Genomic DNA, 57,671 nt, shown 5'->3' on the forward strand with positions numbered 1-57,671 from the left:
AGCAATAAATGCGTATTGGACAGCAGCCTGTCAGCCCGCTTAATGTTATGTTTTTCATAGGCATTAGAGTGAATACCCCGGCCAATGCTGGTGACGGTAGCGGCACTGCCGTTTGCCAGGCTTTGCACGCAATCAATCACTGCTTTTTGTCTGGTTGCATGCATTTTGGGTGTGACAAATGAAACGATATTGGTCAAGATAGCACGAACATTCATGGCTGTTTGGTCTCAGTGATGTTTGGCGATTGATCTGATCACCGAACGCCATGAATGTTCCTTCTGAGTTCATCTTTTTGTTTTAGCTAATAATTTTGTGGGGATACCTCAGGGTCAGATCAAAATTAACCTGACTTTCAGCTTCTCGCTCATAGCTGCCGCTGGTTTAGCATCAGCGTGGTGCTGCTGGTATGCTTTATTTTGCTGTTGGGCATCATACTGTACTTGTGGAAATGAGCTGAAAGGTTGCTTATACCATGCACCATCGCTTATCCCGCAGACATTGCCTTAAATTACTTGCTGCCGCTATGGCTGCTCGCTTGCGCTTTTTATAGCAAAATCCTGCAAAAGCAGCGTTAAATTATGCTAATTTTGCCGGTTTTAAACAGTAACGGGCGTGCTATGGCAAATTCTGCAGCAATAGGTATTTTTGACTCCGGTATCGGCGGGCTGTCTGTGGCCCGTGCGGTACGTCAACTACTGCCTAACGAACAGCTTATTTATGTTGCCGACAGCGGCCATGCACCTTATGGTGAAAAAACGGATGAGTATATTTATCAGCGCATGCAAGCGATTACGCAGCATCTTATTGGTTGTGGTGTTAAGGCCATAGTGGTGGCGTGCAACACCGCGACCACGGCGGCGATAAAAGAGCTAAGAGCGCAATATTCGCTGCCTATTATCGGTGTTGAGCCTGGCGTAAAGCCGGCGGTGCTGGCCAGTAAAACCGGTGTAGTGGGCGTGCTTGCCACGCCGCGTACCTTGTTAACACCGGCGTTTGCCAATTTAGCTCAGCGCTATGCTGGTAAAGCAAAAATAGTGCTGCAGCCTTGCCCGGCGCTGGTGCCAAACATTGAAGCGCTTTCGCTGGATGGCGCCGCCATGCGCGAGCTTATAACAGGCTATATTCAGCCGCTTTTAACGCAGGGTGCCGATACCTTGGTGCTGGGCTGTACGCATTACAACTTTATTGCTGATGTCATTGCGGATATTGCCGGGCCTGATATCAACATAGTGCGCACTGAAATGGCAGTGGCTAAGCAGTTGCAGCAGCGGCTGGTACAGGCGATGTTGTTAAACGCAGGCGCAAAAATGGCTGCAGACAGGTTTTATAGCAGCGGTGATCTTGTTTTATTTACCCGCCAGTTGCTAAGGTTATGGCCTGATACTGCGATGGCTAACCCGCTGTAGTTTCCATAAAAAAACAGGTGGCCTAGGCCACCTGTTTTAAATGTTGTTTAAAGGCGTAAGACTATTCAGCCATTGTTGCCCATAAATCATACTCATCGGCTTCTTCTACTATCGCGTCAATAATATCGCCGGGTTTAACCGCAGTTAAACCATTTAAATAGACTGCGCCGTCAATTTCTGGTGCGTCGGCAAAGCTTCGGCCAATGGCGCCTTCTTCGTCTACTTCGTCAATTAACACTTTAATGCGTCGGCCAATTTTGGCTTGCAAACGTGCAGTGCTGATGGCTTGCTGTGTTTGCATAAAGCGGTGGTAGCGTTCTTCCATTATGTCATCTGCAACCGGGTCGGGCAGGTCGTTGGCTTTGGCGCCTTCTACCGGGCTGTATTTGAAGCAACCAACGCGATCAAGCTGAGCTTCTTGCAGCCAGTCGAGCAACATTTGGAAGTCTTCTTCGGTTTCCCCAGGGAAGCCGACTATAAAGGTTGAACGGATGGTAAGCTCCGGGCATATCTCACGCCATTTTTTAATGCGCTCCAGCACACGGTCTGCCTGTCCCGGGCGCTTCATCAACTTTAAAATACGTGGGCTGGCATGTTGAAACGGAATATCTAAGTATGGCAATACTTTGCCTGCAGCCATCAATGGAATAATGTCGTCAACATGCGGGTAAGGATACACATAGTGCAAACGTACCCAAATACCCATTTCACCCAAAGCTTCACACAATGATTGCATGGAGGTTTTCACCGGTGCACCATTCCAGAAGCCCGTGCGGTGTTTCACATCAACACCATAAGCACTGGTGTCTTGAGAAATAATTAACAGCTCTTTTACGCCGGCATTTTTTAAGCGCTGTGCTTCATCTAACACTTCACCTACTGGACGGCTGACTAAATCGCCACGCATTGATGGAATAATGCAGAATGTACAGCGATGGTTACAGCCTTCAGATATTTTTAAATAAGCATAATGCTTAGGTGTTAGCTTAACACCATGATCGGGTACCAGCATGGTGAAAGGGTCGTACTTGGGTTTTGGTACAAACTCATGTACTTGCTTTAATACGTTTTCGTAGGAGTGTGGGCCGGTAATACCCAATACATTAGGGTGTACTTCGCGGATTTCATCTTCACGCGCGCCCAAACAGCCGGTAACAATAACTTTACCGTTTTCTGCCAAGGCTTCCCCAATGGTTTCTAACGATTCTTGTACTGCGCTGTCGATAAAACCGCAGGTATTTACGATAACTAACTCAGCATCATCGTAGGTCGGAACAATGTTGTAACCTTCGCTTTTTAACTGGGTAAGAATGCGTTCAGAGTCGACCAGATTTTTCGGACAGCCCAAACTGACAAACCCAATGGTATTGCCTTTACCACTGCCTGTTTTTACCTGATCAGACAGGCTTTTAGCGGCGGTATCCAAAGTGGTGGTTTGTGTCGGATCAAAGGTCTGTACTGTCATAGTGTCTCTTAAAATGGGCTGAGCCGGAAAAAAGTCGGCGGATTATACCTGAAAGCGGCAGAAGAAACAGGTATGGCTGGCGATAAAATAACCACATTTCAGCAGATATTGGTATTGCTGAGTGTATAGAACGGCCAAAAGGTATAGAACGCGTTAAATTACGGCTCAACTGACAGATCTGGTCAATACTGTTAGCTGTACATGTTTAAATGTATTTTGGGTAAACAACACAGGAGTTCTTATGATAAAGGCATACGCAGCATTAGAAGCTAAAGGAAAATTAACCGCTTGGGAATATGAACCCGGTGAACTTGGCCGGCATGATGTTGAGATTGACGTGGATTATTGTGGCATTTGTCACTCAGATTTATCAATGCTGCATAACGAATGGGGCATGTCGTCGTTTCCTTTGGTTGCTGGGCATGAGGTAGTAGGGCGGGTAGCCGCAGTTGGTGCGGATGTTAAGCATTTACAGCAAGGCCAGGTGGTTGGTCTGGGCTGGCATTCTGATTATTGTAAAGTGTGCTCAAGCTGCGGTAGCGGCGATCAGAACCTGTGTTCGACTGCCGAGGGCACCATAGTAGGTCGCCATGGTGGTTTCGCCGAAAAAGTTCGCGCCAACGCCAGTGCCGTAATCCCACTGCCTAAAGGTATGGATGCAAAAACTGCCGGCCCACTGTTTTGTGGTGGTATAACCGTGTTTAACCCTATGGTGCAGTTTGACGTTAAACCTACCGATAAAGTGGCGGTTATTGGTATTGGTGGGCTTGGACATATTGGTTTACAGTTTTTACGTGCCTGGGGCTGTGAGGTGACGGCATTTACGTCAAGTGACAGCAAAGCTGCTGAGGCGAAAGAGCTGGGAGCCCATCATTGCATTAATTCGCGTAATGCTGCAGAAATTGAACAAGCGGCTGGTAAGTTTGACTTTATTATATCTACTGTAAACGTGAAGCTGGACTGGAATTTGTATTTGTCGACGTTAAAGCCAAAAGGCCGTTTGCATTTTGTTGGTGCGACATTAGAGCCGCTTGATTTGAATGTGTTTAGTTTAATTATGGCGCAGCGCAGTGTGTCAGGCTCGCCTGTTGGTAGCCCGGCAACCATTGCTAAAATGCTGGAATTTGCGGTACAGCACAATATTAAGCCTGTGGTTGAGATGTTTAAATTCGAGCAGATTAACGAAGCGTTGGCACATTTAGAAAGTGGTAAAGCGCGCTACCGAATTGTGCTTGAACGGTAATGCCATATTGGTATTAAAAACACCGGTCTATACCCAGTACTAATCAATTTAGCATAATCGGTTTGCCCTTAACTAACCGTTGAAGCCCTGGACGGGCTGAAACGAGCCCCCAGGGAGGGGGGACGGCGTGTTAGTGTGGGCAAACCAATGGCTACCTAAAATTAACTAACTGACATTGCGGTTTATACCGGCGTTTTGTGTCTTTAAACCTTATATGGCATGGCGCCAAGGTAATCTTTTTTACCTACATCAACACCATTATGGCGCAAAATTGCATAAGCCGTTGTAATGTGAAAGTACACGTTTGGCATTACATGCTGAATTAAGAATTCGTACCCATGCAGGTATTTACCTTCCCAACGCGGTTGGGTGATATGTTGTGTGGCGGCAGTATTAAAATCTGCTTCACTAAAGGTAGCCAAATAATCCACTGTATCGCGGATGCGCTGCTGTAAGTCTGCCAGCGTGGTTTCATCATCGGCATGTTTTGGGGCGCTATCTACTTTACCGGTTAAACGCGCTGCACCCAGTTTGGCACTGTCACAGGCAATTTGGATCTGCCGTGTCAGGTTAAACTGATCTGGTGCCAGTCTGGCATTTAGCAGCACCGTGACATCAAATTTTTTGCTATCAGCAAAGGCGGCAGCTTTATCTAATATAGCGCTAAGGTTTTGCAGCATTTTACTGTTTTGTACTACGGTCAAATCATAAAACATGGTACAGACCTCTTCTAAGGTTAATGATGATACTGACTAATCAATTGGGGCGTAAGCAGGCACTGACAATAGCAAAATGGAATTAAAAATGTACGATTAGTCTTACCGTTGCAAAGTTACTGGTTTTTCTTAAAAAGCGGGTTTATGCTGCAATAAGATTAGGTTAAAAGTATTAGCAGCATGCTTAGGTAACTATAACAACGGAATATAAAAAGGTTACGATGGATCAAGATGAATTAACCGCTTATAACAAATTAAATGTATTGATTATTGATGATCAGGTATTGGTACAAAATGTCATTAAGTCGGCTTTAGTTGAACTTGGTATCGAAAATATTAAATGCGCCGAAAATGCCTATTACGCCCTACGATTATGCGAACAAACCTCATTTCATGTTGTCATTTGTGCCTTCAATGTCAAAAGCGATAAAGATGGCTTCCATCTGCTGGAAGAACTTAAGTTTAAGCGGCACATAACCAAATGCACCATTCTGATTTTTCTTAGTGCAGAAACCAGTGAACATCTGGTGAACAGTATTGTTGAGTTGCAGCCGGATGATTTCTGGGTCAAACCGCTAAACACTAAGCATGTACAAAGTCGTCTGCCCTTAACACTGGAAGTTAAGCGCACTTTATTTAATGTGTATCAGGCTATTGACCGTCAGGATTACAGCAAGGCGATGTACTTTGCAGAGCGGCACTTATTAAACCCGGCATTGGCTAAGTACCATTTACAGATGAAACGATTGACCGGTGAATGTTTGCTTAACTTACGCGAGTTTTCTGATGCAGCTCAGTACTACGAGAATTTGTTGCAAACTCATAAAGTGTCCTGGGTGTATTTGGGCTATATCAAAGCATTATTACAACAAGACAAACTGGAAGACATTACGTCGTTGCTTACAGAGCTAACCGACAAAACAGATACCCGTTTTGCTACTTATGACATGCTGGCACATTACTATATTGGCAAACAGGACTTCGCGCAGGCGTACGAAGAAATTAAGAAAGCGACCCGGTTAGCACCGCGTAATATTGAACGCAATAAACGCTTGCTCGACCTGGCGAGATTGAACCATGATCATGTTGGCCAGTATCAAGCTGCCATTGCTATGGCAAAATATGCAAAAAACTCTATTCACGACTCACCAATTTTAAGACTTAATGTCGTACGTGCAGGCATCGATTATGCCACTACTTTGGAAAAAGCAGAGTCAATTAAAGTACTTAATCAAGCAGATTTGTTGTTAACCGAATTGGAAAAACAAATACCGTTATCAACGCAGTTAAAAGATCAATTGTTGGTAGTAAGAGCCCGACTACATACCGCAAAAGAAGAACGTCCTAAAGCTGAAGCGATAATTGATAACCATATCAGTTTGCGACCAGGGACGTCGGTAGAGGACAATCTGGATAAAGTGAAAGCACTGCACGAGTTAGGCCGTCGGGAGGACGCTGTAACCCTATTAGATGCGATAAAGCGGCAAATTAGTGGAAACGGTTTGACTGATCAGGTTGTAGGGAAGTACATCGAGCAGGAAGTCGCTGAGCGAGCAGCTGTGCATTTTACGCCGCAACAGTTAAACCGGATGGCAGTAGAGCTGTTCAAGCGCGGTAAATTTCATGCAGCGTTAAACTCGTTGGAGCAGGCGTTTTCACTGACACCAAGAAATATGAGTGTGGCACTGAATATTCTTAAAGTATTAGTGGTTATGCTAGAGAAAAAGCAGCTGGATGAAGGGCATAAAACGCTGATAGAAAAGCTGTTATTGCAGTTACAACATGAAACATTAAATGCCGAGCAGCAAGTGCTGTTTACTGAATACCAGCAGAAACTGCAGCCGCACTAGCGGCAAAAGTTGCTGCTATTTACGCTACTACCTTGCTTTGCGATTTACCAGCTTATACAGCGCAGGTAATAACACCAGCGTTAGCAGGGTAGCGGAAATAATACCGCCAATAACCACTGTAGCAAGCGGGCGCTGAACTTCTGCACCGGTGCCGCTGTTAAACGCCATAGGCACAAAGCCCAAGCTTGCCACTAGTGCTGTCATTAATACCGGTCTTAGGCGCTGCACTGCGCCTTGATGTATCGCCTGCAATAACTCAAGGCCCTGTTCACGCAGTTGTTTTATCATTGCCAACATCACTACACCGTTAAGTACGGCAATGCCTGATAAGGCAATAAAGCCGACCGCGGCAGAAATAGACAGTGGCATATCGCGCAGCATTAAGGCCGCAAATCCACCGGTTAACGCCAAGGGTACGCCACTAAATACCACCATGGCGTCTTTTGCAGAATTAAGTGCGCTAAACAACAGGCCAAAAATCATCAGCAAGGTGAGTGGCACCACCCACATTAAGCGGTTTGATGCAGATTGCAGTTGCTCAAAAGTACCGCCATAACCCAGCCAGTAACCAGCCGGTAGCTCAAGGTTATTGGTCATTAGCTGCTTGGTTTCGCTAATAAAACTGCCAAGGTCGCGCCCTGAAACATTAGCGCTAACCACGATATTACGTTTAGCACTTTCGCGGTTTATCTGATTGGGCGCCTCAATTTCGTCAAAATGAGCGACTTCACCCAGTGGCACATAGGTTAGCTCAGTACTGCTTTTGCTTGAAATGCCGGGCAATGCCAGTGGCAGGCGTTTTAACTGCTGGGGGTCGCTCCTGAGATTCTCATCCGCTCTGATGATAAGGTCAAACGCTTTATCACCCTCGTAAATGAGCCCAACCTGCATGCCGCCAACCATGGTTTGAATGCTATGTTGTACGCTTGCGACATCAATACCCAAAAGTGCCAAATGCTCACGGTCTGGTTCAATGGACAACATCGGTAACCCTGTGGCTTGCTCCATGCGTACATCAACTGCGCCGGGTATCGTTGCCAGCAATGTGGTAGCAGCTTCGGCAAGCCTGGTTAATTCAGTTAAATCATCGCCATATATTCGCAGCGCAACGTCACTACGCACGCCGGCAATCAACTCGTTAAAGCGCATCTCAATGGGTTGAGTAAACTCGTAGTTATTTCCCGGTAAGGCTTCAACGGTACTGCGTAGTAATGCGACAAAATCTGCTTTACTCATGCCTGGATCAGGCCACTGCGATTGCGGCTTTAGTATAACAAAGGTATCGGCGACATTAGGCGGCATTGGGTCGGTGGCAATTTCCGCCGTACCCAGCTTGCTGAATACCCGCTCTACCTGAGGTAGGGTAGCAATTTCACGCTCCAGCAGTAGTTGCATCTGTAGCGATTGGGTTAAGCCGGTACCCGGGATACGCAGCGCATGAAGGGCAACATCGCCTTCATCCAACTGTGGCATAAACTCACTGCCAAGCTTACTGCCTTGCCAAAACACCGTCGTCATAACCAGTAGCGCAGTACTGATAAATAGCATGGAGTGGCGCAAACTCTGCCGGAGTAGCACCGAGTAGCCATTTTTTAACAGGCGCATCAGCGTTGAGTCTTGCTCGTTAACCCTGGCACGGACAAAAATGGCCACCGCGGCAGGTACAAAGGTAATGGCCAATAGCACCGCACCCGCCAGTGCAGCAATAACAGTAAAAGCCATCGGATGAAACATTTTACCTTCGACGCCGCTTAGCGCAAAAATAGGTAAAAACACCAGCATAATAATTAACACACCAAACACGGCTGGGGTAAAGACTTCCCGCGTGGCTTGATACACTTCACTTAAGCGCTCGTCGAGGGTTAATAGCCTGCCGGTTCGGTGTTGTGCCAAACCTAAACGACGCAGGCAGTTTTCCACCACAATAACGGCGCCATCGACCATTAAACCAAAGTCGATAGCGCCTAAGCTCATTAAATTACCACTGACTTTATTGATGGCCATACCGCTGATGGCAAACAGCATACTTAGCGGAATAACCAGTGCTGTTATCAGCGCAGCGCGAATATTACCAAGAAAAATAAACAGCACCACGATGACTAATACCGCACCTTCAAACAGGTTTTTCTGCACCGTAGCAATGGTTTTATCGACCAGCGTGGTGCGGTTATATAACCCCTGAGCAGTAACACCCTCTGGCAATGAGCGGTTAACTTCATGCAGTTTTTCTGCTACCGCTTGAGACACGGTGCGGCTGTTTTCACCCATTAGCATAAATACGGTACCCAGCACCGTTTCTTCGCCATTTAAGCTAGCCGCACCGGTACGCAGTTCTTTACCTAAATAAACATCAGCAACATCATGTAACCGCACAGGGCCATCATCGCGCTTGGCAATAATTAACCCGCCAATATCATCAAGTGTGCGTAATTGGCCTGGCGAGCGCACTAACCATTGTTCGCCGCGTTGCTCAATATAGCCTGCGCCAACATTGCTGTTATTCCGGCTAAGCGCCGTGGCAATGTCATCCAATGTCAGTTTAAATGCCAGCAACCTGGCGGGGTCGGGCGCGACTTGGTACTGGCGCTGGTAGCCCCCAATACTATTAACTTCCGTTACCCCTTTTACCTTTACCAGCTGCGGCTTAATGACCCAATCTTGCAAGGTGCGCAAATCTTCAGGTGTATAAGCCGTGCCATCCTCTTTTACCGCATTAGGCTCGGCGCTAACGGTATACATAAAAATTTCGCCCAGGCCGGTAGCAATAGGGCCAAGGGTGGGGTTGGTGTCTGCAGGTAAGTTGGCTCTTACGGCTTGTAAGCGTTCAGATACCTGCTGGCGCGCCCAGTAAATGTCGGTGCCATCATTAAACACTACCGTAACCTGCGACATGCCATAGCGTGATAGCGAACGGCTGTATTGTAGTTTGGGTAAACCGGCCATGGCATTTTCAATAAGCACGGTTAGCCGTTGCTCTGCTTCCAGTGGCGAATAGCCAGGCGCAGCCGTATTAATTTGCACTTGTACATTAGTGATGTCGGGCACGGCATCCATCGGCAGGCGCTGCGCGTTATAAATACCGGCTACAACAAGCAGCAAGGTAAACCCCAGCACCAGATAGCGCCGCTCAAGGGCAAACTTTAATAGGGTATCAATCATAGCGCCCTCCTAGTGATCATGGCTGGCGCCAGATTTAAGCACGTCAGCTTTAAGCACAAAGCTGTTGTCTGTGGCGTATTCCGTACCGGGCTTTAAGCCAGATATGACTTCAATGTAATCGTCATCTTCACGGCCAAACTGCAGCATGCGTACTTCAAAGGTATTGCCATAACGGGCAAATACCACTGGCATATCTCGAAAGCGCTGAATGGCAGTTTTTTTCACCGCCAGCGCCACCGGTATTGTTGCTGTGAGAACTTGCGCTTTAACATGCATACCGGGACGCCAGTAACCACTGCGGTTGTCCAGCACGGCTCGTACCCGCGCAATATGGCCTTCAGTCATTTGCGGCGCAATGTAACTGATGTTACTGCTGGCACTTTCACCGTGGTGCAAGCTGGATACCGTAACGGGCATACCAAGACGCAAGTGGTCGATATCGTTGGGAAAAGCTGAAAGTTCTACATAGACTTCACTGTAATCAACGATGCTAAATAACACCTCATCGCGAATGAGCTCATGGCGGTTAAAAAAGCGCTCTGTAACAATACCGTTTGCCGGTGACACAATGTCGTACAATTTTAACGTTGCAGCATTGCTAACGCGGGCTAGTAGCTGGCCTTTTGTCACCGTATCACCTTGCTTTACCAAAACCTCTGTTAAGGTGCCGAAGTAGGGCGCTCTGACATTAAAGTTAGCGGTGGGTGGGGTGCTAATAACGCCAAATAAATGGGTTTTCTGGCTTAATTCCTGCGGGTTGGCGATATCGGTGGCAATACCCGTTAACGTAAAGATCCTGTCGGTAAGTTCAACCCGACCTTCAAAGCTGTCGTAGTGCCAATGGTATGGTTTGCCCTGATGGCTAACAGCAATGTCGACACTGAAAGAGTGCGGCTCAGCAATGCTGATATCACCTACCAGATATTGTTGCTCCGGAGTAAATTGGATAGTGTCTTGTTGGCCATCCAGCCGGTGAAGTGTCACTTTAGCATCTATCTCAGTGGGTAATAAGAGCTCGCCGTTGGCATAGGCATACAAACGCATTTCCGGCGGTATACCCGCTTCGAAAATGGTGACTTCCAGCGAAAAGTCAGCTTGTGTTAACAACTTGCCACCATTAGGACCTTCTGCCTCTGCGGTTGCATGCTCATCACCATGTTCATCCATATGTTCGCCATGTCCGCCTGAGGCCTGCGCCACCGCGGTAAAAATCAGTAACAACATTACAAGCCAAAGGGTTGGTGTATTAAACGTCTTATTCATTTTTATGCTCCACTGTAACAACCGGCGTCTTGGTATTTAAGCTGATGGGTTGGCCGGTCAGGCGCTCCAATTCCAGCAAGGTAAGATGAAAACGGCTTTGGCTGGCTATAACATCGCGCTGTGCCTGCGCTAGCTCTTCTCCTGCAGATAACAGGCTAAGTAAGTCAATCTGGCCCTGTTGATATCCTTGCAGACTTAAACTGTGCAATTGCATGGCTTCGGGTAGTAGCTGTGTCTGAATGATATGCACTGTATTGCGCAGTTGCTCCAGTGCGAGCCATTGTTGCTGTACCAGCAAGGATAAAGCCGTGCGGCTTTGCTGGTGTTGTATCGCCAGGAACTCTTGTTCTGCCATGTGTGCCTGGCGTTGGCCTGCTTTGGGATCGGATAACGTAAGCGGCATACTCAAGCCAAACACCAGAGCATTGTCGTTGCTGGCTTCGTTACGTCTAAGCCCAGCCGACAGGCGCACGTCAGCTTTACTGTTAGCGTCGGTTAAGCGCAGTTCGCTTTGTGCTACACGCTCTAGCGTAATGTAGCGTTGTAGCGCTGTACTTTGTTGCAGTTGATGCTGAAGTTCCGACAGCGGGGGCACTAACGGCAAGGTGGTTAAATCGCCGGATACAGCATCAAAGTCAGGGGGGCGGTTCCAGCTTGCCGCCAACCGATAGCGCTGGCTTTCTATGGCTTGCTTAATGTCTGCCAGTTCTATTTCACTGCGTATCAGCCGCAGTTTAATCCGGCTAATATCGGCATCATTCAGGTTACCCGCTTGGCTGCGTAACTGTGCTGTAGCGAGCACAGCTTGCTCCCGGCGAATTTTGTCGCGGGCCCATTGTTGTAATTTTTGCAATTGCAGTAGTTGTAAATACTGCTCGGTAGTGTCTGCCAGTACATCCAATCGCTCCAGCTCATAATTATCACGTTGTAGTTGGCTTTGCTGTTGCGCCAGTTCAACCCGACGCTGTCGTTTATCGCCAAGTTCAATTTGCTGGCTCAGGCTTAGCGTAAGCTCTGCCCCGGCTAAACCCCGGCTGTCGCCAGTGCCCAGCACGTTCTCCAATGAGGCATCCAGTTCAGGGTTTGGGGTTATAGTCGCCTGCAATTGCGCGGCTTCCGCCATACGCAGCTGATACGGAAAGGCTAGCAGCCTGGTGTCGTGTTGTAAGGTACGTTGTAACGCCTGTGGCAGAGTCAAACTGCTGGCTCGTGCTTGCAGGCAATAGCCTGCGGCTACCAGTACGGCTGGTAGCAAAAAAGTCATACGCATAGGTATGCTCCTGTTAGTTAATCAGTATGAAAAATGATAAACGAGCAGGTTTAACTATTAGGGGGAGGGACTGGAGGACGGTAACTAATTGGGCGGATAGCTTGGCTAGCATCAATGATTGCACTGTCGCTGAAATTTAATAGATCAATGCCATGAAAAAATGCAATATGGCAGGTGACATGCGCGTGCTCACTATGATGATCTGCATTATCAGCTATGGAATTACTGTGGTTATCGTTCAGACTGGTATAGGCATGGTCATGATCAGGTAGGTGCATGACCATAGCATCGCAGGCGACTACAGCATGGTTTAGCATGACAGCCAGCAATATCAATAAGCCTAAGGTCTTACGCAGCATTGTACCCTTGATCACAGAACACCCTTTTAGGTTGGCTGTATGTTAGCGGCTTACGTTAAAGCAGACAAGTTACCATCGGTAAACGGCGAGCGTTCAGCGTTATTTTTTACCATTTAACGATACTTTTATCATTTAACGATACTTTCTTTGTGCTTTACGTTTACGTTCTGCTTCGCGTTCGGCTTTGTCTTTTGCTTTTGCTGCTTCTTCTGCCTTAGCATCAATTTGCTCCTGGCTTACCATTTCTGGTGTTTCCAGCGTTATACCGCCAAGGTTTCCGGCGCGTAGTTCCGTAATGAGAATGCTACCGACCTTTTCTAAGTCTACAATACCGCCTTTGCGCATTGCACCGCGTTTTATACCAATAGCATCCATTAGCGCAAGGTCGTTTTCCGGTAGTTCGGTCAGGCCAAAGCGTTGCATAACGGCTTGCGGATAGGTGGCTAACAGGTATTCCGCTGCAAACATGGCAATATCGGCATAATCAAATACCGTATCTTTAATTGCCCCGGTTACCGCTAAACGATAACCACAAGTTGGTGGGCTAAGTTTGGGCCATAAAAAGCCTGGGGTATCAGTAAGCACTACGTTGTTGTCCAGCTTAATACGCTGCTGCATTTTGGTTACACCTGCTTCATTTCCCGTTTTGGCGATCGTGCGACCCGCGAGTGTATTGATCAGCGTTGACTTACCTACGTTAGGAATCCCCATAATCATGGCGCGTGCACCGCGAATATCCAAGTTACGCTCAGGCAGCATGTCGTTACACAGTTGCAGTAAAGCCCTTACTTGCTCGGGGTTTTGCTGGCTTATTGGAATCGCTTTGATGCCAGTTTGACTATCAAAATGATTAATCCAGCGCTGGGTTAGCAGCGGGTCGGCCAGGTCTGCTTTATTTAGCACTTTTATACAAGGGGTGTTGCCACGCAGCTGCGGTACTAAGGGGTTTTCGCTGGAGAAGGGAATACGCGCATCCAGCATTTCGATAATAATATCGACCTGCGGCATGACTTCAGCAATTTCTTTACGGGCTTTGTGCATATGGCCCGGAAACCAGTTAATCGACATCCGTTAGTACCTTAAAATAGCAAATGGCAGACAGTTAGCCTCGTACCTGCAGGCATCGGCTGTCACAATGGGCGCTATAATAGCGTAAAAAACGATAAAGGTGTGTCAGTGTAAGACAAACTGGTAGAAACTTAATGCAGATAACGGCGCTAGCAAGGCAGAGTAACAGGCAGCACTAGGCAGATGAATAACCCCAAGGCTTCTAAATAACAGTAATAATTGATACAACCCGATTAAAGGCGGCAAGAGTGTTATCCAAACGCTGCCGGTTAAAGAGGGAAATAACCAACTAAAAAGCGGATTACAGCTGCTGGCTAATACGAGCAACGCCAATAATAGCAGGTACTGCTTCGGAGACAGCTCCGGCATTGGGGTCAAATTGTCCATAGTGCTCTGCAATTAGGAAATACAGTAAGGGTAATATAGAAAAACACTGAGGCAGTTACCCGTACTGTTTTGTGTAAAAGTGTAATAACGCGGCAAGCTTAGGCATTTGCCCACGCTTTAGCAATGTTTTTGTTAAAAAAATATCACTGAATGGGCAAAGCGCTCTCAATATTATCTTCTACTGGCGGCTCATAACGGCGAATTTGTAGCACAATGCCCAGATGTGGGTGATCCAAATAATGAATTTCACCGCTTATTACCCGTCGACTCTGGCGTACATAGACAGTTTGCAGGCTATTTTCATCGGGAATGCGCAAATTAAATTCAGTGTTTACAAATAAGTAATGATCTAAATGTAATTTAAATAAACCATCAAGTTGCCAAACTTGATCTGGCAGATAGCGCAGTGTCATGCTGTCGGTGCTATCAGGGGTGTCGGCAACCGATAGCGCAGTTTCACCTAGTTGCCCCGTTACTTGCAGTTGCTCCAGCAGTTGTTCAATATTGGTAAGTAACTCATTGGGCTGTTCACCTGGCGCTTGACTGGTGACATAGTCGTTCGAAAGGGGATCGATAGTACTGATTGCCGGGGTAGGGTATGTCTCGGTGTTATCGACGTCGGTGTGCTGTTTAATTTGCCCCCAATAGTCAAACTGTTGGCTAAAATTTTTGCCTGCATACCAGCGACTGGCAATAGCACGACGCTCAGTTACAGGCGCCTGACGCCAGCTGGTGTGCAGCAGAACATGGCTGCCTGATATGCGGTTAATCTTAGTGGCAATGTCGGTAAGCTGTAATGATGGCTGCTCTGCTAAGTAGGGATTTAGCTGGTGCTTACCATTTCCGGTTACCAGTGCAGGTAAGTGGTCTGAGTAAGGTACTTCGCTGTAAGCATCAATGGTGTAAAACAAGCTGTTATGTTGCCAACTGTATGGTTGCGTCTCAAAAATACACAGCTGTTTAGGTAGCATGTTAAAGAACGGTTTATCCGTTAGCAGTGGCGAAGTTGTTTCTGCGCATAATGGCAGCGTTGCCAACAGGTTTAACAAGTTAGGTTGTAGCCTCGGGGTAAGCAAATCGAAGGCGCGTCCGGGTTTTATGGGTGTCACCGTGTCGCCAAAAGTTTCTTGTAGAACTTGCGGCGGTGTTTGGCTAAAAACCACCATCTCAACTTCAAACCAGCGCTGCTCTTGTGCTTGTAAAATTGAGCTTAATACTGCGAGACACAACACGCTGCAATTGACCGCTTTACTCATTTTTCTACCCTATGTTTGGCAAAATCTGACAACATATTGGCTATCAGGCTCAGACGCTGTGCGCCATCGTTTGACGCTATACTAAAGCGTAACTTTTGCCCACCTTCTAGCTTAAATATTCTCGATTGTTTCTGGATAAGCTCGATAATATAGGCAGGTGATACCGCCGTTTTGTCACTAAATTCGACTACGCCGCCATTGTTATTGGCTTCAATACGTCGAATACCTAATTCTAAAGCCTGTAGTTTAAATTCGGACAGGGTAACTAAATTTTTCGCCGCATCGGGTAATAGGCCAAAGCGGTCAATCAGTTCAACCTGTACTTCATCCAGTTCATCTACACTTCGAGCTGACGCGAGCTTCTTATAGCAGGACAAACGTAAGTTTACATCGGGTATGTAACTGTCAGGCAATAGTGCCGGTATGCGTAATTCCATTTCTGTTTGCTGACTAAGCATGGCATCTAAGCTAGGCTCACGGCCATTCTTTAATGCCGTTACCGCTTGCTCCAGCATGTCCATGTATAAGCTAAACCCAACTGATTCTATCTGTCCGCTCTGTTCATCACCCAATAACTCACCGGCACCACGAATTTCTAAGTCGTGTGTAGCCAGGGCAAAGCCTGCGCCTAAATCTTCCAGGCTGGCTATGGCATCTAAGCGTTTTTCGGCATCTTTAGTCAGACGCTTAGGAGGCGGAGTTAGCAAATAGGCGTAAGCCTGATGATGTGAACGACCAACCCGTCCGCGCAATTGGTGAAGCTGCGCCAGGCCGAAATTATCCGCGCGGTTAATAATAATCGTGTTAGCCGTCGGTACGTCAATACCGGTTTCTATGATAGTGGAACACAACAGCAGATTAAAGCGCTGGTGATAAAAGTCGGCCATGATCTGTTCCAGCTCACGTTCACGCATCTGACCGTGTGCTATGCCAACAATGGCTTCTGGTAACAACTCAGCGAGCTCGTTAGCGGTTTTTTCGATGCTGGCGACGTCGTTGTGCAAGAAGTACACCTGGCCACCGCGTAAAATCTCCCGCATTACCGCTTCACGGATCAGGCCTTTTTCAAACTCGCGTACAAAGGTTTTCACTGCTAAACGTCTGGCGGGTGGGGTAGCAATAATGGATAAATCCCGCATGCCAGACATCGACATATTCAACGTTCGCGGAATAGGCGTTGCCGTCAGGGTTAGAATATCAATATTGGCACGCAGAGCCTTGATCTTTTCTTTTTGCCGTACGCCAAAACGGTGTTCTTCATCAACGATGAGCAAACCTAAATCTTGCAGTTTAATGTCGTCTTGCAACAACTTATGGGTACCAATAAGAATATCCACCTTGCCATTTGAGACATCGGTTAAGATGGCTTTTTGCGTTTTAGCATTAACAAAGCGTGATAGTACTTCTACCCGTACCGGCCAGTTAGCAAAACGATCTTTAAAGTTTTCAAAGTGTTGCTGCGCCAACAAGGTGGTGGGCACCAGTATAGCAACCTGTTTACCATCATTGACTGCCACAAAGGCGGCGCGCATTGCCACCTCGGTTTTGCCAAACCCGACGTCGCCACATACCAGGCGGTCCATCGGTTGCGGTGTTTGCATATCCTGTAGCACGGCGTCGATTGCATCTTGCTGGTCGGCGGTTTCCTCGTAAGGGAAACTGTCTGCAAAAGCGAGGTATTGTTGTTCATCTACAGCAAAAGCGTAACCTTTATGCGCTGCACGCTGGGCATACACATCGAGTAATTCTGCGGCAACATCGCGTACTTTCTCTGCTGCTTTACGGCGGGATTTTTCCCAGGTGTCATTACCCAATTTATGTAACGGCGCATGTTCTGCGTCGTTGCCACTATAGCGGCTTAGCAAATGCAAAGAGGTTACCGGCACATACAGCTTGCTGCCACCAGCATATTCAATGGTAACAAACTCAGCGCTAATACCTGCTGCATCAAGCAATTGCAGACCCTGGTATCGACCAATACCATGTTGCAGATGCACGACGGGTTGGCCAATATTTAATTCAGCCAGGTTACGGATCACCGTCTCATTGGAGACTTGCTGGCTGCGTTTACGTCGTCTGCGTTGGCTAATTTTTTGACCAAATAGCTCATTTTCACTAATAAAGGCAAAAAGTGCGGGTTGCTGCACCAAAACACCTTGTTCTAACGCACCAACTACAATGCCTAAATCGTCAGCACTGCGGTTGAAGGCAGTGAGATCAGCAAATTGCGATATGTGTATTCCGGCTTTGTGCAGCAGTTGTAACAGGCTTTCGCGTCGTCCTTCACTTTCAACGAAAAACAGGGCTCTGCCACGCTGTTGCTTTAACCCGACAATAAACTGCTGTAGTGCTTGCAGCGGATTCTTCAGCTGGTGGTTGACGCTAAGATCAGCCAGCGCGGTAACGGCCAAATTGCCCTGGCCTGCACGCTCTGGCAGCATGGCCTGGCTAAGGCGGATGCGGCTATAGTTTTTTAAACCGGCAAATAATTGATCGACGGATAAGTACAACTCAATAGGCGGTAAGATAGGCCGCAGTAAGTCAATAGATCTATCTTCGTAGCGGCGTTTAAGTTCTAGCCAAAAGCGCTCAGCACTATGCTCAATGTCACCTAACAACAGACAGCGGCTTGTTGCTGGTAGATAATCAAACAAGGTTGCCGTTTTTTCCGTAAACAGCGGTAAATAATATTCTATACCCGCAGGCAACATCCCCTGGCTGACTTGCTGATATAACGATTCTTTCTCATTTCGCGCTGAAAAACGTTCCCGATACGCCATACGAAAGCGTTCTATCGCCGCTTTATCGGTTGGAAATTCATGCGCAGGCAACAATTCAATTTGATTAACTTGCAACAGGCTGCGTTGGTTATCCGGGTCAAAGGTACGGATACCATCAACATCATTGTCAAAAAAGTCGATACGAAAGGGCGTGTTGGCGCCCATCGGGTATAAATCGAGAATTGAACCACGGGCAGAGAATTCGCCATGCTCCATAACTTGCTCAACACTACGATAACCTACGGCGGTTAACTGACGTTTTAGTGCTGCCAAGTCAACCTGCTGGCCTTTTTTAATTAAAAAACTGTTTTGTTCAAGGAAGTCTTGATGACAAATGCGCAGCAATAAGGTGCTTACCGGCACGATAACCAAACCACGTGTCATACGAGACAGTTGGTATAGCGTGGTTAAGCGCTGGGAGACAATGTCTTTATGCGGTGAGAATACATCATAAGGCAAGGTTTCCCAGTCTGGCAGTGTCAGAATTGGATAGCCGTCTTGTTGATAAAACACGCCAAGCTCTTGCTCTAACCGCAAAGCCGTGGGGGTATCCGGCACCAGCAACAGGTATGGTGCGTCATGTTGCTGTAGCAGTTGCGCAATAGCCAGCGGCAAGGCCGCACCTTGCAAATTGCCCCATTGCAGTTGGTCTGCAGCATGTTTAATCTGTGGTAATGCGGAAATTAAATCCATGTAAAACGACTAACCTTCAATGCACTTAAGCCAATACTAGGGCAACTAAGTTTGTTGACGCTGTTCGGCTTTTTGTTTTAATAAACGCGATTGCTGATGCAGGCTCGCGCGAACGATAAGTTCACGATCTTCATCTCTTATGCACGACAACACAACCTTAATTTGCCATTTTTCTGCTACGGATTCGCAACTAACGACTTGGCCATAACAAAACACGGCACCGTCGTTATTGGCTAAAAACAGTTTAAGTTCCAGTGTTTGCAACGGTGCTAACGGGGCATCGGCCAAATAACAGCAACCACTACCGCTATAACTTTGTGTGGTAAAACGTTCGCTGGGGTTATCTTGCTGTTTTAGAACGTAATGCAGTAGCAGGTCGATTTTTCGGGCTTGCTGTTGCAGGTAATTAGCAAGCTCGTCCGCTAATTCTCCCAAGCGGTTTAACGACCGTAAAGCAGAGCCATTTAAACTGTTAACATCAGATGCCAATAAAAACGGCGGTGGAATCGCAGCTACTAGTTCAGCCGCTGTGGGTAGAGCACCGGCAATAGGTTTAGCATTAATACTAATACCGTGCTCTACGCTGAAATAATCTTCATAGGCATCAGCTAACTGTTCTATTGTTAACTCTTTCATTGCGCTACCTTTGCAAGCTGCTTGTCACGACTGACAATTATCTCTATGATCGACGCCACTTTACCATCTAACGTGGGCATTGTCCTGAATATTAGGATGCAGTTACCAGTCAGTTTGTTTATCGGTTTACGCTATAGCCAAAGCCGCAAGGGTAATGCCTTTATCTCCTTTATCACGCTGTTTTCTGTGGCAGGTATTTTTCTGGGCGTAATGGCGTTGACGATTGTCAGCTCAGTTATGAATGGTTTTGAAGGCGAGTTGAAAAAACGCATCTTGGGTGTGATCCCGCATTTAGTGATTACTTCAACAGCGGATAGTAGTGATAGCTGGCAAGATGACGTGTTGCAGCAACCACTGGTGCAGCAGGTCACGCCATTTTTACAAGCTGAAGCGCTGGTTCAATCACCTCGACAGCTCACAGGCGTTTTGTTGCAAGGTGTCACGGTTGATGCGTTACCCGATTTTATGCAACAGGCACTTATTGTCGGCGATTGGCAGCAGTTTGCTAGTCAACGTTATGGTGTGGTACTTGGGCGCGGCCTTGCTGAACAATTAGAAGTGTCAGTGGGTGATCCGTTGCGATTTATGTTGCCCCAGGCTGGCAGCTATACCCCAATGGGGTGGGTACCACGGCAGCGATTATTTACTGTTGTGGGTATTCTTGAATCCGGTTCAGATGTCGATAAACACCTGGCAGTGGCTAATTTAGCTGATTTAAGCAAGCTCATTAGTAGTAGTGCTCAGTTGCAGTGGCGTGTAACGCTTTCGGATCCCTTCGCTGCCCCGGCGCTAGCAGAACAGTTATCATTAAATACATCATTACAGGTAGAGGACTGGCGGCAAAGCCAGGGCAAGCTGTTTGCTGCGGTTGCGATGGAAAAAGCCATGATGTGGTTGATGTTGTTGCTTATTGTAGCCGTTGCTGCATTTAACATCGTGTCAGCGCTGGTAATGATGGTGACGGACAAACAGGCAGAAATTGCAATTTTAAAAACGCTTGGGATGAGCGATCGACAGTTATTTAATGTTTTCGCGGTACAAGGCTTAAGCAATGGTGTCGTCGGTGCCTTGGGTGGCGCTATCGCCGGGGTGTTACTGTGCTGGCAGCTTAACCCATTGCTAGCGCTAACGGGGTTACAGCTGGTCCCGGGTATTTCCTTACCAGTTGATATTCGATTTAACCAATTGTGTTTAATTTTGTTCAGTGCGGTTGCATTGACGTTGCTTGCGGTATGGTACCCGGCTAAACGTGCCGTGAGCATTAATCCAGCGGACATATTGCGTGATGAGTAACGTATTAACAGCAGAAAAAATTTGTAAAAGCTATCGTGATGGACAGCAAGTAACAGATGTATTGCACGGAGTTGATCTTTGTATTAATCAAGCAGATATGTTGGCTATAGTGGGTAGTTCTGGTTCAGGTAAGAGCACATTGCTACATATTTTAGGTACGCTAGATAAGCCAGATAGCGGTTCGTTAAGCTTGTTAGGTAAAAATGTCGCCACGTTATCATCCGCTGAAAAAGCACGGTTGCGTAACGAGCAACTGGGGTTTATTTATCAATTTCATCACTTGCTAATGGACTTTACTGCGTTGGAAAATGTCGCTATGCCTCTGTTAATTCGAGGGTTGTCTGCGTCGGTTGCACAACAGCGAGCGCAAGCGATGCTTCAGCGGGTAAACTTGTCACACCGTGCAAGCCACAGGCCGGCTGAACTAAGTGGCGGGGAGCGTCAGCGTGTCGCTATTGCCAGAGCGTTAGTTTCTGAGCCCGCGCTTGTTTTAGCGGATGAGCCGACGGGTAATCTTGATCAGCATACTGCTGAAGCCATTTATCAACTGTTACGTAGTTTAAATCGCGAGTTGGGTACCAGCTTTATTGTGGTAACGCATGATTTACAGCTGGCATCACGACTTGATCGTTACGTGCTGATGCGGGATGGCCATCTGGAGAGCTCAAATGGCTAGTTTGGCTTGGCAATTAGCAAAGCGCTATCGTAATACGCGCCATAGTAGTGGCTTTATTCGTTTTATTTCGGCCAGTTCAACTTCAGGTATTGCACTTGGCGTAGCTATTCTAATTCTAGCGCTTTCGGTCATGAATGGTTTTGAACTCGCGTTAAAACAGCGATTGTTGTCAGTTATCCCCCATGTTGAACTAGAAGCTGTGCAACAACAAATACCAGATTGGCAACGCAAACAGCAAAAATTTGCCAATGTAGCCGGTGTAGAAGCTGTTGCTCCCTATATTAAAACCAATGGTATGTTACGCTTTGGTACCGCTGTTAAAGCGGCTGAGGTGCGGGGTATTTCACTTAGCAATGAACGACGCATCAGTGATTTTGCCCGCTATGTCAGTGCAGGCCAACTTGATACGCTAACAAATAACGACGTGGTGTTGGGGCAGGGGATTGCTGATGCACTGGGGGTGCAAATTGGCCAACAAGTACAGCTTTTACTGCCAAAACTGACCGACGACGGTCGACTTGCCAGCCACAGCACGGCGAGCTTAACTGTCAGTGGTATTGTGGCAGTAGGTGGGCAACTGGATTACAGTCAAATATGGTTAAATATGTCAACGCTTGGCACCTTACTCGATTTTCCTGCGAATACCGTTCAGGGTTTTGCATTTAAGTTGAATGACATTTTTCAGGCGCCGCAAATGGCTCGGCAACTTGGGCGAGAATCTGAAGACTATGTTTATTTGCTGGATTGGTTTCGCAGCCAGGGCCATGTATATCAGGATATTCAGATGGTACGCAGTATTTTATATCTGGTACTGGCGTTAGTTATTGCCGTCGCGTGTTTTAATATCGTTGCAACACTAGTGATGGCTGTGCGGGAAAAAGAAGGTGACATTGCCATCTTGCTTACCATGGGAGTATCACCAACGACAGTGATCCTCACGTTTATGTGGCTGGGTTGGCTTAATGGTTTAGTTGGCAGCGTGATTGGCGTTATCTTGGGCGTTATTCTGGCGTGGTATATTGAGCCTATTTTTGCTTTCGTTACGCAGGTACTTGGGCACTCGTTACTTGATCCTAGCATTTATTTTATCAACTATATTCCGTCATTATTACAGTGGCAAGACGTATTGTTGACTCTGGGTGTTGCACTTATCATGAGTCTGCTTGCTACGTTATATCCGGCTTGGCGTGCCAGCAAGGTACAACCCGCCAGAGTGCTGGGACAGCGTTAATGCTTATTGTGATGTCTGCGTTTTAGTTTTCTTAATAGTTGCGCTTTTCGAATAGAAACTCGCCACAGCCAGTCAATAATAAAATAGCCCGCAACGGCTGAGCAAATGCCCATTAGCAAACAGCCCGTGATAAAAGGTTTGCCAATAGAGCTAATACTATGTTGTAGCCATGACCAGCTCGCCTCGAAAGCAAAGTGTTCCACCGGGATACGTAAAACAACACACCCCACCAGATAACTCAGATAAAACAACACCGGCATAGTTAATGGATTGGTCAGCCAAACCAGTGACACCGACAGCGGTAAATTGACCCGCATCGGTATAGCTACCGCAGCTGAGGCTACCATTTGAAACGGGATAGGCATCCAGGCAAAAAACAGCCCAACCGCAAAGGCGCCGCGCGCTGAACGCCGGTTTAAGTGCCACAAATTGCCATCGTGCAGCAAACTACCAAACAACTTTAAAAGCTTTTGTTGCTTGATTTTCTCTGGAGATGGTAAATATTTTTTAATAAAGTTCTTTGGCATACAACCTATTCACAAAAAACAAACATGAAATCTTTTTGTATCGGTGTGCTCATTGGCAGCCTATTGTCATTATTTTTGCCAATAGTGCCACCTTTTTTCTCAGTATTTTTGCTATTAGTGGTAATTTTGGTGGCACTGCGATGTCACTACCACTGTTTCACTGGTGTTGCAGCGTTTTTCTTGTGTTGGATTTGGCAATTTGATGACTATCAGCAAGCACAGCAGCACCTGCTGAATGTAGAGCAATCCATTAACGGCACTATTACCGAAAAGCCAAAGCACTTTGCTGAGTATAGCCAATTTATACTGCGTCTGGAGACTGGGCCTGCAGCGGGCTATTTTGTCTCGTTGAATTGGAGCGTGCCGCCAATGTCGCTGCACGCTGGGCAACGCTGGCAGTTAAATGCCAGGCTAAAACCGGTAGCGGGTGTGGCTAATCCTGGTGGAGTAAACAAAGAAGCGGCAGCGCTGCTGCAAAAAATTGTTGCGCAGGGCAGCGTAATCTCCGCCGAGCCGGCTATGTTGCTGGGACAACAAGATGATTTACGGCAGCGTTGGCTTGAAGACATTGCGGCTAATGTCAGTTCATTGCCTACAGGGCCTTTGCTGTTAGCGCTGACAATGGGCGAACGTCAGTTTTCAACATCTTTGTGGCACGGTTTGCAGCATTCAGGTTTAGCTCACCTAATGGCAATATCTGGCTTGCATATTGGTTTGGTGTTTGGCTGGAGCTTACTGCTGCTGCGTTTATTACCCTGGCCGTTACGTTGGTTAGTTTGGCGCCAGCCGGTTGCGTTAGTGGGGAGCCTGTTCTTGTGTCTGTGTTATGCCTGGCTTGCCGGTTTTGCCATACCAACAGTTCGCGCAACGGTAGCACTGTTGCTGTTAGTTACCGCGTTGTTACAGCATAAATCGATAAATTACAGTAGCTACTGGTTATTACTAAGTGCCGTGTTGTTGCTTTTTGAGCCATTCTTTGTCTTGAGTAAAAGCTTTTGGTTGTCACTGTTGGCGGTTGCGATCATCTTCTTTGTGCTGTGGCGCTTAGGAACATTCGTTGGCGGCTGGCGTAGTAAGCTTAGACAGTTTGTGTATTTTCATCTTAGCTTAACCGTTTTTATGGCACTGCTTAGCCTGTTGTTATTTGATGGCAGTGCCGTACTTTCTATCGTGTCGAATCTATTGTTTATTCCTTGGTGTAGTGTGGTGGCAATCCCGCTAGTGTTGCTAACGTTAGTGGTGGAACTCTGCGGCGTGCCCGGAAGCGGGTTATTGTGGCAACTCTGTGATTGGGTATTTCGTCCACTGCTATGGTGGTTAAACTGGTGCGCAGAGCATGGCCAGTGGCTGGCGCTGCCAGACATATCTGCGGTTTGGCTGGTAAGTGCAGGGGCAGTGGGGTTACTGAGTTATCTCTGTGGCATACGACGTTTCTGGTTTTTACTGCCATTGTTATTACTGCCAATATTTCACAGCACACTTAGGCCAGCACAGTGGCAATTACATTTAATTGATGTTGGCCAGGGACTTGCTGTGCTGTTGCAATATGACGATCGGGGGCTGTTATATGATGCTGGCCCGCGCTATGGCGCTTATAGTGCAACAGCCTCTCAGGTACTGCCTTATTTACGCCAGCGCGGTATTAAACGGCTGGACTATTTGCTGTTAAGTCATGATGACAGCGATCACACCGGTGACTGGACGCTGTTGCAAAAAGCTTACCCGCACGTAAGGCTTTATGCGGATATTTCGCATTTAGCTGCAGCAACACCATGCCAACAGTTACCAACCAACTATTTTGACGCCCAGTTGACGGTTTTGAGTACCGACGGCTTTAGCAGCAAAAATGATCGCTCTTGCGTGTTATTAATTCAGTTGTATGGCTGGCATATTTTACTGCCTGGTGACATAGGTCAGCAGGTTGAACGCCAGTTGTTGCAGCGCTATCCCAATTTACGCGCTAACGTTTTAATTTTGCCGCATCATGGCAGTAACAGTTCCAGCCATTTTGCGTTTTTGCATCAGTTGGCGCCACAAATTGCGTTTAACAGTGCCAGTCTATATAACCGGCACCAACATCCTGCGACACAGGTACAGCAAAGGTTGGCGGCGTTGGGCATTTCGTTAATTAATACGGCACAAAGCGGTGCTATACGGCTTGATATCACTGAGGCAGGGCTGGATGTCACAGAGTATAGAGCGCAAAGAATACCCTTTTGGCTGCAAAAGCCGATTGGAAATGCTGAAACCTTGCGAACAACACGTTAGAATAAGCAAAATATTTTCTGTAGGACAGCACTTTGGCGCAGTCGAACATCATAACATCCTCAACCGTACGACGCTTGTTAAGCTATGTTAGACCATATCGTATCGGCTTTATTGCGGCGGCGTTGGGTATGCTGGGCTACGCGCTGGTTGATGTGTATTTTATTTCAAATTTGCCGGATTTTATTGATAAAGGCATCAATGGTAAAAACACTGACTATTTACGTTATGCCCCCATTTTTGTTGTCGTTATTTTCTTTATGCGTGGCCTGTGTAACTTTGTGGCGAGTTATTGCCTGAATTGGGTGGGCACACATATTGTACAAAATATGCGCCAGCAATTATTTGAACACTTTATGCGTTTGCCGGTGAGTTTTCATGACCAGCATTCCACCGGCGAATTGATCTCAAAGGTGACCTATAATACCGAACAAATTAAACAAACCACTTCAAAGGCGTTGGCCGTATTAGTACGTGAAGGCGTATTTGTCTCTGGCTTGCTGGTGATGATGTTCTACTATAGTTGGCAATTGTCTGCGATTTTTCTGCTAATTGCCCCCGTTATTGCGGTAGTTGTTCGATTTGTCTCAAGACGTTTTCGCTTGTTAAGTCGCAATATTCAAACTGCCATGGGTGATGTGACAACCAGTTCTGAACAAATGCTAAATGGCCATAAAGTCATTTTGTCATTTGGTGGACAGCAAATTGAAAGCCAGCGTTTTGCCAGCATCAACAATCTTACCCGCCGTCAGGATGTCAAGATGGAAGCAACGCGGGCTATTAGCGTATCGACTATTCAGATTATTGCTTCATTTGCTCTTGCGTTTGTGGTTTACATGGCCAGCTTTCCGGAAATGCTTAATAGCTTGTCAGCCGGGGTGTTTACCACCATCGTTGGTTCGATGATGATGTTATTGCGCCCGCTCAAGCAGTTAACAACGGTAAACAGCGAATTTCAGCGTGGTTTATCTGCCGCAGCCAGTGTATTTGAAATATTAGACCAGTCGGTAGAGCAAGATAATGGCACCACTAAGCTGGAACGTGTAACAGGTGACATTCGCTTTGAACGGGTGAATTTTAGTTACCCCGGGCATGAGAAGCAGGTGCTGTTTGATATCAGCTTTAGCGCGCCTGCGGGCAAAACTATTGCATTGGTTGGCCGTTCAGGCAGTGGTAAAACCACCATTTCAAGCTTGTTGCCACGCTTTTATGAGCTAACTAGCGGCGATATATACATTGATGAACATAATATTAGTGACTGCACATTGGCTTCACTGCGTCAGCAGTTGGCGGTGGTGTCGCAGCATGTCACGTTATTTAACGATACCATTGCCAATAACATTACCTACGGTTGCACGGCGCCGGTATCAAATGAGCAGTTATTAGCGGTTGCTGAAAAAGCCCATGTGTTGGAATTTGCTGAACAGCTTAAAGACGGGCTGCAAACCGTTATTGGCGAGAATGGGGTAAGTTTGTCAGGTGGACAGCGCCAGCGAATCGCTATAGCCCGTGCTTTGTTTCGTGAAGCCCCAATTTTAATCCTGGATGAAGCAACATCTGCACTGGATACTGAATCTGAACGTAAAATTCAAGCTGCGTTGAATGAACTGCTTAAAGGCCGCACCAGCATTGTCATTGCGCATCGCTTATCAACGATTGAAAATGCAGACAGCATCATTGTCATGGAACAAGGGCGCATCGTAGAGCAGGGCAATCATACTGAATTGTTAGCATTAGATGGAGCTTATGCACAATTATATAAAATGCAATTTGGCGAACAGGCGTGAGTCAAGGTAGCCGTTGGCTGGAACAGCTTTGGTATGAAAAAGACCGCCCCTATTGGTATTTACTCCCCCTCGCTTGGTTGTATGCCGCTCTAACCGGTATACGCCGAGGCTTGTTCCGTATAGGTTTAATGAAACAATACAGGCATGCTGTGCCAGTTATCGTCGTGGGCAATATCAGTATTGGTGGTACCGGCAAAACGCCCTTTACGTTAAAATTATGCCATCTGTTACGACAGCAAGGTTGGAGGCCTGGTATTGTCAGTCGCGGTTACGGCGCTGATATTCGTCAGCCAACGCTGGTGAATGTTAATTCACCAGCTGGGCAGGTCGGTGATGAACCTTTATTACTGGCTCAGCGCAGCGGTGCGCCGGTGGTGGTTTGCCCGGACCGTGTTGCCGCCGTGCAGTACTTATTGCAGCATACTCAGTGCGATATCGTGATCAGTGATGATGGCTTACAGCATTATCGCTTAGCCAGGGATGTTGAAATTGTGCTTATTGACGGCAGCCGCGGTTTTGGCAATGGCCAGTTATTGCCGGCCGGGCCTTTACGAGAAGGTATCTGGCGTTTAAAACTGGTGGATTTGGTTGTTGCGAACACTCAGTTAGATGTCCTAGCCGATGGGCTTATGCAACTGACACCTGCGGCTCCTGTAGCATTAGTTGGCGATGCTTGTTTAGCGCAGGGGACAGAGGTGACCCTGGTCGCAGGCATTGGTAATCCAGCACGTTTTGAACGCACTGTGCTAGAGGCGGGTTTTAATATCTCGGCAACACGGTTTTTTTCTGATCATCATCAGTTCACTGAGGCCGATTTAGCTGATATTCCAGGGCCACTGCTGATGACTGAAAAAGATGCGGTAAAATGTCGCAACTTTGCCAAACCAAACTGGTTCAGTTTAGGGGTTGACGCCAAACTGGACCGCGCACTTACTACAAAATTACACTTAATCCTGACTAAACTGCGGAGCAGAAATGGCACTTAAAATAGCATTAACCGATATTCTGGCGTGTCCGCTATGCAAGGGCAAACTTAAGTATGATCAGCCATCGCAACAGCTAATCTGTACTTTTGATCGTTTGGCGTATCCGGTGCGAGACAATATACCGGTGCTTTTGGCTGATGAAGCACGCCAGCTAACGCTGGAAGAGGTGGAACAATGGCGTTCCTAGTCGTTATTCCGGCTCGCTTTGCCAGTAGTCGGTTGCCGGGTAAACCGTTGGCTGATATCGGCGGAATAACCATGATTGAGCGTGTCTATCAACAAGCACTTAAAAGTGGTGCCAGCCGTATTGTTATTGCCACTGATGATCGCCGCGTTGCTGACGTGGTTGACACCTTTGGCGGTGAGGTTTGCATGACGCGTGCAGATCATAACTCTGGTACCGAACGTTTAGCCGAGGTGGTTAGCAAGCTGCAACTGCCTGCGGATACGGTTGTAGTAAATGTGCAGGGCGACGAGCCTTTTATTCCGCCTTTAATCATAAAACAAGTGGCGCAAAATCTTGCTACGCAGCACAAAGCACAGATGGCGACACTGGCGGTGCCGTTAACAAACGCTGCGGAAATTGCCAACCCGAATATTGTTAAAGTGGTGAGTGATAAAAACGGATATGCGCTGTATTTTAGTCGCAGCGTTATTCCGTTTGACCGTGACGGCCAATTTAAGCACGAGCTTGCAGCGCATTATCGTCGTCATATTGGTATTTATGCCTATCGAGCCGGCTTTATACAGCGTTATGTTGACTGGCCAGCGTCAACCTTAGAGCAGATTGAAAGCCTTGAGCAACTGCGTGTGCTGTGGCAAGGCGAAGCCATACATGTTGATACGGCGCTGGAAACCCCTGCGGTAGGGGTAGACACCCCTGAAGACTTGTTACATGCTCAGCGTTATGCTGCAAGTTTAACCTAGTGCAAGTGCCGTTTACGCTGATAGACGAGCAGCCTGATTTCGTTGTGTTAAACAAAGCCGCAGGGGTTAGTTTTCACTCTGAGGATGGCGCCGGTTTAGTGGTGTTGGCTGCGAAGCAGTTAGGCTATCCATTGTTTAGCGTGCACCGGTTGGACAAGGTTACGTCAGGTCTTATTATTCTTGCACGCAGCAGTAAGGCCGCGGCTGAGCTTACCCAACTCTTTAGTACACATCAGGTACAAAAATTTTATCTGGCCTTGTCGGTAGCCAAACCTACCAAGAAGCAGGGTTGGGTAAAAGGGGATATGGCTCCTGCCAGACGTGGCGCCTGGAAGTTACTCACTAGTCAGCACAATCCGGCGGTGAGTTATTTTGTTAGTCAGGGTTTTGCCGATTTACCTTTCAGAGCGTTTTTAATCAAACCTTTCAGTGGTAAAACACACCAAGTCCGCGTTGCGCTTAAAAGCATTGGTGCAGCCATTTTGGGGGACGAACTGTATCAAGGCAGTACTTCGGATCGGGTTTATTTACATGCCTACGCACTGCATTTCAACTTGTCAGGCAAAGTATTTCACTATGTACTACCACCCGACCAAGGCCAATTTTTTCAACAATTGTGTCAATATAATGCACTTGCACAATGGACAACGCCATGGCAGCTAAATTGGCCTGATTATAAACTACAGCAAAGAGCTAACGAGTAAGCATGTCAGATTATCTATTACGTTTTGCCGGTATTGTTCGTTTATACGGTGTTACTGCACTTGAAACCTTTCGTCAGGCGCATGTGTGTGTCGTTGGCATTGGCGGCGTAGGAAGTTGGGCCGCTGAGGCATTAGCCCGTTCAGGGATTGGTGAAATTACGCTTATTGACTTGGATGACGTGTGCATAAGCAATATTAATCGCCAATTGCATGCATTGAGTGACACAGTAGGCCAGGATAAAGTGGCGGTAATGGCCCAGCGTATAAAAGCGATTAATCCAGACTGTATTGTGCATCAAATAGAAGATTTTATTGCCACTGATAATTTACATCAGCTTATTTCGCCAAAGCTGGACTATGTTATAGATGCTATTGACTCAATCAAAGCAAAAGTTGCCCTACTTGCATATTGTAAACGCAATAAAATTAATGTGATTAGTACTGGCGGTGCCGGCGGGCAGACTGATCCTACCCAAATACAAATTGCCGATTTAACCCAGACTATCAATGATCCTTTACTTTCTAAAGTACGCAATACCTTGCGTCGAGATTACAATTACAGCCGTAACCCTAAACGCCGCTTTGGTATAGACTGCGTGTATTCAACAGAACAGTTAGTTTATCCGCAACCTGATGGCACGGTATGTCAGCAGAAAGCTGCACAGCAAAATACTAACGGCGATGTAAGCAGCATGCGGTTGGATTGTAGCGGTGGCTTTGGTGCGGTAACTGTAGTTACCGCAAGTTTTGGTTTTGCTGCTGTGTCAAAGGTGCTTAAGAAGCTGTCACGGCCTAATTAGTGTTGTTTGTTTTAACAGCAGGCTTTGATTTTTTCTGCCATCGCGGTTAATCCGCTGCCGCGTGATTGACTTAGATACGGTTTTAAATTGAGTTGGTCAAACTTGTGGTTTAAATCAAATTTAGCCAGTTCAGCACTGCTCATCCCATTAACCAGGCAGAGCATTATCGCCATCAAGCCTTTAACAATGCGCGCTTCACTATCCAAAACAAAATAATGCTTGTCGTCTGTTTTGTTATGGTAGTGCAACAACCAGGCCCGGCTTTCACAACCTTTAACTAATAATTCTGGTTGTTTCATCTTCTCTGGCACAGGCGGGAGTTTTTTGCCCAGTTGCATTAACACTCTGTATTTGCTCTGCCAGTCTTTTGCCTGGGTTATCTTAGACAGATCCTGCTCATTAATCTGTACTAAAGCGGAGCGAGTTTCTGCTAATAATTGTTCTAATTTCATGCAGTTAATATCTCCACAGCCTGCTCCAATGCAAGCAAACACCGGTTTACATCGTCCAGTGAATTGTATGCGGCAAAAGAGCACCTAACTGCACCAGGCCGCGCTAAATAACTAAATAATGGCATAGCACAATGTTGGCCTGAACGCACTGCAATGTTTTGCTGATTTAATAATTCAGCCACATCTGCAGGGTGCTCATTACTCACATTTAATGCCACTATGCCTGCATTATGCACAGGCAAAGATAAAATATCTATGCCTTTTATTACAGACAACCCATTATAGAATTCTTTTAATAACAGTAATTTATGCTGAATTAGTTGTTCAGTGTTATAGAGTTGTAACCAATCAATGGCTGCAGCCAGGCCCAAAGCCCCAGCAATATTGGGCGTACCGGCTTCTAATTTAAAGGGTAGTTTATTAAACGTAGTGTTAACAAAGCTTACCTGTTCAATCATCTCACCGCCGGCAAAAATAGGCGTTAGTTTTTCTAGCCAATCCTTTTTGCCATACAGTATACCGATACCGGTCGGGCCGTAGAGTTTATGACCAGAAAAAACATAAAAATCACAGTCTAGTTGCTGCATATCGGGTTGTTTGTAAACAACACCTTGCGCACCGTCGACAACGGTAATAGCCCCCGCTTTTTTTGCTAGCGCTAACATGGCGTCTATGGGTTGAATATGCCCTAATACATTAGAAATATGACTAAAACTCACTACTTTAGGTTTACGTTCAAGCAGTTGTTGATACGCTGTCATATCCAATTGGTTATCGGCTGTAAGCGGCACAACATCAATGATGACACCATAACGCTGGCAATGTAGTTGCCACGGTACAATATTGGCGTGATGTTCTAATTGCGTTAGTAAAACGCGATCGCCAGCGCCAAGCACTGTGTGCATTAAACCGAAAGCAATTTGATTTAATGCAGCTGTAGCACCACTGGTAAAAATAACTTCTTCTGATGATTTTGCATTTATATACCGGCAAACAGTCGTGCGAGCTTGTTCAAAAAGTCGCGTTGCCTGCTGGCTTAATTGGTGTGCCCCCCGATGTACATTACTATTGTGTTGTTGATAAAACTGGCTAATAGCACTGACAACTGCATCGGGTTTATGCATGGTTGCAGCGTTGTCCAGATAGACCCAGCCAGGGTTGTGTTGAAAAAAAGAAAACTGCTGGCGAAACTGCTGTACATCAAAAACAGGCATAGGGGCAGGGATCCGCGAACTAAGATGGAGCGATTTTGCCTGTTTTCTTTAACAGGAGCAAACCAGCAGGTTAAATTAGGCAAGAAAAAAGCGACCTAAGCCGCTTTTTGTGTAAGAGAAAATTACCGCTTATTCAACGGGGGAAAATCTCGTGCGGTGTATCCGGTGTAAAGCTGACGCGGTCGACCAATTTTATGGCCTTTTTCACCTAGCATTTCATCCCAGTGAGAAATCCAGCCAACAGTGCGAGACATGGCGAAAATCACGGTGAACATGCTTGTTGGAATACCAATGGCTTTCAAAATGATGCCAGAGTAGAAATCAACGTTCGGGTACAATTTCTTCTCGATGAAGTACGGGTCTTCCAGTGCGATACGTTCCAATTCCATTGCCACATCTAACAACGGGTCTTTAACGTTGAGTTCTTGCAACACTTCATGGCAGGTTTCACGCATAACTTTGGCGCGTGGGTCAAAGTTTTTGTAAACGCGGTGGCCAAATCCCATCAGACGGAATGAGTCATTCTTGTCTTTAGCACGGGCAACAAATTCTGGAATACGATCAACCGATCCAATTTGCTGTAACATTTTCAAACAGGCTTCATTAGCGCCACCGTGGGCAGGGCCCCACAGGGATGCAACACCGGCCGCAATACAGGCGTAAGGGTTAGCGCCTGATGAGCCAGCTAAACGTACTGTTGACGTTGAAGCATTTTGTTCATGGTCAGCATGTAACATAAAGATACGGTCCATAGCTTTGGCCAGTATCGGGCTTACGGTGTAATCTTCCGCTGGAACAGAAAACATCATATGCAGGAAGTTTTCTGAATAGCTTAATTCGTTGCGCGGATAGACAAACGGTTGACCTACGGTGTACTTGTAAGCCATAGCAGATAACGTTGGCATCTTTGCGATTAAGCGATGCGCGCTACGTTTACGCTGTGCCGGGTCATTAATGTCTAAATCAGAATGGTAAAATGACGACATTGCACCTACAACACCACATAACATCGCCATAGGGTGAGCATCTACGCGGAAGCCCTGAAAAAAGGCCGCGATTTTCTCATGCACCATGGTGTGGCGAGTAATGGTGTGTTTAAAGTGATTGTATTTTTCTGCGCTGGGGAGTTCACCTTCTAATAACAGGTAGCACAGCTCCAGGTAGTCGGAATGATCAGCCAGCTGCTCTATAGGATAACCGCGATGTAATAACACGCCATTGTCGCCATCGATATAGGTGATTTTAGATTCACAAGAACCGGTAGACATAAAACCCGGATCGAAGGTGAAGTAACCATGCTGACCCAAGGCGCGAACATCAATTACGTCAGTGCCGGTGCTGCCAGAATAGATTGGCAACTCGAACGATTTCCCATCGATCTGCACGACGGCCTTTTTATCTGCCATTGGATTTCTCCTGTTGTTGTAGTATCGGGTTAAAGGAATTTAGCAAATTGGTCGCCATTCTACCTGCAAACGACCCCTGAAAGTCAATTTTAATGCGTTTTTGCTCAATAAGTATTCGACTCTAGTATTATTGCTCTAAGGTGTAAAATGTGTAATGTTCCAAATACGGATTTTTTCGAGTAAAACTAAACAAAAATTGTAATAACGACTTACGAAATATATACTATTGCGGTTTTTAAACAGTTCACTCAGCAAGCACTTTTTGCTTTTTTTTGCTGATATGTCAGCACTGATCCAGTTTGGGCAATAAAGTGTATAGGGTTTGGGTGTTGACTGTTTATACAGCAATGACAACGACAATGACAACAAGAGCTCGATTATGGGCATCGATGGGCAAGCACTGTGAAAAAACAAAGACCAGTAAATCTAGACCTCTCTACCATATCGTTTCCGGCACCTGCCATAGCGTCAATTCTGCACCGTGTTACCGGCGTAGCATTGTTCTTTGCTCTGGTATTCGTTATCTGGGCTTGGGCGTACTCGCTTCAAGATCAGCAGAGCTTTGACTATGTTAAAGCACTAATGACGTCTCACCTGGCTAAATTTATTGCTTGGGGCACTATCACTGTTCTTATCTATCACCTGGTGGGCGGTATACGCCATCTTGTTATGGATATGGGGCACTGGGAAGAGCTTAAATCAGGTAATTTAAGCGCGAAAATTACGATTGCGGTGTGGATCGTATTAGCAGTACTAGCAGGAGTATGGTTATGGTTCTGAATCAGGCAAGCCTGAAACGCGATGGCGTCCAGGATTATGTATCGTTGCGGGCAACAGCAATTGTGCTGGCGCTGTATAGCGTTTTTATTCTGGGTTTCTTTATTTGCACCCCGGAAATCACCTTTGACGTATGGCACGGTTTATTCGCCAACGTACTGGTAAAGGTGTTTACCTTATTAGCGTTAGTGTCTATTGCTGTACATACCCGTATTGGCTTGTGGCAGGTCATCACTGACTATGTTAAGTCAGCTGCGATGCGTGCAGTATTACAATTTTTCCTTTATGCCCTGGCTTTCGCATATGTTGCGGTTGGCCTGTTTGTTCTGTGGGGTGCCTAAGTGACTATTCCAGTAAGAGAATTTGACGCCATTGTAATTGGCGCCGGCGGTGCGGGCATGCGTGCAGCACTGCAAATTACCGAATCAGGTTTAACCTGCGCATTATTATCTAAAGTGTTTCCTACCCGTTCTCATACGGTGTCTGCTCAAGGCGGTATTACCGTTGCATTGGGCAATAGCCATGAAGATAACTGGGAATGGCACATGTTTGATACTGTTAAAGGCTCCGATTATATCGGTGACCAGGACGCTATTGAATACATGTGTAAAACTGGCCCTGAAGCAATAACTGAATTAGAAAACATGGGCTTGCCATTTTCACGTTTAGAAAATGGCCGCGTGTATCAGCGTCCATTTGGTGGTCAGTCAAAGAATTTTGGTGGCGAGCAAGCGGCGCGTACTGCAGCAGCAGCTGACCGTACAGGCCATGCCTTATTGCATTTGCTGTATCAACAAAACGTAAAAAACAGAACTCAGGTGTTTTCTGAGTGGTATGCACTGGATTTGGTTAAAAACCAAGACGGTGCCGTTGTGGGTTGTACCGCTATTGATATTGAAACTGGCGAAATTGTTTACTTTAAAGCCAAGGCTACTGTACTAGCCACCGGTGGTGCTGGTCGTATTTATGCTTCTACTACCAATGCTCACATCAATACTGGTGACGGTGTAGGTATGGCTTTGCGTGCTGGCGTACCGTTGCAAGATATGGAAATGTGGCAATTCCACCCAACCGGTATTGCCGGTGCTGGAACGCTGGTGACAGAAGGTTGTCGCGGTGAAGGCGGTTACTTGCTAAACAAAGATGGCGAGCGTTTCATGGAACGTTATGCGCCAAATGCGAAAGATTTAGCCGGCCGTGACGTAGTAGCACGTTCAATGATGACTGAAATTCGTGAAGGTCGCGGATGTGATGGCCCATGGGGTCCACACATTAAGCTTAAACTTGATCACTTAGGCGCAGAAGTACTTGAGAGCCGTCTGCCAGGTATTTGTGAATTATCTCGTACTTTTGCTCACGTTGACCCGGTTAAAGAACCCATTCCGGTTATACCAACCTGTCACTATATGATGGGCGGTATTCCTACTAATGTGCATGGTCAAGTCATATCGCCTAAGGCGGATGGTTCTGAGCCAATTGTCGCTGGTTTATTCGCTTGTGGTGAAATTGCCTGTGTATCTGTACATGGTGCGAACCGTTTAGGTGGTAACTCACTACTTGATTTAGTGGTATTTGGACGCGCTACCGGCCTGCATTTAGGTGAAGCTTTAGCGGCTACTGCAGAGGCACGTGCTGCAAGCCAGTCAGATATTGATGCGGCATTAGCCCGTACCAAGCGTTGGGAAGATTCCAAACCTGGTCAGGGTGAAGACCCGGTGCAAATTAAGAAAGACTTACAGCAATGTATGCAACTTAACTTCTCGGTATTTCGTGAAGGTAAAGCCATGGCTGAAGGTTTAGAGCAACTCAAAGAAATCCGTGAACGTTTGAAATTTGCCCGTCTGGATGACAAGAGTTCAGATTTCAATACCGCGCGTATTGAATGTCTGGAGCTTGATAACCTGATGGAAACCGCTTTTTCTACGGCCGTGGCTGCGAATTTCCGTACAGAAAGCCGTGGTGCACATGCTCGTTTTGATTTCCCGGACCGTGATGACGCCAACTGGTTATGCCACAGCGTTTATTCGCCAGATACTGAGTCGATGATTAAGCGTAAAGTTAACATGGAACCTAAGTTCCGTGATGCTTTCCCGCCTAAAGCACGTAATTACTAAGAGGGCACAGCGATGAAGAAGTTAGTTATCTCCGTATATCGTTACAACCCTGATGTCGACAAAGCGCCGCGCATGCAGGATTACACACTGGATAACCCGGAGGGCCGGGATATGATGGTGTTAGATGCATTGATTAAGCTTAAAGAGCAAGATCCCTCGTTATCATTCCGTCGCAGCTGCCGCGAAGGCGTGTGTGGTTCAGATGGTTTGAACATGAACGGTAAAAATGGCTTAGCGTGTATTACGCCTTTGTCTGCTGTAGGTTTGAAGGGAGGCAAAATTGTTGTTCGCCCTTTACCCGGTTTGCCGGTTGTGCGCGACTTAGTCGTCGACATGAGTCAGTTTTATACTCAGTATGAAAAAGTGAAGCCTTACCTCATCAATGACGGTAAGTTGCCTCCAGCTGGTGAGTTTCTGCAATCTCCAGAAGAGCGTGCTAAGCTTGATGGATTATACGAGTGTATTTTGTGTGCATGTTGTTCAACGTCTTGTCCGTCGTTCTGGTGGAACCCGGATAAGTTTATTGGACCAGCTGGTTTGCTTCATGCGTATCGTTTTTTGGCCGACAGCCGTGATACTGCAACAGAACAACGTTTAAACGATTTGGATGATGCGTTCAGCGTATTCCGCTGCCATGGCATCATGAACTGCGTTAACGTATGTCCTAAAGGGTTAAACCCAACTAAAGCGATTGGTCAGATTAAATCTATGTTGTTGAACCGGGCGCTGTAATGCGCCCTTTTTTGATATGTGAATGAAAAACAGCCTGGTAACCTGCGAACAGGCTGTTTTTTTGCTACTTTTTCCAGGTGCGCGGAAATTAAGGGAAACTAAATGCACGAAGGTGTAATGAAGGCGTGGCTCGAGTCTTCTCATCTTGGCGGTGGCAACATGGCCTACGTCGATGAGCTGTATGAATCCTACTTAGCTGAACCTACCAGCGTCGGTGACGAATGGCGTGAGTTTTTTGCTAAGTTGCCTAAACTCGACGGTGTCGATCTTGAAACCCGTCACTCAGACGTTCGACAACAATTCGCTGAATTAGCCCGGAATAAACACCGCGAAGTGGTGGTGGTTAACTCAGGTACTGCCTCCGACAATCGTCAAGTTAAAGTGCTGCAGCTGATTAATTCGTACCGCTTTCGCGGCCATCAGCAAGCCAATCTTGATCCACTAGGTTTGTGGAAGCAATCACGTGTACGTGATCTTGAATTGTCATATCACGACCTGTCTGAAAGTGATTACGATACCGAGTTCAATGTTGGATCACTTGCCATTGGCAAAGAGACAATGAAATTAGGCGAGTTGCACAAGGCATTGGAGAAAACCTATTGTGGTTCTATCGGTGCGGAATATATGCACATTGTCTCTACTGATGAAAAACGCTGGATCCAACAGCGCTTAGAGTCGGTTCAGTCAACACCTTCGTATGATAAAACAGCTAAGACCAGTATTCTTAAAGGGTTAGTTGCTGCCGATGGTTTAGAAAAATATCTATCTGCTAAATTTCCTGGTGCTAAGCGTTTTGGTTTAGAAGGCGGCGACGCCATGGTACCGATGCTTAAAGCGATGATTCACCGCGCCGGTGAGCAGGGCGCTAAAGATTGCGTAATTGGTATGGCGCACCGTGGCCGGTTAAATACGCTTGTTAACGTATTGGGTAAAAACCCGTCTAAGTTGTTTGATGAGTTTGCAGGTAAATATGAAGTAGTTGGCGCCGGTGATGTGAAATATCACATGGGTTTCTCGTCAGATTTTGAAACCTCAGGCGGCAATGTACACTTAGCGCTTGCGTTTAACCCCTCGCATCTGGAAATTGTTAATCCTGTGGTTATTGGTTCAGTACGCGCGCGTTTAGACCGTCGTGGTTGCACCGACGGCTCGCTGGCATTACCTATTACTATTCACGGAGACTCGGCGTTTGCGGGGCAAGGTGTAGTCGCTGAAACCTTCAATATTTCGCAAACCCGTGCCTTTAAGGTTGGCGGTACTATTCGCTTGGTTATTAATAATCAAGTGGGTTTTACCACGTCTAATCCAGAAGATACGCGTTCAACTGAATATTGTACTGATATCGCAAAAATGGTTCAGGCACCAATTTTCCATGTGAATGGTGATGATCCTGAAGCCGTAATATTTGTTGCTCAACTGGCGGTAGATTATCGCAATACTTTTAAGCGGGATGTAGTTATTGACCTGGTGTGTTATCGCCGTAACGGTCATAACGAAGCTGACGAGCCAAATGCCACTCAGCCATTGATGTATCAGAAAATTAAAAAACACCCGATACCACGTGAAATCTATGCCAAAAAATTGGTAGCAGAAGGCTTATTCACCACTGAACAAATTAGTGAGATGACAGAGCAATATCGTGATGCGCTAGATAAAGGTGACTGCGTTGTTGAAGAGTGGCGACCAATGACAGAAACGTCTGTAGATTGGACACCGTTTTTGGGCCACGATTGGGACGCAACCTATGACGCTAGCGTGACAGTAGAAAAGTTGGTTGATTTAGGCAAAAAAGCGACCCATATTCCTGAGTCACATACGCTACAACGTCAGGTTGGCCGTGTTTACGAAGACCGCGCTTTAATGTTGGCGGGTGAGAAGAAAATTGACTGGGGCTTTGCTGAAATTCTGGCGTATGCCTCAACGGTTGCTGAAGGGAGCCGTATTCGTATTGTAGGGCAGGATTCGGGTCGTGGTACCTTTTTCCACCGTCATGCTGTACTGCACAATCAGACCGACGGTAACACCTACACGCCGCTGGAACACATCAACGATGAGCAGGGACCATTTCAGGTTTATGATTCGGCGTTGTCAGAAGAGGCGGTTTTGGCGTTTGAATATGGCTATGCCACAGCAGAGCCTCGCGCGATGGTTATTTGGGAAGGCCAGTTTGGTGATTTTGCCAACGGCGCCCAAGTGGTCATTGACCAATTCTTAAGTTCTGGTGAACAGAAATGGGGCCGTTTATGTGGTTTAACTTTGCTTTTACCGCATGGTTATGAGGGGCAAGGTCCTGAACACTCTTCAGCAAGATTAGAACGTTTCTTGCAGTTATGTGCTGATCACAATATGCAAGTTTGTGTACCAACGACACCAGCGCAGGTGTTTAATATGTTACGCCGCCAGATGGTTCGCCCAATGCGTCGGCCACTTATAGTTATGTCGCCTAAGTCGTTGTTACGTCATCCTTTGGCAACGTCAACGTTGGAAGAACTTGCTGCTGGCAAGTTCCATAATGTGATTGGTGAGATCGATGAAATCAAACCCACTGACGTTAAGCGTGTGGTGTTTTGTAGCGGCAAAGTATACTACGAGTTACTGGAAGAGCGTCGTAAGCGTGAGCAAAGCGATGTAGCTATTGTACGTGTTGAACAGTTGTATCCGTTTCCGCACGAAGAAATGGCAGAAGTACTAAGCCAGTATCAGCATGTTACCGATTTTGTCTGGTGTCAGGAAGAACCTCAAAATCAGGGTGCATGGTACTGCAGTCAGCACCATTTCCGTGCTGCAATTCCAAAAGCGGGTAGTCTGACGTATGCAGGACGTGATGCTTCATCATCACCTGCAGTAGGTTACCTGTCTGTACACAACAAGCAGCAGCAGGCGCTGATTAACGACGCACTGACTATTAAATAAGATATTATCCGGCTCTTTAATAGAGCCGGTTACCAAAATTAGACCAACCGGTAAAAGGTGAAAAAGTGGAAATTAAAGTACCCGTACTTCCAGAATCTGTTGCAGACGCAACCATCGCCACCTGGCACGTTAAAACTGGCGAAGCCGTAACACGCGACCAGGTATTAGTTGATATTGAAACCGACAAAGTGGTACTAGAAGTTTTCGCGCAGGCCGATGGCGTTATGGGTGAAATCATTCATGACTCAGGTGCAACGGTAACGGCAGAAGAAGTTATCGGTAAAATGGAAGCCGGTGGCGCGCCTGCGGCGAAAAAAGATGACGCACCGGCAAAACAAGATGATACAAAAACGGATGCAGCGCCTGCTAGCTCAGATGACAGTAATGATGACGCATTAAGCCCGTCAGTCCGCCGCATGATTGCTGAAAAAGGCTTAGATGCCAGCAAAATTAAAGGCACTGGCAAAAATGGCCGTGTTACTAAAGAAGATGTAGAGAAGTTTGTTTCTGCTGCACCCGCTAAAGCTGCTGCTCCGGCTGCCGCGCCTGCTGTTGCTGGTGATCGTAGCCAGAAGCGTGTACCAATGACACGTCTGCGTAAAACTATTGCAAACCGTCTGTTGGAAGCGAAAAACTCTACCGCCATGTTAACCACGTTTAACGAAGTTAACATGAAGCCTATTATGGACCTGCGTAAGCAGTATCAAGACGTATTTGAAAAACGTCACGGTATCCGTTTAGGTTTTATGTCTTTCTACGTTAAAGCGGTAACAGAAGCATTAAAGCGTTTCCCTGAAGTTAACGCCGCCATTGATGGTGATGATATTGTTTACCACAACTATTTCGATGTTAGCATTGCAGTATCAACACCACGTGGTTTGGTAACACCTGTGCTACGTGATTGCGATAAAATGAACCTGGCAGAAATTGAAAAAGCCATTAAAGAGCTGGCGTTAAAAGGCCGTGATGGCAAATTAGCCATGGACGACTTAACGGGCGGTAACTTTACTATCACTAACGGTGGTGTATTTGGCTCATTAATGTCAACGCCTATTATCAACCCACCACAGTCTGCCATTTTAGGTATGCACAAAATTCAGGACCGTGTGATGGTTGTTGATGGCAAAATGGAAATTTTGCCAATGATGTACCTGGCACTGTCTTATGATCACCGTATTATCGATGGTAAAGAGTCGGTTGGTTTCCTGGTAACCATTAAAGAGTTACTGGAAGATCCAACACGTATTCTGCTGGATATCTAATTATTCAGAAAAAGTAAGTGAAAATGCTGTTGTTTTGCTACAACGGCATTTTTTATTGAACCGATTGGCACTATAATATGCGCCGATCTATCTCAGGCTGACCATAGTGGCCAGCCTCCATATTCAAATGAACGGAAAATAGCCATGAATTTGCACGAGTATCAGGGTAAACAACTGTTTGCCCAATATGGTTTGCCTGTATCTAAAGGCATCGCCGCAGCTACAGTAGAAGAAGCGGTAGCAGCTGCAGATATAATCGGCGGCGATATGTTTGTTGTTAAGGCTCAGGTTCACGCTGGTGGTCGCGGTAAAGCGGGCGGTGTGAAACTGGTTAAGACAAAAGAAGACATCAAAGCTTTCGCAGAAAAATGGCTTGGTAAAAACCTGGTTACGTATCAGACAGACGAAAAAGGTCAGCCTGTAAGCCGTATTTTGGTTGAAACCTGTACTGATATCGCTAAAGAACTGTACTTAGGTGCAGTAGTAGACCGCTCGTCACGTCGTATCGTGTTTATGGCTTCTACTGAAGGTGGCGTGGAAATTGAAACTGTTGCCCACGAAACACCAGAAAAAATTCTGAAAGCGGCTGTTGATCCATTGGTTGGCGCTCAGCCATACCAGGGTCGCGAGTTAGCATTCAAACTGGGTCTTGAAGGCAAGCAAGTTAACCAATTCGTGAAAATTTTCATGGGTTTGGCCAAACTGTTCCAGGAAAAAGACTTAGCCTTGTTAGAAGTAAACCCGTTGGTTATTACACCAGCTGGTGACTTACACTGTTTAGATGCCAAACTGGTTATCGATGGTAATGCGCTTTACCGTCACCCAGAGTTAAAAGCCATGCAGGATCCATCACAAGAAGATCCACGCGAAGCACACGCTGCATCGTGGGAGCTGAACTATGTTGCCTTAGGTGGCGATATTGGTTGTATGGTTAACGGTGCAGGCCTGGCAATGGGCACTATGGACATCGTTAAACTGCACGGTGGCCAACCAGCTAACTTCTTAGACGTTGGCGGCGGCGCGACTAAAGAGCGCGTTGTTGAAGCGTTTAAAATTATCCTGTCTGATACTGCGGTTAAAGCCGTTTTCATCAACATTTTCGGCGGTATCGTGCGTTGCGATATGATTGCTGAAGGTGTAATCGGTGCGGTTAAAGAAGTTGGTGTTAAAGTTCCTGTTGTTGTTCGCTTACAAGGTAACAATGCTGAACTGGGCGCTAAAGTACTGCAAGAAAGCGGCCTGAACATTATCGCTGATACAGACCTGACTGGCGCTGCCAAGCAAGTTGTTGCAGCAGCGGCTAAGGCATAAGGGGTAAGCAATGAGCGTTTTAATTAATAAAGATACCAAAGTAATTTGTCAGGGTTTCACTGGTGCACAGGGTACGTTCCACTCTGAGCAAGCCATTGCTTACGGTACTAAGATGGTTGGTGGTGTTACACCAGGTAAAGGCGGTCAAACGCATTTAGGTTTACCTGTTTTTAATACCGTTAATGAAGCGGTAGCAGCAACGGGTGCAACCGCATCTGTGATCTACGTTCCAGCTGCGTTCTGTAAAGACTCTATTCTTGAAGCGGCAAACGGCGGCATTAAGTTAATCGTCTGTATCACTGAAGGTATCCCAACATTAGATATGTTGGATGCTAAAGTGAAATGTGACGAGTTAGGTGTAGTGTTAATTGGTCCTAACTGCCCAGGCGTTATCACACCGGGCGAATGTAAAATTGGTATTATGCCAGGCCACATTCACCAGCCAGGTAAAGTAGGTATTGTGTCGCGTTCAGGCACGCTGACTTACGAAGCGGTTAAGCAAACAACCGATTACGGTTTTGGCCAGTCTACTTGTGTTGGTATCGGCGGCGACCCAATTCCAGGTTCTAACTTCATCGATATCCTGAAATTATTCCAGGAAGATCCACAAACTGAAGCGATCGTAATGATCGGTGAAATTGGTGGTTCAGCTGAAGAAGAAGCGGCTGCTTATATCAAGCAACACGTGACTAAGCCTGTCGTATCTTACATTGCCGGTGTAACTGCACCAGCAGGTAAGCGTATGGGCCATGCCGGCGCTATCATCTCTGGTGGTAAAGGTACTGCTGATGAGAAGTTCGCTGCATTGGAAGATGCTGGCGTAAAAACCGTTAAGAGCTTAGCGGACATCGGTAAAGCACTGAAAGAAATCACTGGCTGGTAACAGCTAAGTTTAGCAGTGTAAAAACCCGTCTTTATGGCGGGTTTTTTATTGCCACCATTTTTTGTTGATGTTCTTGTTACCAATCTTGCAGCCATTCTTTAGCCATGGTTGATAAATATCTGCTGTAGCCTTTTATACTGCGTTGAAGTGCGGTGTAATATGTGTAACTTAACTGATGACGATATCTCAATGAACGTTGGCGTTTTCCCCGGCAAGTTTTTACCACCACACCGTGGTCACATTACCGCCATACTGCGCGCGCATGCGCTGTGTGAAAAACTGTATGTGGTCGTTAGTGAGCGGTGTATTGAAGATGGCGAACTTTGTAACAGAGCGGGCCTTAATTATATAAGTGGTGTGTTACGTCAGCGTTGGTTGTCGCAAGAATTGCAGGGGCTTGAAATAGTCGTGTTATTGCAAAACGAAGACGCCATGGCACCTTTTCCACAAGGTTGGGGCGACTATGCCACATTGTTGACGCAAACAGTGCCAGAACCTTTTGGCGTTATTTTTGGCGGTGAGGAAAGTTATCGCGACGGCCACAAGCAACATTTTCCTGATGTCGACTACCGTGTACTGGATCCAGAACGCACGCAGTGGCCAATTAGCGGTACTGAAATTCGTGAGCAACCTTACCGGCATTGGGATTACATTGCCGGTGCGGCCAGGCCTTTTTTTGCCCGTAAAGTGTTAATTACCGGTCCTGAGTCATGCGGTAAAACCACCTTAACCCGCAAATTAGCGAAAGTGTATTGTAGCTCCTGGTCAGAAGAACTCGGCCGGGATTATCAACACGATGTGGTTGGCGGCAATGGCAATTTATTTGATCTGGAAGATTTTAACCGTATTACCCATTTGCAATATGAACAGGACTTAAAGGCGCTACGCACGGCTAACAAAGTGTGCTTTTTTGACACGGATGCGGTGGTAACCGCTTTTTTTAGTCAGGTGTTTTTGGGCTCGGTAGCCAACAGAGTGGAAAGCTTTATTGAGCCGTCAAAGTACGATTTAGTTATAGCACTAAAACCAACAGTACCTTGGGTTGCCGATGGCATGCGTGAACTTGGCGAGCAAGGGGTGCGTGATGTTAGTTTTGAACAACTGCTTAAGCTGTATAGACAGTATGGTTTTAATACTGACGCCTTTGTTGTTATTGCTGAGACAGATTATTACAGCCGGCTTGAACATTGCATCGCGGCAGTCGACCATCTGCTATATGGCAAGGTAAAAACCATTTTATAGTAAAAGTTATGTTTTTTATTTGTCCTTAAGATTAATTTAAGTTTGCTATTGCACACTGGTTATAACGGTAACACAGGAGTCCGTTATGACCAGTCAGATGCGAAGTGCCCAAACGTTTAACCGTACCGGAATCGTCGATTTTAGTACGACACAACTTACCCTTGATGCAGCCAATGTTAACGCCTCTAGTCAGGCAGTGCATGGTGTGTTGCATCTGATTGAGCCTCAACATACTCAGCGCGCACCATTGCAACGCTTTATCGCCGACGGCTTTGCCACGCATTATCAAGCCCACGTTACGCAGTTTATGCCGCATTTACTGGGCGTAGCGTTGGCAGACATTTGGCAAGCTGCGCTAGGTATTCGCTTTGCCAGTGCCACGTTATTCACTGAGCAATATTTATCTGCTCCAGCTGAGCAGATTTTACAACAGCATAATATTGCCTGCCTTCGCTCAGGCATTGCAGAAATAGGCCATTTATACGCGCAAAACCGCCAGGCATTAATGCAATTGTTTGTGTTAATGGTGCAAGCGCTTTATCAACTGAATATTCAGCAGTTGTTATTTGCCGCCACGGCAGATCTTAAACGCTTATTAACCCGCCATGGTATTGCATTGACTGAAGTGGCTGATGCGACCGCTGATTGTCTTGGCGATAAAGCAGCAGAGTGGGGCAGTTATTACCAATCTAAACCAAAGGTATGCATACTATCTGTCGCTCAGGCCGCAGGCCGTATTCAAGCTGATCCTCGTTTGCAACAACTCATTTTCCGTCACTGGCCGCAACTGCATACCCTGGTTGACACGTTAAAGGAGGCTCAATAATGCAATTTACCCTCGCAGATTCAGCGCGTCTTATCGACGCTAGTAATAATTTTACGTTAGACAGTGCTGCCATCCAACGTCGGGTGAAGCAATGGCAGACGTTACTGTTGGGTTATGAAGGCTGCCGCGTAGTGTTAACAGCTGATAGCGGCATTAACTGGATACTAGTGGATTTAGCCTGTTTAACCGCCGGTATTTTATTAACGCCGTTACCCACCTATTTAAGTGAAGCGCAGCGCAGCGCGGTGCTCACCAAATTGCAGCCAAATTTGTGGTTAAGCGATGTTGAAATTACCGATGTCGCTTGTACCTTACTGGAAGAGTTCGACGGTTTGTTGTTATATCGCCGTGAGGTCAATAGCAATGTTATGGTTGCTGCTGGTACCCAGAAAATCACCTTTACGTCAGGCTCAACTGGCGACCCTAAAGGCGTGTGTTTATCCGCCCGCAGTCAACTTGATGTCGCTTTAGCATTAAAAGCACGGGTTGAGCATATCAGCGAGAGTAGTGCCCGCCATCTATGTTTATTGCCACTGCCCACCTTATTAGAAAACATTGCCGGGGTTTATGCGCCTTTATTGGCTGGCGGCGATGTCATCGTAGCACCTGATGCACTCAGAGGCTTCAGTGGTAGCCGGTTAACCGCGCCACAGCGCTTATTGCAACTGATTAGTGCGAAGCAACCGAAAAGCCTGATCTTAGTGCCCGAACTGTTAAAAATGCTGATCCAGGCTGCTTCGCAAGGCTGGACGGTACCCACTAGTTTGGAGTTTATTGCTGTGGGTGGTGCCTATGTGTCACCGGCGTTAATGAAAAAAGCCGCATCACTTGGGCTGCCGGTTTATCAAGGTTATGGCCTGAGTGAATGCGGCTCCGTGGTAGCGTTGTCAGACACACCGCCTAAATACGCGACCGAAAGCGTTGGGCAGCCACTGGCATGTCGGGATGTGCAAATTATTAATGGTGAGCTTGTAGTGAATACGCCGTTTCTTGGTTATCTGGGCGAGGCTCATTCAGCTACTCAGCAGGTTTACACTGGGGATCTTGCCGAGTGGACTGCGCATGGTGCGCTGCGCATTTTAGGCAGACGTAAAAATATGCTGATTAACAGTTTTGGCCGGAATATTTCACCTGAATGGGTAGAAACGGCGCTAACCGATAGCGGCGTAGTACAACAGGCGATGTTACTCGGAGATGCGCAGCCCTATTGCGGCGCACTATTATTTGCGCCAGCTGAGGTTAGCGATATCAAACTAGATGAGGTTGTGGCAAAAGTAAATTTGCAACTGCCTGATTATGCAAGAGTTGTAAGTTACCATCGCTTGGCGGCACCTTTTAGTGTGCAACACAGCACCCTTACCGACAATGGCCGACTGCGACGCAGCCGTATAGAACAATGTTATGCACCACAAATTTCAGCACTGTTTACAGGAGACAAGTATGAACTTTTATCAATCCCTGCTTGAAGCAACCAGCGAAGAACGTCAGTACTTGTTAAGTGCACCTATGATTAAGCGATGTTTTGATGGCGATTTTACCTTGGATCATTATGTCGCGTTTTTGCTGCAGGCTTATCATCATGTTAAGCACACCGTACCCCTGCTGATGGCGGTGGGGGCCCAGTTGCCAGAAGAAAAAGAATGGTTGCGCGAAGCCGTAGCTGAATACATTGAAGAGGAATTAGGCCACCAGGAGTGGGTGCTTAATGATATCGCCGCCTGTGGTTTTGATAAACAACAGGCCCGGGCCAGTACCCCCGCATTTGCTACCGAAATGATGGTGTCTTATGCCTACGATGCTATAAGACGAACCAACCCTTTAGCCTTTTTTGGTATGGTGCTGGTGTTAGAAGGCACTTCTATCAATCTGGCCGAGCAGGCCGCGTCACACATTGCCGGCAAACTGGGTTTACCGCGTAAAGCCTTTTCTTATCTGAACTCTCACGGGGCGTTAGATCAAGAACACATTAAATTTTATGAAAACCTGATGAACAACATTACTGCGCAAGAAGATCAGGCCGTTATTGTGCATGCAGCCAAGCGTTTTTACCGTTTATACGGTGATGTGTTTCGTTCACTTGAAACGCCGCACGGCCTTAATAAACAGGAGCAAGCCGCATGAATAAACTGGACGATAAACGCATACTGCTTACAGGCGCGACCGGGGGTATTGGCCAGGCTGTGTTACAACAGTTACTGGTTTGCGGTGCTAAGGTTATTATCACCGGGCGCGATAGTCTTATGTTAAATAAATTAGCCGGATTAGCTCCGGAAAAAATTAACACCTTTGCTGGCGACTTAACCGATGACGCCACCCGCCGGGCATTGCTAGCTTATTGTCAGCAGTTAGGCGGCATAGATATGTTAATTAATAACGCCGGTATTAGCCAGTTTAGTGCCGCAAATGATCAGCAGCTGCAAACCCTTGTTAATACCAATTTATTGTCTCCTATGCTGCTTACGCAGCTGTTTTTACCTATGCTGCGCCTAACCAAAGGTACTATTTTAAATGTGGGATCCACGTTTGGCAGCATAGGTTATGCCGGTTTTACCGGCTACTGTGCTACTAAGTTTGGTTTGCGTGGCTACACCGAAGCGTTAAAACGCGAGCTGGCAGATACCGGTGTCAGGGTGCTTTATTTAGCGCCCAGAGCCACCCGCACCGCAATTAATTCGCCACAGGTAGATGCATTAAACCAGGCGTTAGGGCAGGGAGTAGACACCGCCGATTTTGTGGCAAAAGCCTTAGTTGAACAGCTGCAAGGAGGTCGTCCACGTCGTTTTCTTGGTATGGCTGAGAATGTGTTTGTCAGAGTAAACGCGCTGTTTCCAGCGGTTGTCGATCATGCCCTCAGCGGTAAGTTAAAACAAATAAAACAGTTTTTTATAGGCACTGGCGTAAAAAACAGTGCGGAGGTGTAATATGAACATTAAATTGATACTGGCGTCAGTCTTGCTATTATCCGGTAGTGCCGTGCACGCAGATGTACTGGATGATATTAAACCGCTACAACAGCGCTGGGCTGAGGTGAATTACCAGTTGGATGAAGGGCAACGCGAGTCAGCGTTTGAGGCCTTGTTACAACAAGCCGATGCCGTGGTGCAAGCCAATACTGAAAAAGCTGAAGCCTATATCTGGCGTGGCATTATTGCTTCAAGTTATGCCGGAGCAAAAGGTGGCTTAGGGGCGTTGTCGCTAACTAAACAGTCAAAAGCGGATTTGGAGCAGGCTATTGCGTTGGATGATACCGCATTGCAAGGTTCAGCGTACACCAGCTTAGGTGTGTTGTACTACAAAGTGCCAGGTTGGCCTGTTGGTTTTGGCAGTGATAAAAAAGCCCGGGCTATGTTAACAAAAGCTGTTGAATTAAATCCCCAAGGTATTGATCCAAATTATTTTTATGCGGAATTTTTACTGGAAGAGCGCGACTATAAAGCAGCAATGCGTTATCTTGAGTTAGCGAAACATGCCCCGGCGCGGCCAGATAGATTGTTAGCTGATAGTGGGCGGCAGCAAGAGATTGCTGCGCTGGAGCGTAAGCTGACTAAAAAGCTTAAATAACCTATTTAATGTTACGTGTATTAAAAAAGAGGAAACAATGCGTTTACTGCTGGTTGAAGATGATATTGCGCTGCGGGACGGTTTGCAGCAAGCGTTAACAGGCCAAGGCTTTGCGGTAAATGCAATAAGTACCGGCCAGCAAGCACTGGCAGTGGCCCGTGCCGGCGATTGCGATACGGTAATTTTAGATTTAGGCTTGCCGGACATTGACGGCTTGTCTGTGCTTAAGCAATTACGGCAAAAATGGCCGCGCATGCCAGTATTAATTCTCACTGCCCGTGATGGTATTGAAGACAGGATTAAAGGCTTAGATTACGGTGCCGACGACTATTTGGTAAAACCCTTTGCCGCACCTGAATTGTTTGCCAGGCTACGGGTAATAGAGCGGCGTCTGGGTACCGCATCCAGTCATTTAATTCGCTGTGGCGAGGTCGAGTTGGATAGTACCTCGATGCAGGTTAGTGTTGCTGATAATACGGTGTCTTTGTCCCGACGCGAGTACGTGTTGTTAAAAGAGTTGATGGAATCGGCTGGTCGTATTAAAACCCGCGAACAGCTGGAAGCCAGTTTATACAGCTGGGGTGAAGAAGTGGCCAGTAATGCTCTGGAAGTGCATATTTCAAATTTGCGAAAGAAATTACCTACCGACTTTATCCGCACTGTGCGCGGGGTAGGTTATAGCATTAGCCGGCCATGACCTCGGTTCGGCGTTACCTTATTTCGGTGTTAATTGCGGTATTGGTGTTAACCAGTTTTTTGGCTGCTTTGCAGAGTTATCGCTTAAGCGCCGACCGTGCTGCAGAACTGTTTGACCAAGACTTAGAACTGGTTGCAGCGGCAATTCTTAATCAATATCAAATGCAGGCGCCTCAGTCTGGGCAAGGTTTGGCAATTCAGCTTGTCCAGCAAGGGAAGGTCACCTATGCCAGTGAACAAGCGCCTCGTGAACGACTCAAGGCGCCGGAAGGTTTTTCAGAACAGAACTTTTCGGGTAAGCGTTGGCGGGTGTATCTGCAACATAGTGAGAACAATTCGCAAGTTATGGTAGCCCAACCGCTGCAGCAGCGGTTACAACTGGCTGATGAGGTGATTACCGCTTCTATTTATCCTGTAGTATTGAGTTTGCCGTTTCAGGCACTGTTAATTTGGCTAGTGGTAAGCCGTGCGCTGCGCCCCTTGCATGAGTTTTCTACGCAGCTAACGTCACGTAAAGCGAATGAGTTAACACCGGTAACCTTAACGCAGGTACCAGCAGAGCTTAAGCCGGTATTAAGCTCAACAAACAGTTTGTTTGAGCGTTTATCGGGGGCTTTTGCCCGCGAGAAGCGTTTTGCATCCGATGTTGCACACGAGTTACGCACACCGCTAAGTGTGTTGGAAATCACCTTATTTAATGCGCTTACCCACTGGAAGCAGCAGGGTATGTCAGATAAAGATGAGAATATGGTGGCGCTGCAGAAAGGGGTGGAGCGGATGCGTCATCTTATTGAACAAATTATGTTGCTTAACCGCACGCATCCGGATAACTTTCAGGCAAAAACTAAACTTCTGGATTGGGCGGCGCTGTGTCGTGACGTTGTGGCTGACTGGTATAGTCAGTTAGAGCAAAAGCTGCAGCAAATTAGCATCGAGGGTGAAGAGCATCTTGAGGTGAAAGCTGACGAGTTTGCCTTACGGTTGCTGGTGTCCAATTTATTGGGGAATGCGATAAAATACACGCCTATGCATGGCCAGATAATGTTGACGCTAATACACACCCAAGATGCAGCCGTACTCGAAGTTGCCGATTCCGGCCCGGGTATTGCGCCGGAGGAATATCAGCAGGTGTTTAACCGGTTTTATCGGGTAGGTGGCGACAGGCATCATTCCGGGGCGCCAGGCTCTGGCTTAGGGTTAGCTATTGTAAAGGATATTGTCATGTTGCATAACGGCAAAATCAGCCTGGGAAAATCTGACTTTGACAGTGGTTTAAAGGTTAGGGTGGAGCTACCGCTATGATGTCGCTGTTGCGCGGGTGTTATATTGCCTTATTACTATTGCCCTTCAATGTACTGGCGCGGCAAGAGTTTGTGCTGGTACTTAAAGATCATCTGTTTAGTCCTTCTCATTTGCATGTGCCTGCTGGCGTGAAAATAAAAGTTCGTTTGATAAACCAAGATGCCACACCGGAAGAGTTTGAGAGTTTTGCCTTAAATCGCGAGAAAGTGGTGTTGGGAAAGGCTGAAGCGGTATTGTATCTGGGCCCGCTTAAAGCCGGAGAGTATGACTTTTTTGGCGATTTCCATCCTGACAGCGCCAAAGGCGTATTAATTGCGGTACCAGAGCAAGAATGGCAGCAGCAGGTGACACATGTTGATTAATGCCGTGTTGGTGTACACCCGCGAGTTGCTGCCGGTATTGCTGCTAGTGGCGCTGATATTGCGCATACAGCGTAGCGGCAAACGCAAGTTGTTGCTGCAATCAGCGGCGATGTCACTATTGCTAATGCTGCTGTTGGCACCCTGGCTTGGCGATATTACTCAACTTGCAGAGGGCAATGGCCTTGAGTTGTTGTTTGTTGCAGCACATGGTCTTACGTTGTTAGCTCTGATGCTTTTTGCTGGGGCCGCGAAGTGGCACCGCAGCGCGGCAATAATTGCACTATCAGCACAAGCAGTGCTGTGCGGTATTAATCTGTTGTTGTACGGACTTACCAGCCATGGTTCACATGAGGCAACTGAAAGTATATGGCTTGGTGCCACCTTAGGCGTAGGAATTGGCCTTAGTATTGCTGTGCTTTGGTATCAGCTGCTGGCTGAGCTGGACCGATTTGGCTTTTTTGTGCTGGCATTGATGACCGGTTTTATTGCCGCACGCCAAAGCAGTGCTATTGTGGCGTTGCTGGGACAAATTGATTGGGTGTCGTCCGGGCAAGTTATATGGGACAGTGGTCAGTTAATCAACGAACAATCGGAAGTGGGTGTGTTTATACAAGCGTGGTTTGGCTACGAAGCGACCCCAGATGCACTGCAGCTTAGCTGCTGGATCCTAACCTTGGTGTTAATGACGATATTGTGGCAGTGGCGGAGACCAACGCAATGAAACTAATACAGTTAACAGTCTTATTGTCTTTGCTGACAAGCGCAACGGTACTGGCCGATGGCCGGGTCGTAGACAAGGTATATCATCCCTATGTGCAGCCATTAGAACGCGAGTTTGAATACCGTGCTTTGTATCAACGTCAAACTGATCATCCTAATAATAATGCGATGGCACAAAAGCTGGGTTATGGTTTTTCTATTGCCGACAACATGGCGGTGTCGTTGTATTTACTGGCTGAGCGGGTAATGCCAGACGATTACACCGTATCGAGTTATGAAGCTGAACTGCGTTGGATGCTTACCGAACAAGGCCAGTATAGTTGGGACTGGGGGCTATTGTTTGAACTGGAGCATCATCAGCAAACAGACAATAATGAATTTACTACCGGCTTGTTAGTAGAAAAAGAGTTTGAGAATACCAGTGTTACTGTTAACACGTTTTTGGTGTACGAGTGGGGTGCCAGCATTAAGAATGAACTGGAAACCGAGTTGCGTTTACAGTACCGTTATCGTTATTTGCCAGCGCTGCAACCGTCGATAGAAGTATACGCCGGAGAGGGCTACAAAGGCGCTGGCCCGGGGTTTATGGGCGTGCATAAGTTTAGCCCAACCCGGCAGTTGAAGTGGGAAGCAGCGGTGGTATTTGCGCTGGATAATGATACCATTGATCGCACCGTGCGCTTTGCGTTGAAGTACGAATTCTAGCCACTTTTTTTAGCGTGTTAAGTAACAGCGGAAACAGCGGCATAGGTCGGGTGAAAATCTTTATCATTCTCCAAAGCAGGCAGTAGCCAGCGGTATTTCTGCTGCTATAATGCCGCATCTTAACTAAGTTCCAGCGAAAAAGGACAGACTATTTTATGGCGGACGCAGAACATCGCCCGAGCAATTTTATTCGGCAAATTATTGATACCGACTTAGCATCCGGCAAACACAGCGCGGTACAAACCCGTTTTCCACCTGAACCCAACGGCTATTTGCATATTGGTCATGCTAAATCGATCTGTCTGAACTTTGGTATTGCACAAGACTACCAGGGCAAGTGCAACTTGCGTTTTGATGATACCAACCCGGAAAAAGAAAACGTCGAGTTTGTTAACTCTATTTCGCAAGACGTTAACTGGCTGGGTTTTCAATGGAGTGGCGATGTACGCTATTCGTCAGACTATTTTGACGCCTTGTATGGTTACGCGGTTGAATTAATTAATAAAGGTTTAGCCTATGTTTGCTTTTTAAACGGCGACCAAATGCGTGAGTACCGCGGTAATTTAACCCAACCCGGTAAAGCCAGCCCAACCCGAGACACCAGCCCGGCAGAGAACTTAGCCGTATTTGAAAAAATGCGTGCCGGTGGCTTTAAAGAGGGCGAATGTTCACTGCGGGCCAAAATAGATATGGCATCCAGCTTTATGTGTATGCGTGATCCGGTTATTTACCGGGTTAAATTTGCCCATCACCATCAAACGGGTGACAAGTGGTGCATCTATCCGATGTACGACTTTACCCATTGTATTTCAGACGCTATTGAAGGCATTACGCATTCTTTGTGTACGCTGGAGTTTCAGGACAACCGCCGTCTATATGACTGGATCCTGAGTAACATTACTATTGCCTGCCACCCACAACAGATAGAGTTTTCTCGGTTAAATCTGGAATATGCGGTAATGAGCAAGCGTAAACTGCAAACGCTGGTTGAGCAAAAAGTGGTATTGGGTTGGGACGACCCGCGCATGCCAACGATTGCCGGTTTACGCCGCCGTGGTTATACGCCGGCGGCTATTCGTGAGTTTGCCAAGCGTATAGGTGTTACCAAGCAAGACAACGTTATTGAAATGAGTGCACTTGAAGCCTGTATTCGTGAAGATTTAGACGCTGCCGCGCCGCGTGCGATGGCTGTGCTTGAGCCGCTTAAAGTCACGATTACTAATTACCCCGCTGATGGTATTGAGTGGGTAGTCTCACCTAATCATCCCAAAGATGACACCATGGGCAGCCGCAAGTTACCGTTTGGCCCGGTGGTGTATATTGATAAAGCCGATTTTCGGGAAGAGGCTAATAAAAAATACAAGCGTCTGGTGTTAAATGGTGATGTGCGGTTACGCAATGCCTACGTTATTCATGCCGATGAAGCGGTAAAAGATGCTGATGGCAATATTGTTGAATTAAAGTGCAGCTATTTACCGGAAACTCTGGGTGAAAACCCGGCCGATGGCCGCAAGGTGCGTGGTGTGATTCATTGGGTTGAGGCTACGCAGGCGTTGCCAGCCGAGTTTCGCGTTTACGACCGCTTGTTTAGCGTAGCTAATCCCGCCGCAGAAGACGATTTTCTCACCGTGGTTAACCCGCAATCTTTAGTGGTAAAACAGGGCTTGGTTGAGCCGTCGTTAAAAGACGCTAAAGCAGAGTATGCCTATCAGTTTGAGCGCGAGGGCTATTATTGCGCTGATAATCGTGACTCAACCAGTGATAAATTGGTATTTAACCGTACTGTTGGCTTGCGAGATAGCTGGGGTAAAGAAGACGACATCTAATTGGTGAAGCCAAAACCGGCCGCGTTACTGAGTAACGCGGCTTTTTTTATTTATTTTTTTAATATCACGCCTAAGCCAACAATAACGGCTACCGCACCACCGACCAAAAACCAAATCGCATTATCAGTAGGGTTACCTGTTACCAGTTCTGTCACTTTAGAGGCGTTAGAGTTGTATTCTGTATAACCAAAATACAGCAGTATTGCACCAGCCACTAATATTGCCAATCCAATAATTTTATTCATATTTATCTCCATTGTTATAGTTAACTATCATTGTTGTTTTTGTCATTGAGATTTGTCAGGTAAATATCAATATTTATATTAACTGGTTGTTTCCACTGAGGCTTATACTGCCACTATTCTCTTATTAGACAAGCTTTTATTGTCGGTACAAACGCCTATTAATGATCCGCAACTCTGGTATTATCAGTATCAATACTCACAGTCTGTTAACCACGGTACCCCTATGGATTTGTTATTGGCAGTATTGTTTTTTGCCTTTTCCACGACTATTACTCCCGGTCCTAACAATGTAATGATTATGTCGTCTGGCGTTAATTATGGCGTTAAAGCCAGTGTGCCGCATTTGTTGGGGATTTGTTTGGGTTTTCCGCTAATGGTGTTATTAGTGGGGTTAGGCTTTGGAGTGGTATTTGAGCGCTATCCGCATTTGCATCAGCTAATTAAAGTGCTTGGCGTTGCATACTTGGTGTGGCTGGCCTGGAAAATAGCCAGCGCTGCGCCCAAAGCAATAGAGCAAGGTAAAAGCAAACCCTTCAGCTTTATGCAGGCAGCGTTATTTCAGTGGGTTAACGGTAAAGCCTGGGTAATGGCCAGTGGTGCGGTAGCGGCATTTACTACCGTAAGCGGAGTGTATTGGTTAGAAGTGAGCATTATTTCCTCCGCCTTTTTGCTGGTTGCGTTTCCTTGTGTTGGTAGCTGGTTGTTGTTTGGTGCAGCACTGCGGGCGGTATTGACTAAACCGCTGTTTCAACGAATATTTAATGTCTGTATGGCGCTTATTTTATTGTTATCAATGTTGCCTGTATTGGCTGATTTATGGCGCTACTATTTTATGTCGGCTGCGGCTTAATCCTTTTACGTTAACCACGGCAAAAATTTGCTATGTCAACCGCGGTAACACATAGTGTTTAACCCAAAAAAACCAAGGAGTTTCAGATGAAAATATTTATCACGGCTTGCCTGCTCGTTATGACAACGCTTATCGCCACGGTTAGCTTTGCGCATACTGAAGCGGTAACCTCTGAGCCTGCTGAAGCTCAGCCGTTAACTGTATGGGTGGATGTACGCAGCGCAGAGGAATTTGCCGCTGGCCATCTTGAGGGGGCGGTTAATATAGTGCACACCGACATCGCCAAGGGTATTGCTGCGCTTAATCTGGATAAGTCGACTCCTATAGCGTTGTATTGTAAAAGCGGTCGTCGGGCGGGTATTGCCTTAGATGTATTACAAAATAATGGTTACAGCCAGGTGACGAATCACGGTGGCTATGAAGCTTTATTGCAAACGCACGCTACTGAACATGAACGGCAGTGAAGAAAAAATAAAACTGGAACATGAAGCCGCGCGGCTTTTTATGCGGCTTTATGAACAGCGCTTTGGTGTAGCTATGCGTCACATTTGGCATAATGAACCGGCACGGCCTGACGTGTCTTGCTATTACGATGAGCATAAGCTCGATTTAGAAATAGCGCATTTGTATGGCAGTGAAGCAGAAGCCATGCTTATTCTGGGGCGTGACTTGGGCGATAAAACCCACAAAGAACTGATGGCACTGCTGCGCACGCCACCGCAGCACCGCTTACTGACCGCCTTAAATTGTTTAATTGGTAACAAAGCAGATAAAAGCTATCAAACTGACCGTGTCTGGCTGGTAATACGCAATGCTAATCCGCTTTGGACACGGCGCGATATATTGCAGCATCTCAAGGCGCTGCATATGCCAAAGCAGCATCCGTTCGAGCAAATATGGCTTATTGGTGATATGCAGGGCCAGTCAGGCATAGTGGCGTTATATCCACCGGCACTTAGTGCACTGGAGCAAGGCTGATGCTGATTTTTTATCAGCGCTGGTCACGGCGTTTATATCGGCTACGGCCCCTTTTTATCGTACTATGTGTGGGTGCCGCCGCAGTTTTTGTCTGGTTATTATTTAGTGGTACACCACAACAAGGTCAACAGTGGCAATTAAGCGCAGTGGTAACTGCATTAACCGCACTGATACTGTGGGTATGGGCAACGCTGTTTCACACTGATTTGCCGGTAAGCGCACCGGGGCAGGGTTTTGCTACCAGGATTAAAATCCGGCTACACCTTATGATGCTGTATATTTTAGCGCTATTGGTGTCGGTATTATTGTTAGCGACAACCTATCTTGGCCTGCGGGTACTTAAAGGTATAATAGCCAACTTGTTTTTCAGCTGATCATATTACTTATGCCTGATAGCGCTACCCGCTGGGACATTTTTTGTGCCGTAATTGATAACTTTGGCGATATCGGCATTTGCTGGCGCTTAAGCCGGCAATTGGTGCAGGAGCACAATGTTGCTGTCAGGTTGTGGGTTGACGATTTACAAAGCTTCCAGCGTATTTGTCCA

At 46.7% G+C, this 57,671-nt stretch carries 54 protein-coding genes and 1 pseudogene (1 of these 55 running past the window's edge); 38 read left to right on the forward strand and 17 right to left on the reverse strand.

The window, feature by feature from the left end:
• Positions 1 to 215: pseudogene (locus H595_RS0108930) on the reverse strand (IS4 family transposase); the annotation flags it as partial.
• 402 nt (positions 216 to 617) lie between these two features.
• Here H595_RS0108930 and murI point away from each other — a divergent pair.
• Positions 618 to 1,406, forward strand: a complete 789-nt coding sequence (murI, locus tag H595_RS0108940; RefSeq protein WP_037054246.1) for a glutamate racemase — start codon at positions 618 to 620, stop codon at positions 1,404 to 1,406.
• Positions 1,407 to 1,467: 61 nt separating this feature from the next.
• Here murI and rimO read toward each other — a convergent pair whose 3' ends face one another.
• The gene (gene rimO, locus H595_RS0108945; protein ID WP_027670907.1) at positions 1,468 to 2,871 is read right to left on the reverse strand and encodes a 30S ribosomal protein S12 methylthiotransferase RimO; all 1,404 of its coding nucleotides are present in this window, start codon (positions 2,869 to 2,871) and stop codon (positions 1,468 to 1,470) included.
• 241 nt (positions 2,872 to 3,112) lie between these two features.
• On the opposite strand from rimO, the gene ahr reads away from it, so the two are divergent.
• Entirely contained in the window at positions 3,113 to 4,114 is a 1,002-nt protein-coding gene (ahr, locus tag H595_RS0108950) for an NADPH-dependent aldehyde reductase Ahr (protein ID WP_027670908.1), read from the forward strand.
• A gap of 203 nt (positions 4,115 to 4,317) precedes the next feature.
• On the opposite strand, the gene H595_RS0108955 is transcribed toward ahr, so the two are convergent.
• Complete coding sequence (locus H595_RS0108955; RefSeq protein ID WP_027670909.1) at positions 4,318 to 4,830, reverse strand: DUF1993 domain-containing protein; 513 nt, start codon at positions 4,828 to 4,830, stop codon at positions 4,318 to 4,320.
• A 221-nt stretch (positions 4,831 to 5,051) separates the two neighbouring features.
• Here H595_RS0108955 and H595_RS21945 point away from each other — a divergent pair, with 221 nt between their 5' ends.
• Positions 5,052 to 6,680, forward strand: a complete 1,629-nt coding sequence (locus tag H595_RS21945) for a response regulator (protein ID WP_037054234.1) — start codon at positions 5,052 to 5,054, stop codon at positions 6,678 to 6,680.
• 27 nt (positions 6,681 to 6,707) lie between these two features.
• Here the strand turns inward: H595_RS21945 and H595_RS0108965 are convergent, their stop codons facing one another.
• The 9 genes from H595_RS0108965 to H595_RS0109005 all read right to left on the reverse strand — a co-directional run bounded on the left by H595_RS0108965 (position 6,708) and on the right by H595_RS0109005 (position 19,551).
• Positions 6,708 to 9,839, reverse strand: coding sequence for an efflux RND transporter permease subunit (locus tag H595_RS0108965; protein ID WP_027670910.1), 3,132 nt, complete (start codon positions 9,837 to 9,839; stop codon positions 6,708 to 6,710).
• 9 nt (positions 9,840 to 9,848) lie between these two features.
• Positions 9,849 to 11,102, reverse strand: a complete 1,254-nt coding sequence (locus H595_RS0108970) for an efflux RND transporter periplasmic adaptor subunit (protein WP_027670911.1) — start codon at positions 11,100 to 11,102, stop codon at positions 9,849 to 9,851.
• The gene (locus H595_RS0108975) at positions 11,095 to 12,372 is read right to left on the reverse strand and encodes a TolC family protein (RefSeq protein WP_027670912.1); all 1,278 of its coding nucleotides are present in this window, start codon (positions 12,370 to 12,372) and stop codon (positions 11,095 to 11,097) included. Before H595_RS0108975 ends, H595_RS0108970 begins: the two co-directional genes overlap by 8 nt.
• A 50-nt stretch (positions 12,373 to 12,422) precedes the next feature.
• Positions 12,423 to 12,731 carry a hypothetical protein gene (locus tag H595_RS0108980; RefSeq protein ID WP_027670913.1) on the reverse strand — a complete coding sequence of 103 codons (309 nt, stop codon included), beginning with the start codon at positions 12,729 to 12,731 and terminating at the stop codon, positions 12,423 to 12,425.
• A 132-nt stretch (positions 12,732 to 12,863) separates the two neighbouring features.
• Positions 12,864 to 13,799 carry a ribosome biogenesis GTPase YlqF gene (gene ylqF / locus H595_RS0108985; RefSeq protein WP_027670914.1) on the reverse strand — a complete coding sequence of 312 codons (936 nt, stop codon included), beginning with the start codon at positions 13,797 to 13,799 and terminating at the stop codon, positions 12,864 to 12,866.
• A gap of 105 nt (positions 13,800 to 13,904) precedes the next feature.
• A complete protein-coding gene (locus H595_RS0108990; protein WP_027670915.1) occupies positions 13,905 to 14,186 on the reverse strand; it encodes a hypothetical protein in 282 nt (93 codons plus the stop codon).
• Between the two features lie 143 nt (positions 14,187 to 14,329).
• Positions 14,330 to 15,442, reverse strand: coding sequence for a CsiV family protein (locus tag H595_RS21950; RefSeq protein WP_051219806.1), 1,113 nt, complete (start codon positions 15,440 to 15,442; stop codon positions 14,330 to 14,332).
• Entirely contained in the window at positions 15,439 to 18,915 is a 3,477-nt protein-coding gene (gene mfd / locus H595_RS0109000) for a transcription-repair coupling factor (protein WP_027670916.1), read from the reverse strand. Before mfd ends, H595_RS21950 begins: the two co-directional genes overlap by 4 nt.
• 45 nt (positions 18,916 to 18,960) lie before the next feature.
• On the reverse strand, positions 18,961 to 19,551 hold the full coding sequence (locus H595_RS0109005) for a PilZ domain-containing protein (RefSeq protein WP_027670917.1): 591 nt from the start codon (positions 19,549 to 19,551) through the stop codon (positions 18,961 to 18,963).
• Positions 19,552 to 19,647: 96 nt separating this feature from the next.
• Here H595_RS0109005 and H595_RS0109010 point away from each other — a divergent pair, with 96 nt between their 5' ends.
• The 3 genes from H595_RS0109010 to H595_RS0109020 are packed head-to-tail and all read left to right on the forward strand — an operon-like array spanning position 19,648 to position 22,751.
• Positions 19,648 to 20,844: a lipoprotein-releasing ABC transporter permease subunit gene (locus H595_RS0109010; protein WP_027670918.1), complete on the forward strand. Its 1,197-nt coding sequence runs from the start codon at positions 19,648 to 19,650 to the stop codon at positions 20,842 to 20,844.
• Positions 20,837 to 21,520, forward strand: a complete 684-nt coding sequence (lolD, locus tag H595_RS0109015; protein WP_027670919.1) for a lipoprotein-releasing ABC transporter ATP-binding protein LolD — start codon at positions 20,837 to 20,839, stop codon at positions 21,518 to 21,520. The genes H595_RS0109010 and lolD overlap by 8 nt, the downstream gene beginning before the upstream one ends.
• Complete coding sequence (locus H595_RS0109020; protein ID WP_027670920.1) at positions 21,513 to 22,751, forward strand: lipoprotein-releasing ABC transporter permease subunit; 1,239 nt, start codon at positions 21,513 to 21,515, stop codon at positions 22,749 to 22,751. Before lolD ends, H595_RS0109020 begins: the two co-directional genes overlap by 8 nt.
• On the opposite strand, the gene H595_RS0109025 is transcribed toward H595_RS0109020, so the two are convergent.
• The gene (locus tag H595_RS0109025) at positions 22,748 to 23,278 is read right to left on the reverse strand and encodes a DUF2062 domain-containing protein (RefSeq protein ID WP_027670921.1); all 531 of its coding nucleotides are present in this window, start codon (positions 23,276 to 23,278) and stop codon (positions 22,748 to 22,750) included. The genes H595_RS0109020 and H595_RS0109025 overlap by 4 nt on opposite strands.
• Before the next feature lie 24 nt (positions 23,279 to 23,302).
• On the opposite strand from H595_RS0109025, the gene H595_RS0109030 reads away from it, so the two are divergent.
• The 7 genes from H595_RS0109030 to tcdA are packed head-to-tail and all read left to right on the forward strand — an operon-like array spanning position 23,303 to position 30,747.
• Positions 23,303 to 25,546, forward strand: coding sequence for a DNA internalization-related competence protein ComEC/Rec2 (locus H595_RS0109030; protein WP_027670922.1), 2,244 nt, complete (start codon positions 23,303 to 23,305; stop codon positions 25,544 to 25,546).
• A 32-nt stretch (positions 25,547 to 25,578) separates the two neighbouring features.
• Positions 25,579 to 27,330, forward strand: coding sequence for a lipid A export permease/ATP-binding protein MsbA (gene msbA / locus H595_RS0109035; RefSeq protein ID WP_051219807.1), 1,752 nt, complete (start codon positions 25,579 to 25,581; stop codon positions 27,328 to 27,330).
• On the forward strand, positions 27,327 to 28,316 hold the full coding sequence (gene lpxK / locus H595_RS0109040) for a tetraacyldisaccharide 4'-kinase (RefSeq protein WP_084153545.1): 990 nt from the start codon (positions 27,327 to 27,329) through the stop codon (positions 28,314 to 28,316). Before msbA ends, lpxK begins: the two co-directional genes overlap by 4 nt.
• Positions 28,306 to 28,503 carry a Trm112 family protein gene (locus tag H595_RS0109045; protein WP_027670925.1) on the forward strand — a complete coding sequence of 66 codons (198 nt, stop codon included), beginning with the start codon at positions 28,306 to 28,308 and terminating at the stop codon, positions 28,501 to 28,503. The genes lpxK and H595_RS0109045 overlap by 11 nt, the downstream gene beginning before the upstream one ends.
• Positions 28,491 to 29,243, forward strand: coding sequence for a 3-deoxy-manno-octulosonate cytidylyltransferase (gene kdsB, locus H595_RS0109050; RefSeq protein WP_027670926.1), 753 nt, complete (start codon positions 28,491 to 28,493; stop codon positions 29,241 to 29,243). The genes H595_RS0109045 and kdsB overlap by 13 nt, the downstream gene beginning before the upstream one ends.
• A complete protein-coding gene (locus tag H595_RS21955) occupies positions 29,243 to 29,947 on the forward strand; it encodes a TIGR01621 family pseudouridine synthase (protein ID WP_051219808.1) in 705 nt (234 codons plus the stop codon). The genes kdsB and H595_RS21955 overlap by 1 nt, the downstream gene beginning before the upstream one ends.
• Positions 29,948 to 29,949: 2 nt before the next feature.
• Positions 29,950 to 30,747 (forward strand): tRNA cyclic N6-threonylcarbamoyladenosine(37) synthase TcdA, encoded by a 798-nt coding sequence (gene tcdA / locus H595_RS0109060; RefSeq protein ID WP_027670927.1) that lies wholly within the window; start codon positions 29,950 to 29,952, stop codon positions 30,745 to 30,747.
• 11 nt (positions 30,748 to 30,758) lie between these two features.
• On the opposite strand, the gene H595_RS0109065 is transcribed toward tcdA, so the two are convergent.
• The 3 genes from H595_RS0109065 to gltA form a co-directional block, all read right to left on the reverse strand.
• Complete coding sequence (locus tag H595_RS0109065) at positions 30,759 to 31,199, reverse strand: SufE family protein (protein WP_027670928.1); 441 nt, start codon at positions 31,197 to 31,199, stop codon at positions 30,759 to 30,761.
• The gene (locus tag H595_RS0109070; protein WP_027670929.1) at positions 31,196 to 32,413 is read right to left on the reverse strand and encodes an aminotransferase class V-fold PLP-dependent enzyme; all 1,218 of its coding nucleotides are present in this window, start codon (positions 32,411 to 32,413) and stop codon (positions 31,196 to 31,198) included. The genes H595_RS0109065 and H595_RS0109070 overlap by 4 nt, the downstream gene beginning before the upstream one ends.
• Positions 32,414 to 32,535: 122 nt before the next feature.
• Complete coding sequence (gene gltA, locus H595_RS0109075) at positions 32,536 to 33,819, reverse strand: citrate synthase (RefSeq protein ID WP_027670930.1); 1,284 nt, start codon at positions 33,817 to 33,819, stop codon at positions 32,536 to 32,538.
• A gap of 402 nt (positions 33,820 to 34,221) precedes the next feature.
• Here gltA and sdhC point away from each other — a divergent pair, with 402 nt between their 5' ends.
• From sdhC to glnS, 20 genes are all read left to right on the forward strand, one after another.
• On the forward strand, positions 34,222 to 34,599 hold the full coding sequence (sdhC, locus tag H595_RS0109080) for a succinate dehydrogenase, cytochrome b556 subunit (protein WP_027670931.1): 378 nt from the start codon (positions 34,222 to 34,224) through the stop codon (positions 34,597 to 34,599).
• Entirely contained in the window at positions 34,590 to 34,937 is a 348-nt protein-coding gene (gene sdhD, locus H595_RS0109085) for a succinate dehydrogenase, hydrophobic membrane anchor protein (protein ID WP_027670932.1), read from the forward strand. The genes sdhC and sdhD overlap by 10 nt, the downstream gene beginning before the upstream one ends.
• Positions 34,938 to 36,710, forward strand: coding sequence for a succinate dehydrogenase flavoprotein subunit (gene sdhA / locus H595_RS0109090; protein WP_027670933.1), 1,773 nt, complete (start codon positions 34,938 to 34,940; stop codon positions 36,708 to 36,710).
• A gap of 12 nt (positions 36,711 to 36,722) precedes the next feature.
• Positions 36,723 to 37,442, forward strand: coding sequence for a succinate dehydrogenase iron-sulfur subunit (locus H595_RS0109095; RefSeq protein WP_027670934.1), 720 nt, complete (start codon positions 36,723 to 36,725; stop codon positions 37,440 to 37,442).
• Between the two features lie 102 nt (positions 37,443 to 37,544).
• Positions 37,545 to 40,355, forward strand: coding sequence for a 2-oxoglutarate dehydrogenase E1 component (gene sucA / locus H595_RS0109100; protein ID WP_027670935.1), 2,811 nt, complete (start codon positions 37,545 to 37,547; stop codon positions 40,353 to 40,355).
• A gap of 65 nt (positions 40,356 to 40,420) precedes the next feature.
• Positions 40,421 to 41,617, forward strand: a complete 1,197-nt coding sequence (odhB, locus tag H595_RS0109105; RefSeq protein WP_027670936.1) for a 2-oxoglutarate dehydrogenase complex dihydrolipoyllysine-residue succinyltransferase — start codon at positions 40,421 to 40,423, stop codon at positions 41,615 to 41,617.
• Between the two features lie 144 nt (positions 41,618 to 41,761).
• Positions 41,762 to 42,928, forward strand: a complete 1,167-nt coding sequence (gene sucC / locus H595_RS0109110) for an ADP-forming succinate--CoA ligase subunit beta (protein ID WP_027670937.1) — start codon at positions 41,762 to 41,764, stop codon at positions 42,926 to 42,928.
• A gap of 10 nt (positions 42,929 to 42,938) precedes the next feature.
• Positions 42,939 to 43,811, forward strand: coding sequence for a succinate--CoA ligase subunit alpha (gene sucD, locus H595_RS0109115; RefSeq protein ID WP_027670938.1), 873 nt, complete (start codon positions 42,939 to 42,941; stop codon positions 43,809 to 43,811).
• Positions 43,812 to 43,970: 159 nt separating this feature from the next.
• Positions 43,971 to 45,053, forward strand: a complete 1,083-nt coding sequence (nadR, locus tag H595_RS0109120) for a multifunctional transcriptional regulator/nicotinamide-nucleotide adenylyltransferase/ribosylnicotinamide kinase NadR (protein WP_084153547.1) — start codon at positions 43,971 to 43,973, stop codon at positions 45,051 to 45,053.
• An 85-nt stretch (positions 45,054 to 45,138) separates the two neighbouring features.
• Positions 45,139 to 45,879: a thermostable hemolysin gene (locus H595_RS0109125; protein WP_027670940.1), complete on the forward strand. Its 741-nt coding sequence runs from the start codon at positions 45,139 to 45,141 to the stop codon at positions 45,877 to 45,879.
• Positions 45,879 to 47,345, forward strand: coding sequence for an AMP-binding protein (locus H595_RS21960; protein WP_051219809.1), 1,467 nt, complete (start codon positions 45,879 to 45,881; stop codon positions 47,343 to 47,345). The genes H595_RS0109125 and H595_RS21960 overlap by 1 nt, the downstream gene beginning before the upstream one ends.
• On the forward strand, positions 47,320 to 48,000 hold the full coding sequence (locus H595_RS0109135; protein ID WP_027670941.1) for an iron-containing redox enzyme family protein: 681 nt from the start codon (positions 47,320 to 47,322) through the stop codon (positions 47,998 to 48,000). Before H595_RS21960 ends, H595_RS0109135 begins: the two co-directional genes overlap by 26 nt.
• Complete coding sequence (locus tag H595_RS0109140; RefSeq protein WP_027670942.1) at positions 47,997 to 48,800, forward strand: SDR family oxidoreductase; 804 nt, start codon at positions 47,997 to 47,999, stop codon at positions 48,798 to 48,800. The genes H595_RS0109135 and H595_RS0109140 overlap by 4 nt, the downstream gene beginning before the upstream one ends.
• A gap of 1 nt (position 48,801) precedes the next feature.
• Positions 48,802 to 49,440, forward strand: coding sequence for a tetratricopeptide repeat protein (locus tag H595_RS0109145; protein WP_027670943.1), 639 nt, complete (start codon positions 48,802 to 48,804; stop codon positions 49,438 to 49,440).
• A gap of 37 nt (positions 49,441 to 49,477) precedes the next feature.
• Complete coding sequence (locus tag H595_RS0109150) at positions 49,478 to 50,137, forward strand: response regulator (protein WP_027670944.1); 660 nt, start codon at positions 49,478 to 49,480, stop codon at positions 50,135 to 50,137.
• Positions 50,134 to 51,438, forward strand: coding sequence for an ATP-binding protein (locus H595_RS0109155; protein ID WP_027670945.1), 1,305 nt, complete (start codon positions 50,134 to 50,136; stop codon positions 51,436 to 51,438). Before H595_RS0109150 ends, H595_RS0109155 begins: the two co-directional genes overlap by 4 nt.
• A complete protein-coding gene (locus H595_RS21965; protein ID WP_037054240.1) occupies positions 51,435 to 51,800 on the forward strand; it encodes a cupredoxin domain-containing protein in 366 nt (121 codons plus the stop codon). Before H595_RS0109155 ends, H595_RS21965 begins: the two co-directional genes overlap by 4 nt.
• Positions 51,790 to 52,521 (forward strand): FTR1 family protein, encoded by a 732-nt coding sequence (locus tag H595_RS0109165; RefSeq protein WP_027670946.1) that lies wholly within the window; start codon positions 51,790 to 51,792, stop codon positions 52,519 to 52,521. The genes H595_RS21965 and H595_RS0109165 overlap by 11 nt, the downstream gene beginning before the upstream one ends.
• A complete protein-coding gene (locus H595_RS0109170; protein ID WP_027670947.1) occupies positions 52,518 to 53,225 on the forward strand; it encodes a hypothetical protein in 708 nt (235 codons plus the stop codon). Before H595_RS0109165 ends, H595_RS0109170 begins: the two co-directional genes overlap by 4 nt.
• Positions 53,226 to 53,380: 155 nt before the next feature.
• Positions 53,381 to 55,051 carry a glutamine--tRNA ligase gene (gene glnS / locus H595_RS0109175; RefSeq protein WP_027670948.1) on the forward strand — a complete coding sequence of 557 codons (1,671 nt, stop codon included), beginning with the start codon at positions 53,381 to 53,383 and terminating at the stop codon, positions 55,049 to 55,051.
• A gap of 50 nt (positions 55,052 to 55,101) precedes the next feature.
• Here the strand turns inward: glnS and H595_RS0109180 are convergent, their stop codons facing one another.
• A complete protein-coding gene (locus H595_RS0109180; protein WP_027670949.1) occupies positions 55,102 to 55,296 on the reverse strand; it encodes a DUF3185 family protein in 195 nt (64 codons plus the stop codon).
• A 223-nt stretch (positions 55,297 to 55,519) separates the two neighbouring features.
• Here H595_RS0109180 and H595_RS0109185 point away from each other — a divergent pair, with 223 nt between their 5' ends.
• The 5 genes from H595_RS0109185 to earP form a co-directional block, all read left to right on the forward strand.
• A complete protein-coding gene (locus H595_RS0109185) occupies positions 55,520 to 56,146 on the forward strand; it encodes a LysE family translocator (protein ID WP_027670950.1) in 627 nt (208 codons plus the stop codon).
• 86 nt (positions 56,147 to 56,232) lie between these two features.
• Positions 56,233 to 56,610, forward strand: a complete 378-nt coding sequence (locus H595_RS0109190) for a rhodanese-like domain-containing protein (protein ID WP_027670951.1) — start codon at positions 56,233 to 56,235, stop codon at positions 56,608 to 56,610.
• Complete coding sequence (locus H595_RS0109195) at positions 56,597 to 57,124, forward strand: hypothetical protein (protein WP_037054241.1); 528 nt, start codon at positions 56,597 to 56,599, stop codon at positions 57,122 to 57,124. Before H595_RS0109190 ends, H595_RS0109195 begins: the two co-directional genes overlap by 14 nt.
• Positions 57,124 to 57,498, forward strand: coding sequence for a hypothetical protein (locus tag H595_RS0109200; protein ID WP_027670953.1), 375 nt, complete (start codon positions 57,124 to 57,126; stop codon positions 57,496 to 57,498). The genes H595_RS0109195 and H595_RS0109200 overlap by 1 nt, the downstream gene beginning before the upstream one ends.
• A gap of 11 nt (positions 57,499 to 57,509) precedes the next feature.
• On the forward strand, positions 57,510 to 57,671 hold the 5' portion of the coding sequence (earP, locus tag H595_RS0109205) for an elongation factor P maturation arginine rhamnosyltransferase EarP (protein WP_037054244.1). 1,008 nt of this gene lie beyond the right edge of the window; the window shows 162 of its 1,170 coding nt (coding positions 1–162); its start codon is at positions 57,510 to 57,512; its stop codon lies off the right edge, out of view.

The sequence above is a fragment of the Rheinheimera baltica DSM 14885 genome (assembly GCF_000425345.1).
GTDB classification, from domain to species: domain Bacteria; phylum Pseudomonadota; class Gammaproteobacteria; order Enterobacterales; family Alteromonadaceae; genus Alishewanella; species Alishewanella baltica.

Excerpts from the sequence above, each read along its gene's own strand:
- murI (WP_037054246.1), top strand. The coding sequence starts at position 618 with ATGGCAAATTCTGCAGCAATAGGTATTTTTGACTCCGGTATCGGCGGG.
- rimO (WP_027670907.1), bottom strand. The coding sequence starts at position 2,871 with ATGACAGTACAGACCTTTGATCCGACACAAACCACCACTTTGGATACC.
- ahr (WP_027670908.1), top strand. The coding sequence starts at position 3,113 with ATGATAAAGGCATACGCAGCATTAGAAGCTAAAGGAAAATTAACCGCT.
- H595_RS0108955 (WP_027670909.1), bottom strand. The coding sequence starts at position 4,830 with ATGTTTTATGATTTGACCGTAGTACAAAACAGTAAAATGCTGCAAAAC.
- H595_RS21945 (WP_037054234.1), top strand. The coding sequence starts at position 5,052 with ATGGATCAAGATGAATTAACCGCTTATAACAAATTAAATGTATTGATT.
- H595_RS0108965 (WP_027670910.1), bottom strand. The coding sequence starts at position 9,839 with ATGATTGATACCCTATTAAAGTTTGCCCTTGAGCGGCGCTATCTGGTG.
- H595_RS0108970 (WP_027670911.1), bottom strand. The coding sequence starts at position 11,102 with ATGAATAAGACGTTTAATACACCAACCCTTTGGCTTGTAATGTTGTTA.
- H595_RS0108975 (WP_027670912.1), bottom strand. The coding sequence starts at position 12,372 with ATGCGTATGACTTTTTTGCTACCAGCCGTACTGGTAGCCGCAGGCTAT.
- H595_RS0108980 (WP_027670913.1), bottom strand. The coding sequence starts at position 12,731 with ATGCTGCGTAAGACCTTAGGCTTATTGATATTGCTGGCTGTCATGCTA.
- ylqF (WP_027670914.1), bottom strand. The coding sequence starts at position 13,799 with ATGTCGATTAACTGGTTTCCGGGCCATATGCACAAAGCCCGTAAAGAA.
- H595_RS0108990 (WP_027670915.1), bottom strand. The coding sequence starts at position 14,186 with ATGGACAATTTGACCCCAATGCCGGAGCTGTCTCCGAAGCAGTACCTG.
- H595_RS21950 (WP_051219806.1), bottom strand. The coding sequence starts at position 15,442 with ATGAGTAAAGCGGTCAATTGCAGCGTGTTGTGTCTCGCAGTATTAAGC.
- mfd (WP_027670916.1), bottom strand. The coding sequence starts at position 18,915 with ATGGATTTAATTTCCGCATTACCACAGATTAAACATGCTGCAGACCAA.
- H595_RS0109005 (WP_027670917.1), bottom strand. The coding sequence starts at position 19,551 with ATGAAAGAGTTAACAATAGAACAGTTAGCTGATGCCTATGAAGATTAT.
- H595_RS0109010 (WP_027670918.1), top strand. The coding sequence starts at position 19,648 with ATGCAGTTACCAGTCAGTTTGTTTATCGGTTTACGCTATAGCCAAAGC.
- lolD (WP_027670919.1), top strand. The coding sequence starts at position 20,837 with ATGAGTAACGTATTAACAGCAGAAAAAATTTGTAAAAGCTATCGTGAT.
- H595_RS0109020 (WP_027670920.1), top strand. The coding sequence starts at position 21,513 with ATGGCTAGTTTGGCTTGGCAATTAGCAAAGCGCTATCGTAATACGCGC.
- H595_RS0109025 (WP_027670921.1), bottom strand. The coding sequence starts at position 23,278 with ATGCCAAAGAACTTTATTAAAAAATATTTACCATCTCCAGAGAAAATC.
- H595_RS0109030 (WP_027670922.1), top strand. The coding sequence starts at position 23,303 with ATGAAATCTTTTTGTATCGGTGTGCTCATTGGCAGCCTATTGTCATTA.
- H595_RS0109045 (WP_027670925.1), top strand. The coding sequence starts at position 28,306 with ATGGCACTTAAAATAGCATTAACCGATATTCTGGCGTGTCCGCTATGC.
- kdsB (WP_027670926.1), top strand. The coding sequence starts at position 28,491 with ATGGCGTTCCTAGTCGTTATTCCGGCTCGCTTTGCCAGTAGTCGGTTG.
- tcdA (WP_027670927.1), top strand. The coding sequence starts at position 29,950 with ATGTCAGATTATCTATTACGTTTTGCCGGTATTGTTCGTTTATACGGT.
- H595_RS0109065 (WP_027670928.1), bottom strand. The coding sequence starts at position 31,199 with ATGAAATTAGAACAATTATTAGCAGAAACTCGCTCCGCTTTAGTACAG.
- H595_RS0109070 (WP_027670929.1), bottom strand. The coding sequence starts at position 32,413 with ATGCCTGTTTTTGATGTACAGCAGTTTCGCCAGCAGTTTTCTTTTTTT.
- gltA (WP_027670930.1), bottom strand. The coding sequence starts at position 33,819 with ATGGCAGATAAAAAGGCCGTCGTGCAGATCGATGGGAAATCGTTCGAG.
- sdhD (WP_027670932.1), top strand. The coding sequence starts at position 34,590 with ATGGTTCTGAATCAGGCAAGCCTGAAACGCGATGGCGTCCAGGATTAT.
- H595_RS0109095 (WP_027670934.1), top strand. The coding sequence starts at position 36,723 with ATGAAGAAGTTAGTTATCTCCGTATATCGTTACAACCCTGATGTCGAC.
- sucA (WP_027670935.1), top strand. The coding sequence starts at position 37,545 with ATGCACGAAGGTGTAATGAAGGCGTGGCTCGAGTCTTCTCATCTTGGC.
- sucC (WP_027670937.1), top strand. The coding sequence starts at position 41,762 with ATGAATTTGCACGAGTATCAGGGTAAACAACTGTTTGCCCAATATGGT.
- sucD (WP_027670938.1), top strand. The coding sequence starts at position 42,939 with ATGAGCGTTTTAATTAATAAAGATACCAAAGTAATTTGTCAGGGTTTC.
- nadR (WP_084153547.1), top strand. The coding sequence starts at position 43,971 with ATGTGTAACTTAACTGATGACGATATCTCAATGAACGTTGGCGTTTTC.
- H595_RS0109125 (WP_027670940.1), top strand. The coding sequence starts at position 45,139 with ATGACCAGTCAGATGCGAAGTGCCCAAACGTTTAACCGTACCGGAATC.
- H595_RS21960 (WP_051219809.1), top strand. The coding sequence starts at position 45,879 with ATGCAATTTACCCTCGCAGATTCAGCGCGTCTTATCGACGCTAGTAAT.
- H595_RS0109135 (WP_027670941.1), top strand. The coding sequence starts at position 47,320 with ATGAACTTTTATCAATCCCTGCTTGAAGCAACCAGCGAAGAACGTCAG.
- H595_RS0109140 (WP_027670942.1), top strand. The coding sequence starts at position 47,997 with ATGAATAAACTGGACGATAAACGCATACTGCTTACAGGCGCGACCGGG.
- H595_RS0109145 (WP_027670943.1), top strand. The coding sequence starts at position 48,802 with ATGAACATTAAATTGATACTGGCGTCAGTCTTGCTATTATCCGGTAGT.
- H595_RS0109150 (WP_027670944.1), top strand. The coding sequence starts at position 49,478 with ATGCGTTTACTGCTGGTTGAAGATGATATTGCGCTGCGGGACGGTTTG.
- H595_RS0109155 (WP_027670945.1), top strand. The coding sequence starts at position 50,134 with ATGACCTCGGTTCGGCGTTACCTTATTTCGGTGTTAATTGCGGTATTG.
- H595_RS21965 (WP_037054240.1), top strand. The coding sequence starts at position 51,435 with ATGATGTCGCTGTTGCGCGGGTGTTATATTGCCTTATTACTATTGCCC.
- H595_RS0109165 (WP_027670946.1), top strand. The coding sequence starts at position 51,790 with ATGTTGATTAATGCCGTGTTGGTGTACACCCGCGAGTTGCTGCCGGTA.
- H595_RS0109170 (WP_027670947.1), top strand. The coding sequence starts at position 52,518 with ATGAAACTAATACAGTTAACAGTCTTATTGTCTTTGCTGACAAGCGCA.
- glnS (WP_027670948.1), top strand. The coding sequence starts at position 53,381 with ATGGCGGACGCAGAACATCGCCCGAGCAATTTTATTCGGCAAATTATT.
- H595_RS0109180 (WP_027670949.1), bottom strand. The coding sequence starts at position 55,296 with ATGAATAAAATTATTGGATTGGCAATATTAGTGGCTGGTGCAATACTG.
- H595_RS0109185 (WP_027670950.1), top strand. The coding sequence starts at position 55,520 with ATGGATTTGTTATTGGCAGTATTGTTTTTTGCCTTTTCCACGACTATT.
- H595_RS0109190 (WP_027670951.1), top strand. The coding sequence starts at position 56,233 with ATGAAAATATTTATCACGGCTTGCCTGCTCGTTATGACAACGCTTATC.
- H595_RS0109195 (WP_037054241.1), top strand. The coding sequence starts at position 56,597 with ATGAACGGCAGTGAAGAAAAAATAAAACTGGAACATGAAGCCGCGCGG.
- H595_RS0109200 (WP_027670953.1), top strand. The coding sequence starts at position 57,124 with ATGCTGATTTTTTATCAGCGCTGGTCACGGCGTTTATATCGGCTACGG.